49 protein-coding genes and 1 pseudogene (1 of these 50 running past the window's edge) are annotated in these 57671 nt (G+C 39.0%); 10 read left to right on the top strand and 40 right to left on the bottom strand.

What is annotated here, in order from left to right; genetic code table 11:
• The 4 genes in view from WBM60_RS12115 to WBM60_RS12100 are tightly spaced (at most 30 nt apart) and all read right to left on the bottom strand, a layout consistent with a single transcriptional unit that may run on beyond the window.
• On the bottom strand, window positions 1-2771 hold the 5' portion of the coding sequence (locus WBM60_RS12115; protein WP_424283129.1) for a VPS10 domain-containing protein. 376 nt of this gene lie to the left of the window's left edge; the window shows 2771 of its 3147 coding nt (coding positions 1-2771); it begins with the start codon at window positions 2769-2771; the stop codon falls past the left edge of the window.
• Between the two features lie 30 nt (window positions 2772-2801).
• Window positions 2802-3755, bottom strand: a complete 954-nt coding sequence (locus WBM60_RS12110; RefSeq protein ID WP_424260640.1) for a DUF6807 family protein — start codon at window positions 3753-3755, stop codon at window positions 2802-2804.
• Window positions 3748-5037, bottom strand: a complete 1290-nt coding sequence (locus tag WBM60_RS12105) for a serine hydrolase domain-containing protein (RefSeq protein WP_424260642.1) — start codon at window positions 5035-5037, stop codon at window positions 3748-3750. The genes WBM60_RS12110 and WBM60_RS12105 overlap by 8 nt, the downstream gene beginning before the upstream one ends.
• A gap of 3 nt (window positions 5038-5040) precedes the next feature.
• Window positions 5041-6600, bottom strand: a complete 1560-nt coding sequence (locus tag WBM60_RS12100; RefSeq protein WP_424260644.1) for a M20/M25/M40 family metallo-hydrolase — start codon at window positions 6598-6600, stop codon at window positions 5041-5043.
• Window positions 6601-6970: 370 nt separating this feature from the next.
• On the opposite strand from WBM60_RS12100, the gene WBM60_RS12095 reads away from it, so the two are divergent.
• Window positions 6971-7303 (top strand): single-stranded DNA-binding protein, encoded by a 333-nt coding sequence (locus tag WBM60_RS12095; RefSeq protein WP_299164590.1) that lies wholly within the window; start codon window positions 6971-6973, stop codon window positions 7301-7303.
• 69 nt (window positions 7304-7372) lie between these two features.
• Here WBM60_RS12095 and WBM60_RS12090 read toward each other — a convergent pair whose 3' ends face one another.
• The 9 genes from WBM60_RS12090 to WBM60_RS12050 form a co-directional block, all read right to left on the bottom strand.
• Entirely contained in the window at window positions 7373-7888 is a 516-nt protein-coding gene (locus tag WBM60_RS12090) for a ferritin (RefSeq protein ID WP_424260647.1), read from the bottom strand.
• A 96-nt stretch (window positions 7889-7984) separates the two neighbouring features.
• Window positions 7985-8980, bottom strand: coding sequence for a GRP family sugar transporter (locus tag WBM60_RS12085; protein ID WP_424260649.1), 996 nt, complete (start codon window positions 8978-8980; stop codon window positions 7985-7987).
• Between the two features lie 11 nt (window positions 8981-8991).
• On the bottom strand, window positions 8992-9891 hold the full coding sequence (gene rbsK / locus WBM60_RS12080; RefSeq protein ID WP_424260651.1) for a ribokinase: 900 nt from the start codon (window positions 9889-9891) through the stop codon (window positions 8992-8994).
• 11 nt (window positions 9892-9902) lie between these two features.
• Window positions 9903-10949 (bottom strand): nucleoside hydrolase, encoded by a 1047-nt coding sequence (locus WBM60_RS12075; RefSeq protein ID WP_424260653.1) that lies wholly within the window; start codon window positions 10947-10949, stop codon window positions 9903-9905.
• An 84-nt stretch (window positions 10950-11033) separates the two neighbouring features.
• On the bottom strand, window positions 11034-11936 hold the full coding sequence (locus WBM60_RS12070; protein WP_424260655.1) for a histone deacetylase family protein: 903 nt from the start codon (window positions 11934-11936) through the stop codon (window positions 11034-11036).
• Between the two features lie 256 nt (window positions 11937-12192).
• Window positions 12193-14316 carry a Tex family protein gene (locus WBM60_RS12065; RefSeq protein ID WP_424260657.1) on the bottom strand — a complete coding sequence of 708 codons (2124 nt, stop codon included), beginning with the start codon at window positions 14314-14316 and terminating at the stop codon, window positions 12193-12195.
• A 64-nt stretch (window positions 14317-14380) separates the two neighbouring features.
• Entirely contained in the window at window positions 14381-16480 is a 2100-nt protein-coding gene (metG, locus tag WBM60_RS12060; RefSeq protein WP_424260659.1) for a methionine--tRNA ligase, read from the bottom strand.
• A 141-nt stretch (window positions 16481-16621) separates the two neighbouring features.
• Window positions 16622-18316, bottom strand: a complete 1695-nt coding sequence (locus WBM60_RS12055) for a DUF1501 domain-containing protein (protein WP_424260661.1) — start codon at window positions 18314-18316, stop codon at window positions 16622-16624.
• 11 nt (window positions 18317-18327) lie between these two features.
• The gene (locus tag WBM60_RS12050) at window positions 18328-19836 is read right to left on the bottom strand and encodes a DUF1800 domain-containing protein (RefSeq protein WP_424260663.1); all 1509 of its coding nucleotides are present in this window, start codon (window positions 19834-19836) and stop codon (window positions 18328-18330) included.
• 189 nt (window positions 19837-20025) lie between these two features.
• Between WBM60_RS12050 and WBM60_RS12045 the strand changes: the two genes are divergently transcribed.
• Both WBM60_RS12045 and WBM60_RS12040 read left to right on the top strand, forming a co-directional pair.
• Window positions 20026-20385, top strand: a complete 360-nt coding sequence (locus WBM60_RS12045; RefSeq protein ID WP_424260665.1) for a YraN family protein — start codon at window positions 20026-20028, stop codon at window positions 20383-20385.
• 51 nt (window positions 20386-20436) lie between these two features.
• Complete coding sequence (locus WBM60_RS12040; protein ID WP_424260667.1) at window positions 20437-21096, top strand: aspartate kinase; 660 nt, start codon at window positions 20437-20439, stop codon at window positions 21094-21096.
• Window positions 21097-21112: 16 nt separating this feature from the next.
• Here WBM60_RS12040 and WBM60_RS12035 read toward each other — a convergent pair whose 3' ends face one another.
• From WBM60_RS12035 to WBM60_RS12025, 3 genes are all read right to left on the bottom strand, one after another.
• Window positions 21113-22399 (bottom strand): serine hydrolase domain-containing protein, encoded by a 1287-nt coding sequence (locus WBM60_RS12035; RefSeq protein WP_424283128.1) that lies wholly within the window; start codon window positions 22397-22399, stop codon window positions 21113-21115.
• Window positions 22400-22432: 33 nt separating this feature from the next.
• Window positions 22433-22867 (bottom strand): PH domain-containing protein, encoded by a 435-nt coding sequence (locus tag WBM60_RS12030; protein WP_424260672.1) that lies wholly within the window; start codon window positions 22865-22867, stop codon window positions 22433-22435.
• A 160-nt stretch (window positions 22868-23027) separates the two neighbouring features.
• Complete coding sequence (locus WBM60_RS12025; protein ID WP_424260674.1) at window positions 23028-23204, bottom strand: hypothetical protein; 177 nt, start codon at window positions 23202-23204, stop codon at window positions 23028-23030.
• A gap of 273 nt (window positions 23205-23477) precedes the next feature.
• Between WBM60_RS12025 and WBM60_RS12020 the strand changes: the two genes are divergently transcribed.
• Together WBM60_RS12020 and WBM60_RS12015 are read left to right on the top strand one after the other, a co-directional pair.
• Window positions 23478-24248 carry a hypothetical protein gene (locus tag WBM60_RS12020; RefSeq protein WP_424260676.1) on the top strand — a complete coding sequence of 257 codons (771 nt, stop codon included), beginning with the start codon at window positions 23478-23480 and terminating at the stop codon, window positions 24246-24248.
• Between the two features lie 12 nt (window positions 24249-24260).
• Window positions 24261-25337 (top strand): PCMD domain-containing protein, encoded by a 1077-nt coding sequence (locus tag WBM60_RS12015; RefSeq protein ID WP_424260678.1) that lies wholly within the window; start codon window positions 24261-24263, stop codon window positions 25335-25337.
• A gap of 68 nt (window positions 25338-25405) precedes the next feature.
• Here WBM60_RS12015 and WBM60_RS12010 read toward each other — a convergent pair whose 3' ends face one another.
• The 4 genes from WBM60_RS12010 to WBM60_RS11995 form a co-directional block, all read right to left on the bottom strand.
• A complete protein-coding gene (locus WBM60_RS12010; RefSeq protein WP_424276222.1) occupies window positions 25406-26869 on the bottom strand; it encodes a Gfo/Idh/MocA family protein in 1464 nt (487 codons plus the stop codon).
• A 269-nt stretch (window positions 26870-27138) separates the two neighbouring features.
• Window positions 27139-30498: a transcription-repair coupling factor gene (gene mfd, locus WBM60_RS12005; RefSeq protein WP_424283127.1), complete on the bottom strand. Its 3360-nt coding sequence runs from the start codon at window positions 30496-30498 to the stop codon at window positions 27139-27141.
• Between the two features lie 55 nt (window positions 30499-30553).
• Entirely contained in the window at window positions 30554-31186 is a 633-nt protein-coding gene (gene pdeM, locus WBM60_RS12000) for a ligase-associated DNA damage response endonuclease PdeM (RefSeq protein WP_424261099.1), read from the bottom strand.
• A gap of 73 nt (window positions 31187-31259) precedes the next feature.
• Window positions 31260-33728, bottom strand: a complete 2469-nt coding sequence (locus WBM60_RS11995; protein WP_424283126.1) for a ligase-associated DNA damage response DEXH box helicase — start codon at window positions 33726-33728, stop codon at window positions 31260-31262.
• 286 nt (window positions 33729-34014) lie between these two features.
• On the opposite strand from WBM60_RS11995, the gene WBM60_RS11990 reads away from it, so the two are divergent.
• On the top strand, window positions 34015-34437 hold the full coding sequence (locus WBM60_RS11990; protein ID WP_424261094.1) for a TerB family tellurite resistance protein: 423 nt from the start codon (window positions 34015-34017) through the stop codon (window positions 34435-34437).
• A 29-nt stretch (window positions 34438-34466) separates the two neighbouring features.
• Here WBM60_RS11990 and fbp read toward each other — a convergent pair whose 3' ends face one another.
• The gene (gene fbp / locus WBM60_RS11985; RefSeq protein WP_424261092.1) at window positions 34467-35489 is read right to left on the bottom strand and encodes a class 1 fructose-bisphosphatase; all 1023 of its coding nucleotides are present in this window, start codon (window positions 35487-35489) and stop codon (window positions 34467-34469) included.
• Between the two features lie 113 nt (window positions 35490-35602).
• Between fbp and WBM60_RS11980 the strand changes: the two genes are divergently transcribed.
• The 3 genes from WBM60_RS11980 (at window position 35603) to WBM60_RS11970 (ending at window position 39228) form a co-directional block, all read left to right on the top strand.
• Entirely contained in the window at window positions 35603-36082 is a 480-nt protein-coding gene (locus WBM60_RS11980) for an N-acetyltransferase family protein (protein WP_424261090.1), read from the top strand.
• Entirely contained in the window at window positions 36079-37332 is a 1254-nt protein-coding gene (locus WBM60_RS11975) for an aspartate kinase (protein ID WP_424261088.1), read from the top strand. Before WBM60_RS11980 ends, WBM60_RS11975 begins: the two co-directional genes overlap by 4 nt.
• An 84-nt stretch (window positions 37333-37416) precedes the next feature.
• Entirely contained in the window at window positions 37417-39228 is a 1812-nt protein-coding gene (locus WBM60_RS11970) for a GNAT family N-acyltransferase (RefSeq protein WP_424276225.1), read from the top strand.
• On the opposite strand, the gene WBM60_RS11965 is transcribed toward WBM60_RS11970, so the two are convergent.
• From WBM60_RS11965 to WBM60_RS11875, 19 genes and pseudogenes are all read right to left on the bottom strand, one after another.
• The gene (locus WBM60_RS11965) at window positions 39225-39644 is read right to left on the bottom strand and encodes an arsenate reductase ArsC (RefSeq protein ID WP_424261641.1); all 420 of its coding nucleotides are present in this window, start codon (window positions 39642-39644) and stop codon (window positions 39225-39227) included. The two genes, WBM60_RS11970 and WBM60_RS11965, sit on opposite strands and share 4 nt — an antisense overlap.
• A 35-nt stretch (window positions 39645-39679) precedes the next feature.
• Window positions 39680-40201 (bottom strand): N-acetyltransferase family protein, encoded by a 522-nt coding sequence (locus tag WBM60_RS11960; protein WP_424278304.1) that lies wholly within the window; start codon window positions 40199-40201, stop codon window positions 39680-39682.
• A gap of 21 nt (window positions 40202-40222) precedes the next feature.
• Entirely contained in the window at window positions 40223-40711 is a 489-nt protein-coding gene (locus WBM60_RS11955) for a DUF6428 family protein (RefSeq protein ID WP_424283125.1), read from the bottom strand.
• A 10-nt stretch (window positions 40712-40721) separates the two neighbouring features.
• Window positions 40722-41045 carry an ArsR/SmtB family transcription factor gene (locus WBM60_RS11950; RefSeq protein ID WP_424261647.1) on the bottom strand — a complete coding sequence of 108 codons (324 nt, stop codon included), beginning with the start codon at window positions 41043-41045 and terminating at the stop codon, window positions 40722-40724.
• 79 nt (window positions 41046-41124) lie between these two features.
• Window positions 41125-41682, bottom strand: coding sequence for an NINE protein (locus WBM60_RS11945; protein WP_424261649.1), 558 nt, complete (start codon window positions 41680-41682; stop codon window positions 41125-41127).
• Window positions 41683-41733: 51 nt separating this feature from the next.
• Window positions 41734-42120 (bottom strand): VOC family protein, encoded by a 387-nt coding sequence (locus tag WBM60_RS11940; protein WP_424261651.1) that lies wholly within the window; start codon window positions 42118-42120, stop codon window positions 41734-41736.
• A gap of 10 nt (window positions 42121-42130) precedes the next feature.
• On the bottom strand, window positions 42131-42586 hold the full coding sequence (locus WBM60_RS11935) for a DUF1801 domain-containing protein (protein ID WP_424261653.1): 456 nt from the start codon (window positions 42584-42586) through the stop codon (window positions 42131-42133).
• A 23-nt stretch (window positions 42587-42609) separates the two neighbouring features.
• Complete coding sequence (locus tag WBM60_RS11930) at window positions 42610-43548, bottom strand: 2-hydroxyacid dehydrogenase (RefSeq protein WP_424261655.1); 939 nt, start codon at window positions 43546-43548, stop codon at window positions 42610-42612.
• A 6-nt stretch (window positions 43549-43554) separates the two neighbouring features.
• On the bottom strand, window positions 43555-43920 hold the full coding sequence (locus WBM60_RS11925; RefSeq protein WP_424278305.1) for a cupin domain-containing protein: 366 nt from the start codon (window positions 43918-43920) through the stop codon (window positions 43555-43557).
• Window positions 43921-43925: 5 nt separating this feature from the next.
• Window positions 43926-44888 carry a TolB family protein gene (locus WBM60_RS11920; RefSeq protein ID WP_424276228.1) on the bottom strand — a complete coding sequence of 321 codons (963 nt, stop codon included), beginning with the start codon at window positions 44886-44888 and terminating at the stop codon, window positions 43926-43928.
• Window positions 44889-44898: 10 nt separating this feature from the next.
• Window positions 44899-45819, bottom strand: coding sequence for a carbon-nitrogen hydrolase family protein (locus WBM60_RS11915; RefSeq protein WP_424276229.1), 921 nt, complete (start codon window positions 45817-45819; stop codon window positions 44899-44901).
• 75 nt (window positions 45820-45894) lie between these two features.
• A complete protein-coding gene (gene mgtE, locus WBM60_RS11910; protein ID WP_424258930.1) occupies window positions 45895-47247 on the bottom strand; it encodes a magnesium transporter in 1353 nt (450 codons plus the stop codon).
• A complete protein-coding gene (gene rsmA, locus WBM60_RS11905; RefSeq protein WP_424258923.1) occupies window positions 47234-48094 on the bottom strand; it encodes a 16S rRNA (adenine(1518)-N(6)/adenine(1519)-N(6))-dimethyltransferase RsmA in 861 nt (286 codons plus the stop codon). The genes mgtE and rsmA overlap by 14 nt, the downstream gene beginning before the upstream one ends.
• Window positions 48095-48097: 3 nt before the next feature.
• Window positions 48098-48448: a gamma-glutamylcyclotransferase family protein gene (locus tag WBM60_RS11900; protein ID WP_424276233.1), complete on the bottom strand. Its 351-nt coding sequence runs from the start codon at window positions 48446-48448 to the stop codon at window positions 48098-48100.
• Window positions 48437-48745: pseudogene (locus tag WBM60_RS11895) on the bottom strand (DUF4286 family protein); the annotation flags it as partial. The pseudogene WBM60_RS11895 and the gene WBM60_RS11900, both read right to left, overlap by 12 nt.
• A gap of 32 nt (window positions 48746-48777) precedes the next feature.
• Window positions 48778-50562 (bottom strand): tetratricopeptide repeat protein, encoded by a 1785-nt coding sequence (locus tag WBM60_RS11890; protein WP_424259960.1) that lies wholly within the window; start codon window positions 50560-50562, stop codon window positions 48778-48780.
• A 154-nt stretch (window positions 50563-50716) separates the two neighbouring features.
• Window positions 50717-51988, bottom strand: a complete 1272-nt coding sequence (gene serS, locus WBM60_RS11885) for a serine--tRNA ligase (protein WP_424276230.1) — start codon at window positions 51986-51988, stop codon at window positions 50717-50719.
• A gap of 108 nt (window positions 51989-52096) precedes the next feature.
• Window positions 52097-53422 carry an HTTM domain-containing protein gene (locus WBM60_RS11880; protein WP_424283124.1) on the bottom strand — a complete coding sequence of 442 codons (1326 nt, stop codon included), beginning with the start codon at window positions 53420-53422 and terminating at the stop codon, window positions 52097-52099.
• Window positions 53423-54349: a bifunctional riboflavin kinase/FAD synthetase gene (locus tag WBM60_RS11875; protein WP_424259954.1), complete on the bottom strand. Its 927-nt coding sequence runs from the start codon at window positions 54347-54349 to the stop codon at window positions 53423-53425.
• 50 nt (window positions 54350-54399) lie between these two features.
• On the opposite strand from WBM60_RS11875, the gene WBM60_RS11870 reads away from it, so the two are divergent.
• On the top strand, window positions 54400-57671 hold a 3272-nt coding region (locus tag WBM60_RS11870; protein ID WP_424259952.1), incomplete at its 3' end, for a reprolysin-like metallopeptidase.

Here is a 57671-nt window from a genome sequence, read left to right as displayed (position 1 = left end):
GATCGTATTTGGGTCACAGATTCGTGAATATTCTTAATCGTATTTTCAATTTGATTCAATACGGATTGTTGTTCATCAAAATCAGTTTTGGAGGCCTTAATTTTTGGGTTAGGAAGAATGAGCACTTCCGTTTCGGCCACCTTGTCGTCCAAAGACAATCGCAAGATATAGCTGCCTGGAGCAACGCTGGAGCCTGAAAAATTTCCATAGACAAATACTTTATCTACGGCCGGGAGTGTTTCTTTTCTAAAATCCCAGGTAAATCGGTTGTACCCCATTTTTGAAGGCAAAACCGCTGGCTTGGAAGGTCCTCCCGGCCATGTTTTAAAATCTTTTTGATTTTTATTGGTAATGGTTCTAATCAGTTTTCCATTTTGAAGCACCTGTAATTCCAGATTCACACTGTCTGCATCCTCGTTCAGATAATAATCAAAAGTAACTCCTTGTTTGGGATTTTGTCCGAGGCCGGGAACTGGTTTTTCGGAACTACCCCCAAAGAGCAGATAGGTGTCTTTAGGTTTAAAGATGGCTAGAGCCGTATTATTTATTGAACTATTCTGAATGGCCCCAAGATCATCTAATATCCAGAACGACCTGCCGGCCGTAGCTGCCACTAAATCATTATCCTGAATAGTGAGGTCATTAATGGGGACTACTGGTAAATTTAGCTGAAAGGGTTGCCAGTTTAATCCGTCATTAAACGAAATATACAAACCGGTTTCTGTACCCGCATACAAAAGCCCTTTTCGTTTTGGGTCTTCCCGGACTACCCTTACAAATGTATGTTCGTCAGTAATTCCGGTTACTATTTTAGACCAGGTTTTACCATAGTCTGTTGTTTTAAATACGTATGGTTTTAAGTCCATAAATTTATAACGCATCACCGCCACATAAGCAGTGGCATCATCATGAGGAGATACTTCAATACTATTGATTATGCCTTCAGCTAAGCCCGGAGGCGTAACATTTTCCCAATTTTCGCCTCCATCTTTAGTTATATGAATAAGGCCATCATCACTACCGGCCCAAAGCACGCCCTTTTCATTTGGAGATTCCACGAGATACATCAGGGTGTTATAGTTCTCGCCTCCTGCGGCTTCATTGGTGTAAGGCCCACCTCCAGGGCCCTGCCTGTTTTTGTCATTTCGGGTCAGATCGGGACTTATAACAGACCAACTAATACCCCCGTCAGTGGTCTTGAAAACAACGTTCCCCGCATGGTAAATGGTATTGCGGTCATGGGGAGAACTTATAATCGGGGCGTTCCAATTATAGCGAAATTTGAAGCTTTCGGGGGCATTCCCCAGAGCCAATTCCGGGTATTCCTTAATTGGTTTGCCTTCCCTTGAGGCTCTGACCCATTTTTCAATAATCCCCTGATAACATCCACCGTATACAATTTCAGGATTATCGGGATCAAAAGCCAGATAGGCACTTTCACATCCGGCCACAGAATACCAGTCTTTCCAGTCGACCCCCTGATCATTGGTTCTGCTGGCTATTGCGATCGCAGAATTATCCTGCTGACCACCATAGACATTATAGGGAACCAGATTGTCTGTTATAACCCTGTAAAATTGCGATGTAGGCTGATTTTGTTGAGTACTCCAGCTTTTACCTCCATTATTAGAAACGTTGGCTCCACCGTCATTGGAATTGATCATTTTACGATTATCCAGAGGATTTATCCAAAGATGATGATTGTCTCCATGCGGGGTAGGTATCCGGCTAAATGTTTTACCGCCATCGATGGATTTTGTTACAGGGGCATTGCATATATATACCAGGTTTTCATCCTGAGGATCTGCAAATATTTCCATATAATACCAGGAGCGTGTAATATTTATCCGGTCTTTATTCACCTGTGTCCATTTTTTTCCGGCATCATCTGATCTGTAAACCCCACCTTTTTTTCCTTCAGCTTCCAATACCGCGAATACCCGCTCAGGATTAGCACGGGATACAGATATCCCCGCTTTTCCAAATTCTTCAGGAAGCCCTTCTTTTAACTTATTCCAGGTAGTCCCTCCATCTGTGGATTTATAAAGTCCTGAATTCTTACCTCCGGACTCCATGGTCCATGGATAGCGGCTGTGTTCCCAGAATGCAGCATAGAGAATTAATGGGTTTTTCATGTCCATAGACAGGGAAGAGGCCCAAGTTGTCTTGTTTACAAAAAGTACTTTTTCCCAGCTTGCACCCCCGTCTGTTGACCGGTAAATCCCCCTGTCTTCCGATGGGCCGTATTGAGCTCCCTGTGCTCCAATAAACATAATATCCGGATTTGCCGGATGAATCACCACATCTGAAATATGACGGGTTTTATTCAGTCCAATATGCTTCCATGTCTTACCGGCATCTGTAGATTTATAGACCCCATCTCCCATAGAAGTCATTACCCCTCTGGCGGCGTGTTCCCCCATACCTGCAACCACTATATTTGGATTGCTTTCTGAAACTGCAATTGCACCAACGGTTCCTGTTTTTAAAAATTCGTCCGAAATATTTTTCCAGCTGATTCCATCATCCGTTGTTTTCCATATCCCACCTCCGGTGGAGCCCATATAATAGGTCATAGGCTGACCAACAACTCCACTACTTGCTACACTCCGGCCGCCTCTAAAAGGACCAATATTACGCCACTTCAGGCCATGATAAAGGGAATCCTGAGCCGTATAGGGTGAGGTGTCGATTTTGGTTTTACGTTTTTGAGCCTGAATGTTTACAGGGATCAAGAGCAGGCCGAGAATAAAAAGTTGGATGGTTTTCATAATAAAAATAAGTGGTAAGATAATAAATGTTTATTTCAGTTCTTTATAAATTTTTTGGACCTCCTGTACTGTCATCGTTCCTTCATATACCAGGAGACTATACTTTAAAATGATTGGATCTTTTGTGGAAACAGGGACAACTGTTCTGCCAGGATAAACACAATTCTGCATGCTTTCTTTTTCTCTTAAGATCCAATCTGCTTTATCCTCCCGAGAATCCTGGTGGGAGAGTATCACGATTCCTGAATTGTTTTCCTTATTGGTTAATGACCCAAAAATATTCATCCATTTTCCGGCTTTAACGGCACTATTTTCGGGTACAACCTTACCTTTATTGGACATAAACTGAACATCTTCAGGAAGTTTCATTCGGACAGAAAACCCCCCGTAGCCTTTTTCATCATCTGAACCACCTATTTTCAGGTTCTCTTCAAGAGCTAAAAGTGATATTTCGAAACGTATAATACGATAGTTACTCTTTCCGGGATAAATGCTAATCGTGGTATTTTCTAATAGGAAGGGTTTTTGATTTCCCTCCCGGGTTAACCATAGGGGCGATTGCCAATACGCAGAGACCCTAAGCTTGAGAATGTCGTCTTCCTTCGAACTTTCAATATTACTGATATTCCAGATAAAATCGCTGCATTCCCAGGAATCCCCTAATTGCCTATTCCCAATATATACCTGATGCCATGCCCAAAAAACACCCCTGTGATGGGGATGGTCTTCGGGAAAATCTTCAGTGAGTACAGATCCATCAAGCCCATGGAGTGGATGGATATAATTGTTTCGCGAGAATTCACCGTTAATCGACTTAGGTTGTTTTTGATAAAAAAGAACACTTGTATCACCTTCTTTTATTTGAATTCCTTCCTCAGACTCCGTAAAAGTTAATTGGGCGATTCCTAATAAGGGCACTAGTAAAAACCCCAACAAACACTGGCAATTGGATTTTAATTTATAATAAAAAGTCAGTTTAGTCATCTACAGCGCTAAATACCATCTGCCGGAATTTCCAGGCTGTATTATCGTTTGATGTGCCTTGTGTTTGTTTCATCAGGATACCAATAACCTGCTCCTCAGGATCCGCAAAATATTGCGTATTAAAGTAGCCACCCCAGTCAAAAGTACCTTCACTGCCCAGCCCGCCAGAATCCTCACCTTTTTGATTTACTACCCCAAATGCCAATCCGTAATTCTTTGGGCCGTCTTTCCAAATGTCGCCAATTTGGTTTGCCATGATACTTCTTACGGTGGTTCTGCTCAGCAACCTGACTCCGTTTAACTCGCCTTTATTCAGGTACATTTGCAGGAAGGTTGCGTAATCTTTTGCGGTACTGGAAAGACCAGCCCCACCGGAAAAAAACCTTTTAGCACCTTTAACAGGATAATCTGTATCATAAAACGTAACCGGGTATTTTTCCCATTCCCCGTCTACTTTATGCTGAACATTTACCAGGCGGTCATGCTTCTCCTTAGGTAAATAAAACCAGGTATCGTTCATGCCTAAAGGATCAAAAATCCGGGTTCTCAGAAATTCATCAAAGGGCAAACCAGAGACTACTTCAATAAAGTAGCCAAGAACATCAAGACCTTCGCTATAGGTAAATTTCTCACCCGGGGTATGGTGCAATGGAAGGCCGGCGAGTTTCTTAACGCTCTCTTCTATAGCTATATCCTCAGTAGTAAAAAGATCTGTAATACCAGCTTTGTGATAGATTGCTTTGAATCTTGGATCTCCGTCAATTACTCCATAACCTATTCCGGAGGTATGTGTAATTAAATGTCTAATCGTAATTTCCTTTTCTGAAGGAACACTGGTGTATGTGGTATCTGTTTCATTATAAGTATCCAGGATTTTGGCATCTTTAAATTCGGGAATGTATTTGGAAACGGGATCATCTAATTTAAATTTTCCTTCTTCCCAGAGCATCATTACCGCGGTTGAAGTTATGGCCTTTGTCTGAGAGGCTATCCTGAAAATAGCATCATTATAAATTTTAGTACCAGCCGAATTATCAGCCAGACCATAGGCACTGTGGAATACTATTTTTCCATCTCTTGCAATTAAAGCCACAGCTCCCGGAATATCACCATCTTTTACAGCTTGTTTAAGCATGGCATCTATTCGCTTTAATCGTATATCAGACATTCCAACAGTTGCCGGGGAAGCTGCCGTAAGATCAGGGGAAATTTTAACTGACGGGGTTTGGGCAAATCCTATTGCAGCAATTGCCAAACAGAAAAAGAGGTTGATTTTTCTCATAATTTAATTTTTATCTTGTCCGCCAGCCCTATCCGGAGAACGGGGGATTGGCCATTCTTGTTTTATTCCTGTTTTTTGATTAGTTGGAAGTGTCGCTTTTTCCCTGGATGTTTTCTCTAGGTCTTCACAGGCCATGTACGTAAGGATTGCTGTAAGAATAGCATTGTTACGAACATCGTCAAAAACGATCTTGTCATAAGTATCTAAATTGGTATGCCAGGTATAATCACTATAACTCCAGCTTAGGGAACTAAGTGAAAATGCCGGAACTCCCATGGCAACAAAAGAAGCATAATCAGAGCCTCCCCGGCCTGGAGATCCAGGGTATGTAGTTTCAATATGGCCGCGTATGTCTTCCGGAACGGCCTGGAGCCAGCGTCCCAGATAATCGTAGGCATGAAGGAATCCCTGTCCGGAGATTTGAACAACACGTCCGGTTCCATTATCCTGATTAAATAAGGCCTGTAGCCCTTTTACGACTTCTGGCCTGTCCTCTACAAAAGCCCGGGAGCCATTGAGTCCTTGTTCCTCACTACCCCAAAGTCCAATAATAATGGTGCGTTTAGGGTTCGGATATATTTTTTTAAGAATACGTGCGGTTTCCATCATAGTAATTGTACCTGTGCCGTTATCGGTTGCGCCGGTGCCACCATCCCAGGAATCAAAATGAGCAGAAAGAACAACATATTCATCAGGAAATTTTGTACCTGGAATGGTGGCTATGGTATTAAATGTGGGGACCCTTCCTAATTCTTGTGATTTGGAAACCACTTTTAATACAGGTTTGTCGTCGTTCTCAGCCAATCTATATATCATTCCGTAATCTTCCAGGGAAAGGTCTATGACTGGAATTGTTTTGGTATTGGCACTAAAAATTTTGTTGGCTCCAAAACCTTCCGACCACCTGGATTGTATAATAGCTGCTGCACCTGCTTCTTCCAGTACTCTATTTAGAGTTCTGCTGTTATATCCTGTATTTCGGATTTGCTGATACCAGGCCCTGGTTTGAGCTTCCCTATTGGCTTTCATTTTTTCAAAGGATTCCCTGGTGGCAAATTCTTCCCAATTATAATCCGGGCGACCTGTTGACTGGTTCATGGAGACGGTTACAAATTTGCCTTTGACATTAGGGAGCCAATTGGCAAATTCCAGTGAATCTTCCACTACGGGTAAGTTTATGACCTCTGCAGTAATTCCTGAATCTGAAGTACTCGGGCTCCATGCCAATTGTGTTCCTCGAAGTGATACCACTCTGGGGGAAACCATATCTATGTGGGTAATACCGCGTTCCCAACCTCTCCATGTACCCCATTCCTCGTTTCGGGCTTTTATTCCCCATTTTTTAAAGGTAGCTACAGCCCAGTCATTGGCTTTAGTCATTTGAGGGGTACCTACCAAACGGGGTCCGATAACATCCATTAATTCATGAGCGAGTTGTTCTAACTGAGAATTTTCTGTTGCTTCTTTTTTTAATTGATCCACTACTTCTTCTGTGGACTGGCCAATTAAAAAGGTAACATTAAAAAGGAAAAAAATAAAAAGCAGGGGAAGTCGTCTAATCATACTTTTATAGTTTTTAAGCACAGTAGAACAATATAGGAATAAAAGTTTTTAATTAGAACAGAATACTGTTCCAATGTCTTAATTAAATTGATTAGAAAAAGATCTCAAAACTTTCTGGTTATTCCCAATTTCTGATGGTAATTTACCTATAAAGTTTGGTTAGGATAAAATATTTCTTGATTAAATATAATTTTATATACATATAAATAATTGATAATCACTATTAAAAACAATTACAAACGACTACAAAAGATTACAAACGAAAATAAGCACTTCCTAACCGAGTAACCCTAAACTACTGTTCTATGTTTGCAGTGTCGGAGTATAAGACCCGATAGTATTAACTGTTTAATCCTTAAAATTAGTAATTATGAACGCACTTAGAAACAAAGTACAGTTGATTGGAAACCTGGGGCAAGACCCGGAAATTGTTAACCTTGATAATGGTGGTAAATTGGCCAAATTTTCCGTAGCTACCAATGAGATTTACAAAAACAACAAGGGAGAAAAGGTAACGGACACCCAATGGCATAATGTGGTAGCCTGGGGCAAAACCGCAGAGATTGTTGAAAATTACCTGGCCAAGGGTAATGAAGTAGCAGTAGAAGGTAAGCTCATTCATCGCTCCTATGAAAACAAAGAAGGTGAAAAAAGATATATTACCGAGATTAAATGCAATGAATTGGTAATGTTGGGTAAATAATGAGTGGTACTTATTAGTGCAACTAACATTTCACTAAGTGAAAAGAGGATCATTCATGATCCTCTTTTTTTATGGTTGGGTGTCTGCAGCACTTTCTACTGTGATCTGCTGTACATCGCGATCAAATAGGTAGAGCCCACTTTTGTCATTCCCAATTAGATTAATCTTATCTAAAATGGTTCGCGCAAGTGCTTCTTCTTCCATCTGTTCGGCAACATACCACTGAAGAAAATTATGTGTAGCGTAATCCTTTTCCTGTAGGGCTACATGTACCAATTCATTGATGCTTTTGGAAACAAAAATCTCGTGATCATATAAATCTTCAAACATCTTTTGAAACGAATCGTAAACAGCTTTGGGTTCAGTTAATGCGGATATAGCCGCTTGTCCTCCCCGTTCATTTACATATTTAACTAGCTTCAGCATATGCATTCTTTCCTCTTCGGACTGTTTGTACATAAAAAGAGAAATTCCTTCAAGTCCTTTTACTTCTGCCCATGAAGCCATAGACAAGTAAATCTGTGAAGATTCTGCTTCGATCCTGATTTGGTCGTTCAGGGCTTTTTCCATATTTTTTGAAAGCATAATAAATGTTTTTATCAAAGTTACAAAATCTAGCTACTAAGGACTTCGTAAAACCACAAGATTTTAGCCCTGTTCGTCATTTTTTTAAGCCACTAATTATCTCGCCATAACAATCAAAGCCAGGCCGATTATATAAACCAATAGCATAATATTAAGAAGTCTGGGAACTCCTTTTGGGGCACCTTTAAATTCTTTCCAGACAAAAATACCCCACAATGCAGCCACTACAGTAGCTCCCTGGCCTAAGCCATATGAGATTGCAGGACCTGCTTTATCTGAGGCCAGAATGCTAAAAGACATTCCTATACACCAAATAGCCCCACCCAGGATGCCCATGAGATGGTTTTTGCTTCCACCAACAAAATAGTCCTTAAGACTGACGGCTTTTCCTTCGAATGGTTTTTTCATTAGCAGCGTATTGAAAATGAAATTGCTAGCCAGAATTCCTATAGCAAAAACAAACACTGCAGTATACGGACTTAGTTTTCCAGAAATGGGATTGGTAAATTCTGGAAACATCGAATTAGCCACATATTTATAGAAGAAACCCATTAAGAAACCTGCAATAATTGCCAAAACCAGGCCTTTTGTTGGGACTTTGTCCTGACTTACCGAAAGTTTTTTATAAGCATTTGCATTGATTAGCATGGCAATAACTATAAGTGCTACTCCACCAAAAAGCATGCCTGCATTCCCAACTGGAATATCCAGATAATTTACAACTACGCCTATAACTAATGCAAGGCCTATTCCAACCGGAAAGGCTACAGACATGCCGGCAATTGTAATGGCGGCTACCAGAAGTATATTAGCTGCATTAAACAAAATCCCTCCCAAAAAAGCAGAACCTAAATTTTCAGAACTCGCCTGCACTAAGTCCTGTAAAAAAGGACGACCTGCATCTCCACTGCTACCTGCAGTCAATGCCAGAAGCAACGAAAAAACGACGATTCCAAAAACATAGTCCCAGTAAAACAGTTCAAAACGCCAGTCTGGAGAAGCCAGTTTCTGTGTATTTGCCCATGAGCCCCAGGCAAACATGGTAATTATACAAAATAAAACAGCTATTGGGTACGATTCTATGATAAACATAATATAAAAGATTAGTTGATTTCATTGAGATACGGAGCAGAGGTCTGTGCACCCATTTTGGTGACAGACAGCGCTGCCGCTTTATTGGCAAATTCAATACTTTCGTTCCAGGTCATGTTTTGAGCCAGACAGACTGCCAGTGCTCCATTAAAAACATCGCCGGCTGCAGTAGTATCTATTGCATCCACTTTTTGAACTTTGGCAGTAAAATGCACCTCACTATTCATAAAAAATGCACCCCTGCTGCCCATGGTAATTAGAACATTTTTAACGCCTTTCAGAAAAAGAGCTTCACATGCCCTGCTTGCCGATGATTCATCAATGACTTCAATCCCAGTCAGAATTCTGGTTTCTGTTTCATTTGGGGTTATAAGGAATAGTTCTTTAAGAATGTGATCTGATAATTCCTGAGCAGGTGCTGGATTAATAATGAGCTTTTGACTATTTTCCCTGCAGTAGTCTGCTAAATATCCTATAACCGGTATAGGTGTTTCCAATTGAGTTAAAATGATGTCAGCCTTTTGAAGCAGCTGAGAAGAACCTTCTAAATGCTTTTTAGATAAAAGATTATTTGCCCCAGAAGCAACAACAATTTCATTTTCTCCTTCCGCATTTACGGTAATTAATGCAACCCCAGATGGCTCACCATTTACAATTAATGCGCCATCCATGTTAATTCCTTCTTTTTTATAACCCTCGATCGCATTTTGACCAAAAATATCATCTCCTATGCAACAAATAAAACTAAGTTTACCACCTAAACGTGCGGCAGCCACTGCCTGATTGGCACCTTTCCCGCCAGGGAACATAAAAAAATCACCACCTAGTATGGTTTCTCCTGGTTCCGGGAATCTTGGCGTTTTTACCACCATATCGGTATTAGAACTCCCTACGACAACAATTCCTGGCATTTCTGTTTTTTTTATTTAGTAACTGGAACGGGATTCTTAAGGCTGCTATAGAAATCTTCCAGGATTTCTTCCTTTTTAAAGTTTTCCCAAACCGCAATTTTGCGCTTATTATCTGGTCGCTCAATCCATTCATTATTAATAAGTACAGGGGCTGGAATCCTTTTGCGCTCCCCCCAGCTTTCATTTTTTAAAATAGCTACAGCAACCATATCAAAGAGTGGTCTGGAAGGAGGGTCACCATGATAGTCAATATATTCAAAAAGACTTACTGAGTAGTCCCCAAAAGTTTTAAATTCACCTCCATGCCTGCCTGTTACCGGTTCTATTGAAGTAGGTCCAAGACCGGGCATTTTCCTGTTTATTTCTTCCTTAGTTACTTTAACAGCATCGGTACCTGAAGGTTTGCCATAACGAACGGTAACCATTTCAAAGGGGATGTTGCTATTTAATACATAATTCATGGCTATGGTGTCATTGTCCTGGTTGTATTCCCCCGGCTCCGGATAGTTAGACCCCAGCCATACTATTTTGGTTCGTTCCGCAAAAGCAGGATCCTTTTTTAAAGCCAATGCTATGTTTGTTAACTTACCTACTGCGATTATAACCAGGGTATCTTTTTTAGTTGCCTCCAGGATGCGATCAACACCTTCTTGTCCGTCATAATTCTCCGGATTCCACGCATTACTAATGTCTATAAAATTGGCATTCGCTCCTTTTAATAAAGGAATCTTATCGTTAAGATTGCACAATTTTATCACCCGTAAGGCTTCGTCATAATGACCTTGTATGTCACCCCCGTTATAGGTGGCATTAACCGTCACTGCATCTACTTCAAAAGTATCCCCATTAAAAAGCAAATAAGCAAGAGCGTGCTGGTCGTCCAACTCGTTATTGGCATCTGAATCAAAAATGACCTTAAGTTTGGAAGAAGTTTTGAGCGGTTTGGCAATAATTTTTTTCTCTTCTTTTTTATCCGCACAGCCGCAAATAGTAAGGGCCAGGATGCCAAAAATAAAAATCGAAAAAATGGGCGAAAATTGCCTTTGTCCTATATTCATGGATGGGTTATTTATATTCAGAGGTGTAAAATACAAAATAAGTTGAAAGGCGAATGATAGGATAATATCATCCATTTCCAATATTCAGAAATATATATGCTGGGCTAATCGAAATGTATTGGAATGAGCTTCCACAATTTTTTTAATATCAGGAGAGTACCCCCCGCCCATGCTGCACTGAACGGGTATTTGAAATTTATGACAGCTTTCCAGCACTAATTCATCACGTTTTCTACAGCCCTCCAACGATAGAGACAAGGTCCCTAATTTGTCTGTTTCCAGAATATCCACTCCGCAAAGGTAGAAGATGAAATCGGGCTTTAATTCGGCAAGAAGCCGGGCAAGAGTATCTTTTAAAGCAGCAAGGTATTCCCGGTCCGTTGTTCCTTTTTTTAAAGCGATGTCCAGGTCTGAGGTCTCTTTTTTAAACGGATAATTATTGGCGCCGTGCATTGAAAAAGTGAAGACCGAGGGGTCATCTTTGAAAATCTCGGCGGTACCATTCCCCTGATGTACATCAAGATCAATAATAAGAATCTGACTGGCAAGATTTTTAGATTGCAGGTAACGGGCCCCGATAGCCTGATCGTTCAACATACAAAAGGCTTCGCCCCTGTTGGAAAAGGCATGATGTGTGCCACCGGCAATATTCATAGCGATACCTTGTTCTATGGCATATTCACAGGCCTTCATTGTACCGTCTGCTATGATGCGTTCTCGCTCCACCAATTGTTCGTTAAGCGGGAAACCAATTTTCCGGGCTTCTTTATATGGAATTTTGAGATTAAGCAGATCGTAATAATACTCTGGGTCATGTACGGCTACCAGGTATTTATCATTTGGAATAGAAGGCTCAAAAAAATTTTTCGGAGTACAGGTTCCTTCATGTATGAGCTGCTGAGGGAGAAGCTCATATTTGATCATTGGAAAGCGGTGACCTTCCGCTAAAGGGTGATTGTAAATAGGGTGATAGGCTATCTTCAGCACTATCTTAATTTATATATTTAGCTATCATTTGCAAAAACTCTTCTCTTTACTACCTGCTTCAATCTAACTTAATCTATTAACTTTTGATTGATGAACACCTTTATTCTTAAGTTATATAAGGTACAAAAAAAAGGGAGGATAAATAATAGCTACCCTTTTAAGAAAAGGATTAATTTTTTAACAGTAAATGTGGGGAAAATGAAATGAGCTAACGAGCAATTTAATTGACCTAATACTTTCATCACTGGAAAATATCCTACTTATATAATGCAAGCTGGATGCGTTTTCGATCAATATCCACCTCCAAGACCTTTACTATAACTTGTTGGTGAAGAGTTACATGTTCGTTTACATCTTTAACGAAAGTATCGGAAAGCTGTGAAATATGGATTAGGCCACTTTCTTTAATCCCAAGATCCACAAAACAGCCAAAATTGGTAATATTGTTCACTATGCCTGGCAATAATTGTCCTTCTCTTATATCCGTGATGCTCCTGATATTTTCATTAAAGGTAAAGACTTTTGCTTTTTCCCTAAGGTCCAGGCCAGGTTTTTCGAGCTCCCCGATGATATCCTTCAAGGTGGGCAGGCCCACATTATCGTTGCAATAGGCCTTAAGATCTATTTTTTGAAGAACTTCTTTGTTGCCAATGAGCTCTGTTATTGGCATTTGATTGTCCTTGGCCATTTTTTGAACAATACTATAGCTTTCCGGGTGTACAGCAGAATCGTCCAGAGGATTATTACCCCCTTTTATACGTAAGAAAGCAGCTGCTTGTTCAAATGCTTTACTACCTAATCTTGGTACTTTTTGTATTTCCTCCCTATTGGAAAAGGCCCCATTTTGGTTTCTGTAATTCACAATGTTTTCGGCTAATTTTGGGCCCAAACCTGAAACATGGGACAATAAGGGAACACTGGCAGTATTGATATTTACACCAACAAAATTCACGCAGCTTTCCACTACGGCATCCAATGATCTTTTTAAGCTTTCTTGATCCACATCGTGCTGATATTGTCCAACTCCTATCGATTTTGGGTCAAGTTTGACCAATTCTGCAAGGGGATCTGCCAATCGCCTACCGATGGAAACCGCACCACGAACGGTTACATCATAATTGGGAAATTCGTCACGCGCTATTTTGGAAGCCGAATAGATTGATGCCCCGGCTTCACTTACTACATAAACTTCTATAGGATTTCTAAACTGAATGTGTTTAATAAGTTGTTCGGTCTCTCGCGAAGCAGTTCCGTTGCCAATAGCAATGGCTTCTATTTTATAAGCATCTGCCAGGGAACTGATTTTTTTCATAGCCCCTTTACGGTCGTTTTGTGGAGCATTAGGATAAATAGTCTCATTGTGTTCTAGGTCGCCTCGTTCATTTAAACAAACAAGCTTACAACCTGTTCTAAACCCGGGATCAATTGCCATTATTCGTTTTTCTCCCAGGGGCGCTCCAAGCAATAGTTGTTTCAGGTTTTTAGAAAATACCGCTATGGCGGCTTCATCAGCTTTTTCCTTAGCATTCTTAAATGTCTCATTGGAAAGGGATGGAAATAACAAACGTTTATAGGCATCCTGGATGGCTATTTTGATTTGCGAAGAACAGGCATTGTTACGCAAAACAAGCTTTTCTTCAATTTGGTAAAACACCTTATCCTGATCTATTTCTAGTTTTGTCCTAATAAAACCCTCATTTTCTGCCCGCAGGATTGCCAATAAACGGTGGGAAGGACATTTGGAAAGAGGTTCGCTCCAATCGAAATAGTCCCTGTATTTCTGGGCTTTTTCTTCATTTTTTTTAGAACTTACCAGCTTGGTAGAGAGAAGGGCATACCTATTCAGTTGGAAACGTATTAGGCTCCTGATATCACTGCGCTCATTGATCCATTCAGCGATTATATGTCTTGCACCCTCGAAAGCCTGGGTCGAATTCAGCACTGCTTTATTGAAGAATTTTGGGGCAATCGCATCAAGGTTTTCGGTATTTTGTGCCATGATTATTTTGGCCAAGCCTTCCAAACCATTATTTTTAGCTACTTCAGCCTTGGTTTTACGTTTCTTTCTGAAAGGGAGGTATAAATCCTCCAAAAGGCTCAATGTTGTCGCCTGGCTAATTTTGGTTTGCAGGTCCCTGGTCAGCACATTATATTCTTCAAGAGATTTTAGGATTGTACCTCTGCGTTTCTCCAATGTTTCATATTGTAGTTTATGTGTTACAATATGGCCAATCTGAACCTCATCCAGATTACCGGTTCGTTCTTTTCTATACCTGGAGATAAAGGGAACCGTACAATCTTCATTAAGTAAGACAATAGTATTTTGTATGCTCTTTACTGGCAGTTTGGTATACCGGGCAATAAATGGGACGAGTTCCATGAAATATATATTATGTATTGAAGTAACAAGGGGTTTCGCCCAACCGGACAATCATTGAATCGTCCTAATTTATGGGCTCCCCATTGGCAACCCCTTCCTCGCTCGGGTTAAGGAATATAAGTTTCCCTTCTTTATTTTCAGTCATTAAAATCATCCCTTCACTTTCTACTCCACGGAGTGCCCTGGGCTCAAGATTTACCAAAACGGTTACTTGTCTTCCTATGATTTCCTCAGGACTAAAACTTTCGGCAATGCCGGAAACGATTGTCCGGGTATCTATTCCTGTATCTACCTTAAGTACCATAAGCTTTTTTGTTTTAGGCATTTTTTCGGCTTCTAAAATAGTTCCCACACGTAAGTCCATTTTGCTAAAATCTTCAAAATTTATAGTCTCTTTTTGCGGCATAACAGTTTTATTTTCAGATTCGTTGACTTTTTTTGTGGCTTCCAGTTTGCTTAGTTGTGCTTGTATTTCATCGTCTTCTACTTTTCGGAATAGTAATTCAGGTTCACCTATTTGGAGGCCTTTCGGCAGGAGGACTTCTTTTTTTGAAACATCAGGCCAGGAGAGCTCAACAAGATCAGAATTCCCAACAGAGGTGTTTTCCACGATGGATAAAATTCTTTTCAATTTTGTGGAGGTAAATGGCAAGAACGGTTCCCCCAGAACGGCAAGGGCAGCTGCTATTTGAAGGGCTACAAACATAATGGTCTGCACTCTTTCTTTATCCTCCTTTATGACTTTCCATGGCTCTTCATCCGCCAGATATTTATTGCCAAGACGTGCGAGATTCATTAATTCCTGACTTGCCTCACGAAAGCGATAGCGTTCAATGGAGTCTGAAATGATTCCGGGATATGATTTTAGAGTCTCTAAAGTATTTTTATCAACTTGTGTAAATTGATTTGGTCCGGGGACAACTCCATCAAAGTATTTGTTGGTAAGTACTACAACCCTGTTTATGAAATTACCAAAAATGGCAACCAATTCATTGTTGTTTCGTGCCTGAAAATCTTTCCATGTAAAATCATTATCCTTCGTTTCCGGGGCATTTGCAGTAAGCGTATAGCGCAAAACATCCTGCATATCAGGGAATTCTGCCAAATACTCGTGAAGCCAAACCGCCCAGTTCTTAGAAGTAGATAATTTGTTTCCCTCCAGGTTCAAAAATTCATTGGCCGGAACATTTTCAGGTAAAATATAGTCTTTATGCGCCTTAAGCATGCAGGGAAAAATAATACAGTGAAAAACGATATTGTCTTTTCCGATAAAATGGACCAGTTTGGTGTCTTTTGACTTCCAGTATAATTCCCAGTCTTTTCCTGTTCTGGCAGCCCATTCTTTGGTAGATGAAATATACCCTATAGGAGCATCAAACCAAACATATAATACTTTCCCTTCGCCACCTTTAACAGGAACAGGAATTCCCCAGTCCAGGTCGCGCGTTACGGCTCTTGGCTTTAACCCATCATCTATCCATGATTTACATTGCCCGTAAACGTTAGGTTTCCAATCGTTTTTATGACCAATTATGATCCATTCTTTTAAAAAATCTTCATACTGGTCTAAGGGCAGGAACCAATGTTTGGTCTCTTTAAGTGTTGGTACGGCACCGGAAATTGTTGATTTCGGATTTATAAGGTCTGTCGCATTAAGAGAAGAACCGCAGTTTTCACACTGATCGCCATAAGCCTCTTCGTAACCGCATTTAGGGCAGGTTCCAATGACAAATCGGTCTGCAAGAAATTGCTGGGCTTCCTCATCGTAAAGTTGAGCTGTTACCTCCTCCAGGAAATCACCTTGTTCGTATAAAGTTTTAAAAAAATCGCTGGCCGTTTCATGATGAATTTGGGCGGAGGTACGTGAATAGTTGTCAAATGATATTCCAAAATCTGCAAATGATTTTTTTATAATGCCATGGTATTTGTCAATAATCTCTTGGGGTGTAACTCCTTCTTTTTTAGCCTTCATGGGTATGGCCACGCCATGTTCATCACTTCCGCAAACAAAGGCCACATCATTACCATTTAACCTGAGGTATCTTGCATAGATATCTGCAGGGACGTAGACTCCGGCCAAGTGCCCAATATGAATAGGGCCGTTTGTATAAGGCAAAGCTGCTGTGATTGTATATCTGGCAGGTTTAGGCAGGTGTTCCGACATCAAAAATGGATTAAGGCACAAAAATAACTATTATTTCAGACCAAACACCAAGTCGCCAGGAAAAAGAAAACCCCCGGAACACCAGACCCTTTTATAAGGGATTTCCGGTGTCCGGGGGCAATTATGCAAAGTAGGGGTAACCTAAGCTACCATTATCGATTTAGACATTTTTTTGTCCGAAACTTGTATCCTATATATGTATTTGCCTGTAGACAAATGTGAAGGTAAATTTTCCCTTATGTTGATTTCGGTAGAACCTTCCGACATAATCTGATTATAAACAGTTCCAACATTTTGTCCCAGGATATTATATAATTGAATATCAACATGAGCAGTAAAAGGCATTTCTAAATAGATATGCGGTGTGCTTTTTGTGGGATAAAATGGCTTGTGAACAATGGCTTCCAATAATTCAGGAGTCGGATCTTCTGCAACCGGATCTTCGGGCATTGGAGGTGTTGGTGGTTCATCACTATAAACAATAGGGGGGAATTCCACGCCACTACAATTAAAGCCAAGATCAACCGGCGCATATGGGTGATTTAGTAAGTGCTGCTCTACCAAAGGTATAGGGACACACAGCCATTCTGCAAGGACTGTGGCATACAGATCTCTAAAGTCCATAGTGTATTCAAGATTTCCTCGCCCATTTGGACTTTCCAAAGAAGGGTGTTCCCCTACAAAGGCACTTCCATTAAGCCCGGAACCGAAAAATAAAGTTGGGGCAGCCTTACCGTGGTCTGTTCCGTTTGATCCGTTTTCAAATATTCGTCTTCCGAATTCGGAAAATGTCATACTCAATACTTTTTCATCTTGTTGAGTGAATGCAATATCTTCATAAAAGTTATTGATAGCGATAGACAAATTAGACATCAATCGCTCATGAGCAAGTGGCTGATTTCCGTGGGTATCAAAACCTCCCATTGAGATCATGTATACTTTTGTACCCAAATTACCCTTAATAAGTCTTGCCAAAAGAGCTAATTGTCTTGCAAAACCATTGTCCTGATATTGAACCTGATTTTGTCCTCTTTCATAAGCTTCATGGATTAGTCCGGAGTATTCATATGTGGTATTAGCTACTCCTCTTAAGAACTTAAGCTGATCTCCATACATACAGTTGTTGAACAAACTGTCATCCAGGCTGTACTGAACTCCGGATTCTGCAATTTCTTCCAACTGGTCGATATTTGAAGTAACAAAGGCATAGTTCGTTTCTTCACCCTGGAATACGAGACTACCAAAATTTCCAATTTGAATGGCTGCAGGTGCTGCAGGGGGGTTTACCAGGTAATCCGGGTAAATATTTTCGAAATAACGACCCATCCAACCTGTATTCAGTCCATCGAAACCGGTAGTTGTCAAATCGGTATTCGCATAAATATCAGATCCGGTAAAGTGAGATAAACTTTGATTTTCGTAGCCCACACCATGAACCGCTTTCACTTGCCCGGCACCCCACATGGGTTCCAGGGAATTCATATACGTAGGTATTCCAAACTCATCTGTAAGTTTAAGGATCTTACTTTCCGGAATATAGATATTAGGTCTTGCATTGGCGTATGTATCGTATTGCTCAATAGGGATCACCGTGCTCAATCCGTCATTACCACCTGAAAGGCGTATTAGAATTAGTATACTGTCTGTATCGGCATTGGCAATAGCCGCGGTCAGTGGGGACGGTGCAGATGCCGTCAGCATATTACTGCCAAGCATCATAGAACCAGACCCGGCAATGCCCAATGCCTGTAAAAAGGATCGACGGCTCCAATACTTATGTTCCTCGTCGTGTCCGTTGTTGTTTTTTATATTTATAGGTAAATGATTATTACACATAGTCGTAGGTTTTATTTTAGTTGAAACTCAGGTTGTCTGGATAAATGCATAAGCAATAGGAATACTTGCGAAGGTACTTCCGGGCTAACGGAAAGCATCCATAACCCAAGACCGCCAGGAATATAATCCGAACCATAATAGTTTTCCGGTACATCTTCTATTTTGAAAACAGACATTGCATTTTCAAAATCCTGGGGTGTAAGCAATCCTTTTGGTGTAATTTTATCAACTATGGCGCTCACCACAGTTTCGGGATTACTTGTATTGCTATCAGCAGCACCAACGGCATCCATTGCAAGAGTACGGAACTGCTGTGGGTTATTCTGGTAAAACATTTCCAGATAAACTTCAGCAGAGAGCCATCGCCCTATCATAAAGTTGGTGTTAATCCATGTCCTGTCTCTTTGCCATCCGGCAACGTCAAAAGGATCAAAAAGTTCCTGTCCTAAAAGTCGGCTTGTATCAACCACATTAAGTAAAGTTCCATTGTCATAGGCAAAATTGGTTTCATTGATGAGATTTAGATAAATATCAAACGGACTCTTTATAATGACTCCTATAGCTTCATCATCAAAAAAGTGCTGACTAGAGAATAATTGTGTTAATACCGGCGCTATTTCAAAGTTATTGGCAACAAAAGTGCTGGCCATACCTGAAATAATGGTTTGTGCATTACCGGCATCATCACTGGAATCCGGATGAACAAAAAATTCGTATAATTTTCCACAAATAAAAGCAGCTATTTCGTTGGGTCTCTGCTGGAAAAGAATATTAATGACATCATCATAGCCCCAATTGCCTGTCTGACCTAAAATAGTTTTAGGACCGGCATCAAATCGGGTAGGATCAAATAGAACCTGTTCACAACCTATTTCTCCCCTCTCAACATAACCAGTAAGAGCCTTAGCTGTTTCAATGATATCCTCTTCGGTGTATCCGTTTCCTTCACCCAATGTAAAAAGCTCATACAATTCCCTTGCATAATTTTCATTTGGGTTGTTACCATTATTATAAACGCCATCCAAATAATAAAGCATGGCACTGGTAAGACCCATCTCACTAATAAAGGTTCTGAAATTACCAATGGCGTTTCGTTGAAGACAATTCACATAATAGTAAAGGAATGAATTACAATCATAAACGTCTAATTCTGTAACCAAATGGTTGCTCCAGAAAAAGCTTAGCCGCTCCCTGAGATTGTTATTCAACAAGCCATTGGTATAGCTAATCCTCCATTCCTCTCTTTGGGCACGTCTAACTTGTCCTGCCAGATCATCGTCTGCCGGATAGTTGCTGTTGTTCCAATCTGCCCATGCAGGTGCAGGAGTGGGGGCCATATTGACCGCTTCATTGATTAAGCTATTTACCAAGGTGCCGGCTGTTTGGCCAACCGCCTGGTTGATAGTCTGTACTGAGGCACTAAAACCCAGTCTTCTGTACAAATGCGCCGCCCTATATTTATCCAAGGGTGTTGTGTACGGCGCTAATGTAGAGGTATTACAATTAACGAAGTATTCCATAGTTTTTTAGGCTTTAAGAACGTTCATGTGTTTAGGGGCAAATTCTTAACGCTTAAACTTAATGGATAGTATTACGATCCAAGTATTTTCGTTATTCTGCATGGAAATTACAATCTTCTTGTTGAAATTGGGGTCGAATTGCCAATGTTTTCGACCAACGGCTACTTTTTTTAAGAAATTGAAGAAATTATGGGTGTACATAATGAATTTGGGAAGGAAGGTGAAGAATTAGCTGCAGCTTATTTAGTAAGCCATGGATACCTTATTATTTGTCGTAATTATCGCTATTTAAAGGCTGAAATTGATATTATTGCGCAAAAGGGTAATACCATTGCCATAATTGAAGTGAAGTCGAGAAGCTCTGCATTTTTTGAAAATATTGCGGAAACGGTAAGTAAAAAGAAAATAGGCTTACTGGTAACTGCGGCCGATTATTATATAAACACCAATAAATTTGATAGGGAGGTAAGGTTTGATATCATTACTATCCTAAAAAAAAATGACAGATATATCATAGAACATCTGGAAGACGCTTTCTATCATTTTTAAAAATTTGTTTTATTTATAACAGTATGTTATTTTTGACTCAATACTTTAACTATGAAAACAATCTCGTCTGTTGTAGAACATTATATTAAAAAGAAACCATTTTTACAAAGTGCTCTTGCCCAGGGAATTATTAATCTTACTTCTCTATCGCGACTTATCAAACCAGAAATTCAGGAAGAATTGGGAAAAGATATCCGCAATGGCGCTATAGTTATGGCGCTTAAGCGTTTGTCTGATGATCTTGAATTCAGAGCGACTCACAAAATAATAAAAGTTCTTAAAAATATTGGGGAAATCACAGTGCGCTCATCACTAACAGATTTTACTTTTCTGGTATCCGATACCATTTTAGAAAAACAAACTGCACTCCTGGAGGAGGTGAATAAAAACAAAGATGTCTTTTATACCTCGTCAAGAGGGGTTAATGAGCTTAATATAGTAGTAAGCAATAGTTTGGATAGTATAATAGAAGAGTTTTTCAAGGAAGAAAAGTGTACACAGAAAGCGGAAAACCTGGCTTCCATTACTGTAAAACTCCCCGCAGAGAATGTTTCAGTTCCGGGGATTTACTATTTCATTTTTCAGCGATTGGCGTGGGAGGGGATTGTCCTTTACGAAGTTATTTCTACAACTAATGAATTCACTATCATTGTAAATGATGACCAGGTAGATATTGCATTCAGCACAATAAAGGATTTAAAATCTTTGTAAAAAGCAATAGCCCTAATTAAAGCTGAACTTCCTTGATGGGACCATATACAGCATCACGGAAACTTTTATGCAGGCCTATTTGGTCATAAGGAAATAGTTGAACAAATAGGACAGCCGTAATTTTATTTACGGGGTCCACCCAGAACAATGTGCTGGCAGCACCATCCCAAAAAAATTCGCCCACTACTCCGTTGTTTTCTTCCGTGGATACAGGAGGACGCAATCGTACTGCAAAATCAATACCAAAACCTACCTGACCTTTGCTTGGCAGAAAGGACCGCTTTTCAATACTTTCATCCAAATGATTGGCAGACATTAGTTTTACTGTTTCAGGCGTTAAAATGGTTACAGAATCTAATGTTCCTTCATTAACCATCATTAGCGCAAAACGCATATAATTGTCCAGAGTTGAAGTTAGGCCAGACCCTCCTCTGGTTAGTGGCCAGTGATTAAAATAATCAGATTTCGCCTCCTCATCGGGCAGTTGGTTGAGTTCTCCCTGGTCATTTCGGAAATACATGGCGGAAAAGCGATCACGATCTTCTTCAGGGACATAATAGCGCGTCTCTTCCATGCCAAGCGGATCTAGTACATTTTCCCTGACGTATTCACCATATGGCTGCCCGGAAATCCGTTCTACCATAAAGGCCTGGACATCTACACAGGGCCCGTATTCCCATTGTTCTCCAGGATGAAAATACAGTGGTGTTTCGCCCATTTTTTCAGCCATTTGTACCAGGGTATTATTCCTGTTTAAAGCATCAGCTTCTTTTATCATTTTACCGAGGCCCGGAATATCTGCATTCCTTCCAAATCCGGCAGTATGTCGCGTAAGATCCCGGATGGTCATGGGGCGTTTGGGATCTGCAAGAATAGGATTCCCCGAGGTATCTTCTCCTTCATAAACCTTCATATCGGCAAACTCCGGCGCATATTTGGAAACCGGGTCATCCAGTTCAAAAGCCTTATCTTCAAAAAGGGTCATCAGAGCTGTACCCGTAATGGGTTTAGTCATAGAATAGATCTGTACAATAGTATTTCGGTCCATTGGTTTCTTTGCCTCGCGATCGGCGTAGCCGAAGGCATTGTAATACACTTCCTTGTCTTTTTCATAGATGAGCGCGGAAACCCCGGCGATATTACCGGAATCAACAAAACTTTTTAGGGTAGAGTCTATTCTTTGAACCGCTATATTATCAATTACAACAGGAGCATTTTTAGATACGTCAGGTGATTTATCAGATTCTTTACATGCAATACCTATTAGCAGGAAACCTGCAATAAAAAGCTTTAACTTATTCATTATTGATTCGTTTTAGTTAAAAAAAGTTTTATATCATCGATTAATTCCAGCATCTTTTTTTGATTTATAGAGAATTTCTATTTGGGGGTTAATGCGTTTAATATGTTCAATAAATTCAGTTTTATCCCTGGGTGAAATCAGTATGCTATTGTGCTGGTTGTAAATAATTTCCAGCCGGTCAAAGGATGCAGCCGGAGCACTTATGATGCTATTGGTTTCTGATACTATAGTAATTGTATCTATATCAATTTTTTTGTTGACCACAAAGCCTGATTTGACGACTAAAAAATTTCCGGAGATTGCATAATAGGTGTTCAACAGCAGATAGGAAATAAAGACCAGGACCATAAGGTTAATTAGCAGGGCTGGCCATTTTGGCGGTGAAACCATAGAAATAGTACTTCCAATAATTATGGCCAGAATTATGAGTACAAGACCGTAGCTGATTTTTGATGGATATTTCTTCATTTTAGTTATAATCGCCTTGGTATAGGCAGTGGTTGAGCTAATAAACCCAATAGTTCATACAGATAGATAGCAGCTATGCTTTTTACTTGCTGATATTTGAAAACAAATCTGCAACTATATTATACCAACTTATTTTTCTGCATCTTCGAAGTATAGCAAATCAGGATTTACCATCATCAGCCTTTTTATTCTTTTGTGTGAGTGCAGTCCCAATTGCAGCACCTATCGCTATTCCTAAACTCAACCACAACCCCAAATTATCCGTAGCAACTCCTATTGCAGTTCCAATGGCTACTCCAAATGCTATTCCTAAAGCTAAGCTATTTTCTTTTTTCATTTGCTATTTAATTTGTAAAACAGCTAATATAAGGCTTTATACGTTTCACAATATTACAATTTCGAAGGAAGCAAAAGTCTTTAAATATGCTGGTTTCATACCAGCTTTACAAATACATTTCGGAATGCCAGCGCTTTAATAGATAATGTTTACCAATGACTATGTTTTTTTCAATCCAAAAGCAACAACTAGTTTTTACTTATTTGTATATTTAGTTGGGAACTGAGAGTCAAATTTTTATCTTTAAGCGTCAAAGATTATCCACTGAAATTTATGCTTCATCTTAAAGTCATTTTTATAATTCTTTTTTTGATTCCCTTGTGTTTGGCTTCTCAAAAGCAAGAAACTCCTGCAGATAAAAGCACCCCCTATGAGCTCATGTCTAGTTATTATGCCAACGATTTCAGACCGTTTAAAAAACATAGTTTTTATACCGGACTGGCATTGTCTCTGAGCGACAGAAGTCTAAATAATGTAGATCAACTTGTTCAAAATGTTATTGACGGGAATGATTTAAGTTACCAAATAATTTTTAAAGGTGGGTTTTATACCGGAGACTACGCAATGGTAGGACTTGATTTTGAATATAAAGAAGAAAAGTTTGAAGGAACTGTTTTTAGACAACCAGATACCCTACTGTCTAATTCTATTTCAAGATTGTATAGCATAACTCCAAATGTTCGATCAACCGTTCCTCTCACGGCAAATGAACGACTTAGTTTTTTTACCATTTTGGGCGTTTCAGTTGGCCTGGGAAATAGTTTGACCAGAAATACCAAAAATCTGGATGAAATAGAAAAGGTATATACGGATGATTTTAAACTGCGTGTGGGAATTAGTCCGGGGGTAACTTTCTTTGCAATAGAAAATTTTGCCCTGGAAGTTCAATTAGATGTACTGGGTTATGAATTAGAAGTAAGAAAAAGTGAAATAAATGGGGTGGAGCAATCCAAGGATGTGAGAAATAATGTGGATTTTAATATAGATATTTTATCCCTAAAGCTTGGATTGGCCTATTATTTTAAGCCCATTAAAAAAAAGTAAGAAGACTAAAAGATGAGAAAGTATAAGTGGATAGTTGCAGGAAGTCTATTGCTGGCGTTTTCTTGTGTTAGTGAAGACTATTTTGGCTTGTCCAGCATCGGGAATATAAAGAATATAGAAGTAAGTAACCAGGCACAAAATGCTGTGATTAATAACGACAGTCTTACTGTAAAAGTTGAAATACCCTCTGGCGTTGATCTTTCGAACATCGCCATAGAAGTACTGGAAATTTCCTCTTTTGCTACCTCAGATAAAGGAGTTGGTGACTTTCTCGATTTAAACAATCCTCAAACTATTGAATTAGTTGCAGAAGATGGTAGTAAATACGTTTGGAAAATAGAAGCCTTTATAGCCTCAGAAAACCCGCAACTAGACAATTATGAGCTTAATTTATGGTATCAGACCAGCACAAATTATTTTGAGCCCGGAGCGGATGCATCTTCCACCATATGGGGAACGGGAAATCCAGGAACTCAAATACTAAATAAACTGGCAACTACCCCTATCGATTTGGGTGATGATAATCTGGCAGCCAAAATGGAAACCTTAGATAACGGTCCTATTGCAGGGGTATTTGGTGCCCCAATATCTTCAGGGTCTATTTTTACCGGTGTTTTTAATTCAGATAAAATTGATCCCTCTAATCCAGAGGCTGCAATAGAATTCGGCACCCCCTTTGCAGGCCGCCCACAGGTATTAAAAGTTAAATATTCTTACACACCAGGAACAGAAAACAAAGATAAGGATGGAAATATCCTTGAATTCCCTGATGCTTGCGACATATATGCCTTATTGGAAATAAGAAGTGGAGGCACCGTTGAAAGGCTTGCCACGGCATGGTTTAGAAGCAGTACAGCTCAAAACGAGCTTTCCACCCTTGAAATACCTTTTACTTATGGCCCACTGGACGCCAGTTTTCCGGATTACACCTTCCCAACAGATCATGGTTTTGTGAGCAGAGATTCCGCAAACTTTGTTTTACCTACGCATATTACCTTTGTGGGAGCCTCAAGCTTTGGTGGTGCTAATTTTGCGGGAGCTATTGGGAGTGTTTTAGTTGTTGATGATGTGGAAATGGTATATGAATAAATACTGTTAATATTCCCAAAATCGAATAAGTCGATCCTGTAGTTGGAATTTTGCCTTTTAAGATTATCTTACATTTCCCAACCTGGTCTATAGGTCCTTCCCACAAATTGGTTTGCCTCTTCAAGGTTAGTAATTTTCATATTTTCTCCATCCCATAATAGCTTCTTACGCGCAAAAAATTCCATTTTTCCTTCACTATTCTCTTTTCTCAACATATAGCTGCGAATAGCTAGATTACCCATTAAGACAGTCTCGGTCATCGGGCCTGCATAATCAAAGGACGAGGTTAAGGCCAAATGCTCAGGACTATTAAAACCTGCTTTACAAGCATCTGTCCATTTGCGCTGATGGCCGTATTCCGGTTCCTCACTCTCTTCTGTTTCTGGACCAAAGTCTGTGGTTCCATCATTTAGATACAGTTTAGGAGTTAATGGAGAACTATCATTTATATTAGTCGAGATTATCCCGTTTTCTCCTATTATAAGTACACCATTATAACTTCCCGGCCCTCCAATATCACTATCTGCAGGAATTATTTCCGGATGAGATGGTCTTATCCCGCCATCGCTCCAGGTCATTTCAATTGCCGATTTACTTTTTTCTGTCGCATCAAAGTGCAGGGTAATGAATGAGGATGGAGGACAACCTTCCGGGTGATAATCAGCGTTCCACATTTGAGTATAAACAGTTCCGGCACTACATTCTGCATCGGTAGGATATTTAAGTCCGAGGGTCCTGAAAGGGATGTCTATTAGATGGCAACCCACATCACCTAGCGCTCCGGTCCCATAGTCCCACCAACCCCTCCAATTAAAGGGATGCAAATTCGGAGTGTAGGGTCTGTATTCAGCTGGTCCCAGCCAAAGGTCCCAATTTAAATCTTTGGGCTTTAAATTTTCATCTGGTTCCGGCATAGCATATCCTTGTGGCCAGACGGGACGATTTGTCCAAACCTGCACCTTAGATATTTGCCCCAGCACCCCCGAATCTACCCATTTTTGAACCATTCCTAACAGCGGGTTGGATCCTCCCTGGTTGCCCATTTGACTTACAATTTTATTTTTTCTTGCCATTTCGGTGAGCATTCGTGCTTCACGGATATTATGGGTCAATGGTTTCTGGACATACACATGTTTGCCCCTTTCCATGGCAAATGCGGCGGCTGGGCCATGAAGATGATCTGGTGTGGAGATGGTTACAGCATCAATATCTTTTTCCTTATCCAGCATCACCCTGAAATCCTCATATAATTTTGCTTTTGAAAATTTTTCAACAGAAGCTGAAGCAGATCCTGAGAAATCTACATCGCAAAGTGCAACCACTCTTTCCCGACCATTAACAGATGCGTTCAGAATATCACTTGTGCCCTTTCCACCAGCGCCGATTGCGGCCAGATTTAACTGATCACTAGGCGCGGTATATCCAATACCACCGAGTACATGTCGGGGTACAATAAAAATTGAGGAAGCTATGGCTCCTTTTTTTATAAATGATCTTCTGGATGTTGAATAAGCTTTTTTTGGTTTACTCATGATGCTTCATTAAAAGTTATACGGTCAAAATTTTATTATAACAAAGTTTTTTTCCTTACGCTTAGAGTTTGATTATTTGAACCGTCCTGATAAGCATAAATAGATTGATATTTACTTACTTAGTAGATGATTCAGATAAAGATAATGAATACCGCCGATCTAACGTAAGTTGTTTAATATATTCAAAAAAATAAAAAGGGGTAAGCCATTTTAGGGAAGCATCTCCGGGGGATTTACCCTAAAGTTACGTGCCGAATAATAGAATTACATTAAATAGCTATCTTCTGTTTTTTTGACAATGGTTGAAGTACTTCCAACGCTTTATTCACAGATTTAATATGATCAAATATTAATAATAGCCTAAGCCCGTTCCGGGTTTGTTTTTCTTTAAGCTTGCAGGTTTCATTATGCTGTTGTGCATAGGAAAGGACATTTGAAAATTCCGGACTTTGGAAAAAGGCAGACTGCTGATCTGAAATAAAGTAGCCCAATAGTTTCCCTTTTTTCATAACTACTTTTTCTAATCCAATACCCGTGGCAATCCACTTGATTCGTACCGAGTTTAGCAAATCCTCTACCTGTGTTGGATACGCACCAAATCTGTCAATAAGTTGAGACTCGAATTTTTGAAGTTCTTCTTCCGATTTCAGGGTGTTTAATTCGGTATAAAGGTTTAATCTTTCTGTGGTGTTGTTAATATAATCATCAGGGAACAGCAATTCAAAATCTGAATCTAACTGTGTATCCTTGACAAATACTTTTTCCTTTCCTTCAGTTTCCTCATAAAGATCCTTGAATTCGTTCTCTTTTAATTCCTCAATAGCTTCGGACAATATTTTTTGATAGGTTTCAAAGCCAATTTCGTTTATAAATCCGCTTTGTTCACCTCCCAACAGGTCGCCTGCACCTCGAATTTCAAGGTCTTTCATTGCAATGTTAAAACCACTTCCCAATGCTGTATACTCTTCCAATGCCTGAATTCGTTTTCTGGCATCGGGAGTCATTACCTCATATGGGGGTGTAATGAAATAACAAAAAGCTTTCTTATTACTTCGGCCAACACGTCCCCTCATCTGATGCAGATCACTTAATCCAAAGTTATTTGCATTATTTATAAAGATGGTATTTGCGTTTGTAACATCCAAACCACTTTCCACGATGGTAGTAGAGACCAATACATCGAATTCGCCATTCATAAAAGCCAGCATCAAGGTTTCCAATTTCCTGCCTTCCATTTGCCCGTGGCCTATACCTACTTTTGCATCAGGAACCAACCGCTGTATCATTCCGGCAACTTCTTTTATATTTTCTATCCTGTTATGAATAAAAAATATTTGCCCACCTCTTTGAATTTCATAGGATATAGCATCGCGTATTATTTCTTCGTTAAATTGTGTCACATGACTTTCAATGGGATACCTGTTTGGTGGAGGTGTGTTTATCACAGATAAATCCCTGGCCGCCATTAAACTAAATTGCAGCGTTCTTGGAATAGGCGTAGCAGTTAATGTAAGAACATCTACATTTTCTTTTATTGATTTTAATTTATCTTTTACAGCAACACCGAATTTTTGTTCTTCATCAACAATAAGTAATCCCAGGTCTTTAAACTGAACATTTTTGCTAGCCAATAGATGTGTACCAATAATGATATCTATTTTCCCTGATTTTAATTCATCAAGAATAATGCGCTTCTCTTTTGCCGTTCTAAAACGGTTAAGATAATCTACTTTAACCGGCATTTCTTTCAATCGTTTGGAGAAAGTTCTGTGGTGTTGAAAGGCAAGGATAGTGGTTGGCACCAGCACCGCCACTTGTTTTCCATTTTCTGCCGCCTTGAATGCCGCCCTTATTGCGACTTCGGTTTTTCCAAATCCAACATCACCACAAACCAGCCTATCCATAGGCCTTTCACTTTCCATGTCTTTTTTGATATCTTCTGTAGCAGTTCCTTGATCGGGAGTGTCCTCATAAATAAATGAGGCTTCCAGTTCTAGCTGCAAATAGCTGTCCGGGGCGTATTGAAAACCTTTGTCCAGCCTTCTTTTCGCATAGACTTTTATAAGATCGAAGGCTATTTTTTTTACCCTGGACTTCGTCTTTTGTTTAAGTTTTTTCCAGGCTGCAGATCCCAATTTGTAAATTTTAGGGACAGCTCCATCCTTTCCATTGTATTTGGAGATCTTGTGTAAGGAATGTATACTTACATAAAGTATGTCGCGCTCGCCGTACATTAATTTAATGGCCTCCTGTTTTTTGCCTTCCACATCAATTTTTTGAAGCCCTCCAAATTTGCCTATCCCATGGTCTATATGGGTAACATAGTCCCCAATTTCCAATTTGTTGAGGTCTTTTAAAGTAATGGCCTGTTTTTTGGCATAGCCATTTCGCAAATGAAATTTGTGGTAGCGTTCAAAGATCTGATGGTCTGTGTAACAAGCAACCTTAAGATCATGGTCTATAAAGCCTTGATATAATGGAAAGACTTTAGTTTTATAATGCACATTTTCATCTACTTCATCAAAGATGTCATGGAACCTTTTGGTTTGTACTTCCGAGGAACAGAAAATATAATTTTCATAACCCTTGCGGTTATTCTCATTAAGATTGGTGATAAGTAAATCAAATTTCTTGTTGAAAGCAGGCTGAGGTGTCGTATTAAAATCTATACTCTCAGAATTTGGCATATTGTCAAAACCACCTAAAGTAGCGAAGGCAAAACCTGCTAATTGCTTTTTAAGCAAGGCAGAATTGGTAAATAATTCTTCAGGTTTCGATTGTTTTAGCTCAGAATTAAGTTCTGCAAATGCCTTTTGTGCTTTTTCAAAAAATAAATCAACCCTGTTATAAATTAATTCCGGGTTTTTTAGGAATATGACGGTATCAGCACCAATGTATTTCAAGAAACTTTCACGGCTTTCATTGAGGTGTTTATGTTCTACGTTGGGAATTATTCTAATCCTGTTAACCTTGCTGATAGATAATTGGGTTTCTACGTCAAAAGTCCGGATACTCTCTACTTCATCTCCAAAAAATTCTATTCTGTAAGGTTCATCATGTGCGAATGAAAAGACATCCAGGATACCACCGCGTACGGAGAATTCACCCGGCTCAGTCACAAAATCGACCCGTTTGAAATGATACTCAAAAAGCACTTCATTTAGAAAGTCCAATGAAAGCTCATCAGACTTATTTATTTTCAGGGTGTTTTTGCTCAGTTCTTTTCTGGTAACTACTTTTTCAAAAAGGGCGTCAGGGTAGGTAATGATAACCGCAGGTTTTTTTCGGGAATTTATGCGGTTCAAAACTTCTGCCCTAAGTAATACATTAGCATTATCGGTTTCTTCTATTTGGTATGGTCTCCTGTAACTTCCCGGATAGAACAGCACGTCACTTTCACCTATGAGCTGCTCCAGATCGTTAAGTACATATGCGGCTTCTTCTTTATCATTTAAAACAAGGAGAAAAGGCCGATCTATTTTATTGAAGATTGCAGAGATTACAAAAGAAAAAGAGGATCCGCTAAGGCCATTTAAGGTAATATTGGATTGGTTTTGGACGATAACATCCTGCAGTTTCCTGAGTTGAGGAGACTGTGCATACAGTTGCTGCAATGAAGATTTGGTCAACCGTTTAATTTTGTGCAAATATAATTGCTGAATGTATGGCAGACCAAGGTTTGACTCAAATTTTTATAATAATGTCATCCGCAATGGCAAAAACCTCATCTTTCTTCGCTTTCTTCATGGTGTAAGTTCCTGTAAATTTGCCAAACGCAGGAAGTATTAATTGATCTTGTGTCTTGAAAAAACAAGGAAGACGAAGTGATTGTTTTCCTCTTCCTCTAAGCTTAATAGCCGGATGAATATGACCTGAAAAATTAAAATACCCTTGTCGCTCCTCCGGATGATGAGTGAGCAGAAATTTTTCTGAGATTAACTCTGATACTACCTGAATTCCAATTCGCTCATATCTCAGAGGTGAAATTATATCGTGATTTCCCCTGACCAAAATAAATTTTAAGTCAGAATGTTTAACCCATTTTTCAAAGAGTACCCATTCCCGATTTAATGAAGAATGGAACAAATCGCCTAAAAAGCAAACCACTTTGGGATCAAAAAAAGCGATGGTTGAATCCAACAAATCAAAATTTTTATAAATGGCCCTCTGAGGTACTGCTGCGCCAAATTTTCTAAAATGGGAGATTTTACCCAAATGCACATCGCTGATCAGAAGGGTGGCCTGCTCCTGCCAAAAAAGAGTCCCGCTGGGATGCAGGATGAAATTCTGATCTTGAATTTGAATGGTTTGGGTCATTTTTTCAAAGATAGATAATGTAATGTTTATGCAATAAATGAAATCTTATTCGAATTGCCATCTCATTGATTTTTCATTTGCTTTTAGTTAAAATGGCGGTCATCCTTTTAATACGGTCTGCCAGCTTTTCGCTGGATAGTTTTTCCCTTAATCTGTCTGTGATTAATGGGAAAGAGAAGGGTGTAGGGCTTGTACAAGGTCTCCATACGATCTCCTGCCCGGCTATACGTTCCAAAGCAATTCGCAAACGGCCTTCTTCCAACTGATGTTCAAAAGTCTCTCTGAACGCCTGCTGAAACAATAGGTTATCCGATTCATAATCCCTGAAAACATCAAATAATAGTTGTGAATTACTCTGTAAATGCTTCATTTTGATACCTTTTTCGGGGTATCCTGTAAAAACCATTCCGCTAATCACAGCAATATCGCGGAACTTACGCCGCGCCATCTCGGTTGAATTCAAGCTTTTTTGAAGATCATCAATCAAGTATGAGGTCGTAAATAGATCGTTATCAAGAACCTGTTGCATATCCAGTTCTTTATCCGACAAGAGTTCAAAACCATAGTCATTAAAGGCAAGGGAAAAAGTAATTGGAGATAGCAGGCTAATTCTGTAACTCAGTAAACTGCCCATCGCCTCATGAACAAATCTACCTTCAAAAGGATAAAAAATATGATGGTAACCTTCCTGAGTTTGAAAGGTTTCTATTAAAAATTCATCGGGTTTAGGTACTATACTTTCCATCTGTTGTCTGGAAAATATTGTTTTAAGCGCCCTAATTTCAGGAGACTGTTCTTTTTCATTCAATTGTACTGAGTAAAGCTCTTCTCTGAGTAATTTTGACATCTGTGCAGATAGTGTTAATCTGCCGCCCATCCATGCTGGTACCTTTGAGGATTTTTTGGATGAATTTCGTACGTGAGCCTGCATTTCTTTTATGCGGATAAATTCCAGATTTCTCCCCGCAAAGGTAAATACATCACCCTGCTTTAATTTTGAAATGAAATATTCTTCAATGGTTCCTATATAGCCTCCTTTTTGATAACGAACAGTAATATTTGCGTCGCCAACAATAGTGCCTATCTGAAACCGATGCCTCATGGCAACACCGCGATTGGTAACTTTGAATTTTCCATTTTCATCTACCTCTACCTTTTTGTATTCATCATAGGATTGTAAACTCTGACTTCCCAAAACAATGAAGTTTAACAGCCAGTGCCATTCATCGACAGTAATACTTTGATAGCAAAAGGTTTGCTTAATTTCCGGAAAGATCTTGTCCGGGATAAATCCATTTGATACAGCAAGAGTGATTAAGTACTGTATTAAAACATCAAAGCTATTGAGGTAGGGTATCCTATCTTCAACTGCTTTTTTTTCTACAGCCTGCTTCAGGGCAGAGGCCTCTACGAGTTCGATGGCATGGGTTGGAAGGAAATAAATAACACTTTCTTCGCCGGGTCTATGACCGCTTCGCCCCGCTCTTTGTAAAAACCGGGCAACACCTTTTGGTCCGCCAATTTGCACTACTGTTTCCACCGGTGCGAAATCTACACCGAGATCCAGGCTGGATGTACAAACCACAGCTTTGAGGCTTTCATTTCTTATGGCTTGTTCTACCCATTGCCTGGTTTCCTTATTTATACTTCCGTGATGCATGGCAATTTCACCGGCTAATTCCGGATGTTTTTCCAGGATTTTTTGAAACCAGATTTCACATTGACTTCTGGTATTTGTAAATAGCAGTGTAGTTCTGCTTTTATTTATTATAGGAATAACTTCATCAAGCAAGCGCAGACCCAAATGGCCCCGCCAGGGAAAAGTTTCCATCTCTTTGGGAATAATACTCTTTACGGTGATCTTTTTTTTGAGATTGGCCCTAATCAGTACAGAATTTTGATGAGCAGAAGATTCCGGACCCAACAATACTTCTCGGGCCTGCTCAAGATTACCGATCGTGGCAGAAATACCCCAAATACGTATATCTTTTGCAACTCCCTTAAGCCGTGATAGGCCAAGTTCTGTTTGTACCCCTCGTTTGGTGCCCAGTAATTCGTGCCATTCATCTACCACTATAGCAGAACAGTTCTTAAAAATTACATCATATCCTTTTGTGGCTAAAAGCAATTGCAGACTTTCGGGAGTAGTAATAAGAAGGTCGGGCATCACTCTTCGTTGCCTGGCCCTTTCAGAAGTTGAGGTATCCCCGGAGCGTATACCTACGGTAAGTTGAGTATCTAAATCTCGGATCACTCTTTCTGCGGATTGCTTTATTTCCTGTGACAAAGCCCTTAAGGGAGTAATCCAAATGGCCTTAAGTCCTTTTTTATGTTTTGTCTTATAATCAGGGTTTTTTTTGATATAGTTTAAGATGATAGGAAACCACAATGCATAGGTCTTTCCACTCCCTGTAGGGGCATTTAGCAGACCGTGTTTTCCATTTAAAAAGGCCGACCAGGTTTTTAATTGAAATGGGTGAGGTTTCCAATCTTGTTGTCTAAACCAATCTTCTGCCAGATTATAAAGTTGTTGTTTTGTCATTCTTTCTCTACTGGCTTTTGGTTCTTTTGGGCAATTGTTAAAAAATATTAAACACTTGTCTTTTCGATGTCCTGAAATTTAAAGGGGGTTATTCCTTTCGCGGTTGAGATTTGGCTCTCGACACAAAATGAGACCATGGAGAGCTCTGTGAAATTACAAATTTATCTTTGAAACCAATCAGGAATATAGAATCCCAATTTGAAAGAATTTGTTAAATATTTTGAAGTTTTATTAAAAGTATGATCTTTAAAAAAAGTATCTTTACGGCTTAAATTAGTACTGTTTTATGCCTATAGTAGATTTATACTTTCATAGTGAACACCGGCGAAATTTAGCTCATTTCGCTTCATTAGCATCTCTTGCAGTCGTTGATGGTGAGGTTAATCACAAAGAGAAAGGTTTATTAGACCGATTTGCCCGAAAACTTGATATTACCAATGAGGAATACAAGGAGGTAATGAAAAAATCCAACAAATATCCCATAACTCCTTCGAATAGTTTAGAAGAACGCCTTGAGCGATTATACGATCTATTTAAATTAATATATGTAGATCATCATGTAGACGATGAGGAGATGGTATTACTGAAGAAATACGCCATTGGATTGGGTTTTCCAATAAAAAAAGCGAACCACATTATAGAAAAGACTGTGGCCATATTTAGTGGAAGATTTAATTTTGAAGATTATCTGTATATCCTAAAGCATTAGCAGGGGGAACTAAAAATAAAACTTCCGAATTATTCGTTTTCTCGAATTTTTTGTCTGGCCATAAATTCCTCCGCTTTTTCCACCATTTTAGGGCTTCCGCAGAAGAAAGGAACGCGTTCGTGTAATTCCGTCGGTTGTATTTCCATTATTCTTCTAAAACCATCACTGGCTTTTCCATTTGCCTGTTCAGCTATATAAGCCATGGGATTGCATTCGTATAACAAGCGTAATTTACCGTTTGAAGCAACACTGCTTTTGGGATATAAGTAAATGCCGCCTTTTATCATATTTCTGTGAAAATCTGAAACCAGAGAACCAATATATCTTGAGGTGTAAGGCCTGTCTTCTTCTTCTAATTGGCAGTACTTGATATAATCCTTTACTCCCTGAGGAAAATGAATATAGTTACCTTCATTCACTGAATATATCTTACCTGTTTCCGGATATTTCATATCCGGATGGGACAGATAGAATGTTCCTATTGCCGGATTTAGTGTAAATCCATTAACTCCGTATCCTGTAGTGTACACAAGCATAGTTGAGGTCCCATAGATTATATAACCGGCAGCTACCTGGTTAATGCCTGGCTGAAGAAAATCTTCAAGGGTAACCGGGGTACCAACAGGGGTAATTCTTCTATAAATGGAAAAAATGGTTCCGACAGATACATTTACGTCAATATTAGATGAACCATCCAAAGGATCAATAAGGACCACATACTTGTTCTGATGCAGTTCGTCATTACTATTAACGCTGATAAAATCATCCTCTTCCTCTGATGCTATTCCGCAAACTATTTCCCTGTTCTTTAAGGTCTGAATAAATTTTTCATTGGCAAGAACATCTAGTTTTTGTTGATCTTCACCCTGGATATTTGTATCTCCTGCCGCTCCAAGGATATCTATAAGTCCGGCCTTATTAACCTCGTGATTTACTACCTTACAGGCAAGTCTTATAGCGTTTATTAATTTAGATAATTCCCCTGAAGAATATTGGAAAGAGGCCTGATTTTCGATAATAAATTCCCCAAGAGTTTTATTTTTTTTATCCATTAAGGAAGGTTGTTTTATTTGAATACAAATATCGGTTATTTTGTTAAACTATAAGGTTTTCGGGGCCTGTATGTTTTTTATATTTATAACTTTGTGTTTTATTTGTAACAATTATGGAATATCAAATCAGGGAAGCCGTGGCAGAAGATATGCCCGCGGTTTTAGAACTAATAAAGGAATTAGCTAGATTCGAGAAAGAAGAGAATGCCGTTGAGATGACCACAGAGGCTCTGGTAAATGACGGATTTGGCAATGAGAAATTATTTCATTGTTTCGTAGGGGTTATGAACAACAGCGTTAAAGGGATGGCATTGATATATCCCAGGTATTCAACCTGGAAAGGGGCTGTAGTACATTTGGAAGATTTAATTGTTTCGGAAGCCTTCCGGGGTAGTGGCCTGGGTACGGCCCTACTTAATGAGGTTGTAAAATTTGGAGCGAAATTAGGCGTTAAACGTATATCATGGGATGTGCTCGACTGGAATGAGCCGGCCATTGATTTTTATGAAAAGAAAGGTGCCAAAGTATTGCGCGATTGGGATGTGGTGCATTTAGATGAAAGAGGTATTCAAGAATATTTAAGAAAGTTATGAGAGTATTTAAGTTTGGAGGAGCATCGGTTAAAGATGCGAATGGAATCAGAAATTTAGTAAAAGTCCTTGAGGAGACCGGACATCAAAACACATTTTTAGTGGTTTCGGCAATGGGAAAAATGACCAACGCAATGGAGGCTGTTGTTAATGCATATTTTGATAAGCATGTGGGGTTAAAAAAGGCTTTTGAAGAAGTGGTTTTGTATCACCAAACTATTCTGGAGGCCTTATTTGAAGACAAAAAACACCCTGTTTATTCAAAAGTTAACCTTCTTTTTGAGGAAGTTCAAGGCTTTTTGGCATGGAACAAATCACCAAATTACAGTTTTGTTTATGATCAGGTAGTAGGATATGGAGAATTACTTTCAACTACCATTGTGAGTATGTATCTAAATGAAGTAGGGATTAAAAATTACTGGATTGACATTCGAGATTTTATAAAGACAGATGATAACTATAGAGATGGCAAGGTAAATTGGGAAAAAACACAACAGCACATTTCGGAGGGTGTAGAAGCAAATAAATTATATATTACCCAGGGGTTTTTAGCAAGTGACGATAATAATTTTACCACAACACTTGGCAGAGAAGGTTCAGATTATACTGCAGCTATTCTGGCCTATTGTCTCAATGCCAATTCGGTTACCATATGGAAAGATGTTCCGGGAGTACTAAATGCAGATCCAAGGTATTTTGAGGAGACAAGTCTTTTAAACAAAATATCCTATCGCGAGGCTATAGAACTGGCTTTTTACGGAGCGTCTGTAATTCACCCCAAGACTTTACAGCCCTTGCAGAGAAAGGAAATACCTCTTCATGTTAAATCATTTATTAATCCGAAGGATGCGGGCACTACGGTAGGTAAAGGTATTGGGATTGAACCGGAGATACCTTGTTTTATTGTTAAGAAGAACCAGGTGTTGATGAAACTCTCCTCCCTGGATTTTTCATTTATTGTTGAAGACAGTATAGGTGACCTCTTTAAATTGTTGCACGATTATAAAATGAAGGTGGACCTGATACAAAATTCCGCAATTAGTTTTTCCGTTTGTGTAGATAACAAGTTTAACCGACTTAGTGATTTATTGGATCAGCTGTCTGGTAAGTTTAAGGTAGTCTGTCATGAGGATGTTTCTTTGTATACTATCCGACACTTTAATACAGATGCCATAAAGTCTTTACAGAATGGGAGAGATGTTCTTTTAGAACAGCGCGGAAAGGAAACCTTACAATTAGTGGTAAAGCAATAAATTAAAAGCAGTAGTTTACTATGTTAAAATAAGGGGCTCTCCTCTTGATTTCCCTATATTTACTTATATATAGTTATATAGTCTATGGGTTTAGTCACCGTTAAAGAAGTAGCCAAGGCAATAAATCTCGAACGATATGGTTTTGTCGGAACATTTATAGGATGGATCCTGGTAAGGTTAACCAAATTGTCTGACATCAATAAATTTTATGACCAGCATAAGGAATTGGAAGGCCCTGAATTCCTCGACGCCATCCTGGAACATTATGAAATAGACTTTGAAATTCCGGAAGGTGATTTTAAGAGACTTCCTAAGGATGGAGCCTACATTACTATAAGCAATCATCCGCTGGGTGGTATTGATGGGGTTTTACTTCTAAAGTTGATGTTGCAACACAGACCGGATTTCAAGATTATTGCTAATTTTCTACTTCACCGGATCGAACCAATGGCGCCCTATATCATGCCTGTGAATCCTTTTGAAAACCACAAAGATGCCAAAAGTAGTATTGCAGGTTTTAAAAACGCTTTAAGCCATTTAAGGGATGGACATCCCCTGGGTATTTTCCCGGCAGGAGAAGTATCTACCTATAAAGATGGAAAACTAATAGTTGACAAACCATGGGAAGAATCAGCTTTAAAACTGATTCGAAAGGCCGAGGTGCCGATAGTACCCATTTATTTTCATGCAAAGAATAGTAAATTATTCTATCATTTATCAAAGTTCAACGATATCTTCAGGACGGCTAAATTGCCTTCAGAAGTTACCACACAAAGGAACAGGGCTATCAAAGTAAGAATAGGCCAACCTATTACGGTCCAAACCCAAAAGGAACATGAAAGCTTAGAGGAGTTTTCAGAACTGTTGCGTAAAAAAACATATATGCTTGCAAATGCATATGAAAAAGAACGCTTAATAGACCAGATACCCACCACTTTAAAAATACCAAAACCTCCAAGAAAGATAGCCGGCGAAATGAGGACGGAGGTAATACAAGGCGAATTAGAAAAATTAAGAGAGAAGGATTGTCGCTTGTTGCAAAGTAAGAATTATGAGGTGTTTTTAGCTCAGGAAAAGGATATGCCTTTTATTTTAAAAGAAATTGGAAGACAAAGAGAACTTACATTCAGGGCAATAGGCGAGGGGACAAACAATGCTATTGATCTGGATAAATTTGATTCGTATTACCACCATTTGTTTCTGTGGGATAATGCCGAAAAGAAAATAGTTGGTGCCTATAGGATGGGGATGGGTTCCGAAATTTTTCAGAACTATGGGATTGATGGTTTCTATTTGCAGGACCTGTTTGGATTTGAACCTGAATTATACGGAATGATGCGACAGTCCATTGAAATGGGCCGTGCCTATATTGTTAAGGAATATCAGCAAAAACCAATGCCTTTGTTTCTGCTTTGGAAGGGCATAGTTCATACTACATTAAGGCATCCGGAACATAAATATTTAATTGGTGGAGTTAGCATAAGCAACCAATTTTCAAATTTTTCCAAGTCCCTGATGATAGAATTTATGAAATCAAATTATTGGGATCCATATGTAGCACAATATATCAGGCCGAAGAAGGAGTTTAAAGTGAAATTAAATGATGCGGATAAGGATTTTATATTTGATGAAACGGAGGCAGATCTTAATAAATTTGACAGGTTAATTGACGAAGTAGAACCTGGAAGCCTTAGATTACCCGTGTTAATAAAAAAGTACATTAAACAGAATGCCAGAGTGGTTGCATTTAATGTTGATCCGTTATTTAATAATTCAGTGGACGGCCTTATGTATATAAAAATTGCAGACTTGCCTGAGAGTACGGTAAGGCCTGTGATGGAAGAGTTCCAGGCAGAGTTGGAAAGAAAACTTACCGAAAATAGCGGGACTGCCTAGTTCAATTCCTTTTCTGCAAATTTTTTACAAAAATCTCTTATCTCATTGCGTGCTTTTATAAATGCAGCGTGTTTCTCCTCTTTTGTGCCAATTACTTTAGAAGGGTCAAAAAAGTTATGGTGGATCCTTTTTGCATCCTTTGAGGGAATATAGGGGCAGTTTTCCCTGGCATGGTCACAGACAGTAATTATAAAATCCCAGGGGATTCCATCGTATTCATCTACATTATTTGAGGTATGCGTTGAAATGTCTATTCCATCCTCTTTCATTATTGCTACTGCGCCGGGATTTAGTCCATGCGTTTCAATTCCCGCACTGTATATTTTGGCCTTTCCATTTAGCAGCGCATTGAGATAGCCATGTGCCATTTGACTTCGGCAGGAGTTGCCTGTGCACAGTACCAAGATGTTCTTCATGCTAATTACTTTTTAAGTTTTCAATTTAAAATCTATTAATTTATCCCAACAATTTTACTTCGTCTTTCAAATAGTAAATTGTCTTTCCAATTCCCGTCCAACTGGCCTATCCTTTCGCGTTTTCCCAAAAAGCGGAAACCAACTTTCTCATGAAGTTTTATACTACCTGTATTTTCAGGAAAAATACCCGATTGTAAAGTCCAGATACCTGCAATTTCACTAGATATGATAAGTTCTTCCATAAGGAGTATGCCCACACCTTTTCCCCTGGCTTTTTCTGCTACATAAACACTTACTTCAGCAACTCCTCCGTAAACACACCTTCCGGAGACGGGAGATAGTGCCGCCCAGCCTGCGACCTTATCATCTATTAAAGCTATCAATCTGCAACTTGAACTATGATTTCTATTCCATTGCTCATAGGAGGGGATCTCCTTTTCAAATGTTGCAAAGCCCGTATTAATACCTTGCTTATATATTTGAGCAACTGCAGGCCAATGCGCCTTAGACATTTCTAAAATTAAAAGGCCGGGCTTGTTTAAATGGTTTATGGACATCTTGGTGATATTACCAATTTACTAGCAGCAAGCTCCTCCGGGAGAACAACTGGCTTCTTTTTCTGCATTAACTTCAATGGGAACCCCGCATTCCTCTTTAGCCTTACAGTCCGTTTTTTCCACGGCCAGTTTAATAAGTAAACGGTCTTCATAAATATCGTACCCATCGATAAATAACTGAGCGGTATGGAAGTTAGCGTTGCTATATTCAATCTTAAGCTCGGCTTCTAATTCCATAGGTTTAATTCCGTTTACCCTGTTAAGAATTTGAAGCGCTTTAGAAACAGACATAAACCTTGTTTTGTCTAATTCGTCCGGACTTTCCCAGAGTTGCACTATGGTTTCTTTCCAAAAATCAATTCCTGCACCACAATCCACAGAATCTACAGTAATATTTTTCACCTCAGTAAGGTGATAATTGGCACCTACTAATGCTCCTTTGTTGTAGTCAAACACTAATTCTTTATTTCCGTTATCGCTTAAGAGCGATAAAAATTCTTTTGTTTTCATTAATTTGTTTTTAGCAACAGTTTAAATTTGTTTTATAGAAGAAATCATTTATTAACGCGAGTATTTCCTGCCATTTCTTCTGGTTAATACAGTAACAGACCCTTTTGCCGCTTATTTCACCCTCAATTAAATCAATGCTTTTGAGCTCCTTTAAATGCTGGGAAATGGTTGGTTGTGCGAGCCCTATTTCTTCAACTATATCATTACAAATACAGGCTTTCTGATTACTAATATATTGTAAGATGGCAATCCGTGCGGGGTTGGCCAATACCTTTAAGATAATCGCCAGTTCATTTTGTTCGGCAGTAAATATTTGCGTTTTGGTTGTTCCCATTACATATTTATATATTGCAATATTACGATAATAGATTTAATAAAAAAAGTCAGATCGTAAAAACCCGACTTTTTTTATTTTAGAACCAGGGTTTTTTGCCTACCTGATAGGTGTTATAAAAATCCTCATCAGACTTGGTAAGGTAAATAATACCTTCAATAAACCCAATCATACCTGTTATCCAAACCATAAAAACCCCTACGCCAACGCAGCTAAGAACAAAGCCAATAATAGTTACCCCTAACAGGATAAAACCTTCTTTCTGGTAACCCAAAATAAATTTATGAATTCCTAAGGAGCCTAATATTATAGCTAATATCCCGGCCAATATTTTTTTATTGTCACTTTCAGTGACTCCTTTCATGCCTTCAGAAAATTCATTTGCTGTTTTCTTAGCGCCCTCAGCAAAATCACCGGCAGCTTCTTTAGTCTCTTCAGCGAATTCTTTGGCAGAATCTTTGGCATCTTCAGCAAATTCCTTAGCTTTATCTTTAGCTTTTTTAGCAGATTCTTTGACTTTTTCTTTGGCTTCCTTTGCCGATTCTTTGGCTTCTTCAGTAAATTCTTTGGCTTTCCCTTTCGCCTTATCAAATTTCCCTTCTGCTTTGTCTTCGGGATCCTTATTTTCTTCAGACATGATTATTTTGTGTTGGTTAATACTCTCTTAAATGTAATAATTATTTTCCAATCAAAGAAATGCTTTATCCACTGGTTCCCAAAGCTCTAACTTATTACCTTCCGGATCCATAATCCATCCAAATTTGCCATAATCGTATTCCTCCATTTCCCCCACAACGGTAACACCTTCCTCTCTTAATACGGCCAATAATTCTACTAAATTTTCAACCCGAAAATTCATCATAAATTCCTTTTTACTGGGTTTGAAATAGGTGGTAGCTTCCTTGAAGGGGCTCCATTGCGTAGAACAATCATTACCCTCTTTATCTTTCCACCAGAAGGTGAAGCCATATTGGTCTGTATTCAACCCCAGATGATTTTTATACCAGTCTTTTATCTTATCCGGATCTTTTGTTTTAAAAAAAACTCCTCCTAATCCTGTAACTCTCTTTTTCATAATATAACGCTTATTTTTTCCAGGCCTTTTCGTATATACTTATCCACTGTTCAGTTGTCATTTTTGCTACTAATTCGCCTATTAACGAATAGGGAATATGCGCTATGTTTTTAAAACGGATACAACTTTTACCCATATCTAATTTGGTTTTTACATATTTAGGATATTCAGAAACAAACCAGTTAAATAAACCTTTATCACTATAAATTCCCATATGATAAAGGGCTATAAAATTTTTTTGTGAAGCAATATTTATAAATGGCAAGGGGAGTACGGGATTACAGTGGTATCCTGCCGGATATATAGAATGGGGCACTACGTAGCCTATCATACCATAGCTCATTACTTCCTCAAAACCCCCGGGAAGGTTTTTTAAGATAGAATCCCGTAACTTCATTATGGCTTGTTTTCTGTCTTCGGGTAGTTCGGCAATATATTCTTTTGGTGTCTTGGCTTTTGATTGCATAGTTGTTTTATTTATATCCTAATTTAGCAAAATCTGGACTTGATTTTGTCTACAATAGTCTGTGCTAATTTCTCCTTGCTTTCAACGGTCCATCCGGCAACATGTGGAGAGAGAATAACGTTTTCAGCATCAATCAGATATTGAAAGGCCTCCGGGAGTTCATGCTGGGTAAACATGTCTTCAAAAGAAGTTTTTTCATATTCCAGAACGTCTAATCCCGCGCCTAAAATTTTTCCGGATTTTAATGCGGTAACCAGGTCTTCGGTCACTACGCATTTTCCTCTTGCCGTATTTAACAACCAAAATGGTTTTTGAAACGCATTTATAAACTCAGTATTAATCATTCCCAGGGTTTGTTCGGTTTGAGGTACGTGAAGGCTTATTACGTCTGATCTTTGCTCCAATTCCATGATCCCGACCTGCCTGGCATTTTCATCAGAGACGCCGCCTATTATATCATAGCAAATGACTTCCACATCAAATCCGCTTAGTTTTTTAGCAAAGGCTTTCCCTGTATTGCCATAACCAATTATACCTACTGTTTTGCCATCCAATTCAAATCCTCTATTCCCTTCTCTGTCCCAAATTCCCGATTTTACTTCACGGTTAGCTTTGGTGAGCTTATTAAAAAGCGACAGTAATAACCCCAGGGCATGTTCCCCAACAGCATTGCGGTTTCCTTCGGGCGCGGCCGCCAGAAAAATTTCTTTATACCTGGCATAATCCACGTCAATGTTTTCCAAACCAGCCCCAAGTCTGCCTATAAATTTGAGGTTTTGTGCTTTCTCCAAAAAGGATTGGTCTATGGTAAATCTACTTCTGATAATAAGCCCGTCATACAGGTGAATATTTTTTTCTACCTCAGATTTTGGCGCAGTATATTCTTCAACATTCTCAAAACCGAGGGCGTTGAATTCCTCTATGAGCAAAGGATGGTTGGTGTCTAGGTGGAGGATTTTCATTCTTGTTTAAATTATTGGATATTCGGTTTGTGTCATTGCGTGCTGCACGTTGCCTGTGTGGGCCGTTGTCAACTTTTCAAAGAGCAATAAATGCACTTCTTCATTATCTTTTGTAGACGGATTGTGTTCTACTCCTCTTGGAACAACTATGATTTCACCTTCTTTCACAATCTCTGTCCGGTCTCTGAATTGCAAATATAAAGTACCTTTTAAAACCTGAAATAGTTCATCCTCATTTTCGTGGGAATGCCAAACAAACTCTCCCTGAATTTTTGCGAGGATTACCTGCATATCATCAACCTGGGCTATTTGATGCGGGTGCCATAATTTACTAAATGCGGCATGTTTTTGTTTTAAATTTATAGCTTTCATTTCTTTTATTTCAGATTTAATTTATCCATTCGAATTCTGTAAATGTTTCCCATGCCATTCAAAACCTTGTTGGCTTCAATGGTTAGTTCCGGGACTGTGTTTATCCGTTCCTTTGCGGGCTTAGCTCTGTCACTGGTAAAGTAAAAATTATTTCTCGGAATATCTATAAATGGGCAGTAATCTAGCTTGTCTGAGTTAATGACGACACCTAAATTCTTAGCTTCTCTCCAATTGCCGGTTTTATCTTTTTTACTGTAATACAGGTCGCCCCCTCCTAGGCCATCAGGTCTTCCATAAGAACTGAAAATTAATAAATCTTCCTCCGGATTAATATATGCATTAAACTCGAAGACTTTGGTGTTAATTGTTGAATCTAATACGATCGGGGCCTGGTATTTCCCTTCCGAAAATGTACTTAAAAATATATCTTCCCTACCTATACCTTCAGTTCTTGTTGCAGTAAAATATAAATTGCCATTAGCACTTACAGACGGGTAAAATTCATCCTGTTGACTGTTCACAAGGGTGTCAAGGGCAAGGGGCTTATTCCAATGGCCATCGACCAGCTCTGAGTACCATATATTGTAGTCTGTTCTTGTACTGTCTCTTCCAATAGGTCTGTTTGAAGCAAAGAACAATTTTCTGCCATCAGCAGCAAAAAATGGTTCAATATCATTGTAATTCCCTGAAAAGGGGAGTATCACTTTCTGACCCCATTTATCATCTTCTTTTTTTATGTTTACCAATGTTCTTATGGTCTGATTATAATTTCCAAGGGTATAGACTATTTGGTTTCCGTCTGGCGAAATGGCAATATCTCTTTCGAATAAAGGAGTAGATATAAGATCTTTGCCAAAGACTTCGAGTTGTTCAGGGCTAATCTCAAGATCTATTGCTAGAGTTTTTTCTTTTTTACAGCTGGCAATTAATAAGATTATAATGAAAAAATAGGGTAAAGGGTATTTCATTATATAAATTTTATTCCTTTTTTGTTTCAGGCTGGTCTTTGACGTCAAAATCAAAAATATCATTTCTGGCGTAATGTCCTATTACGTCAAAATCGAGTTTGTTTAACCTAATTTCTTCAAGATCTATTTCAGCCATAAGTACTCCGGCTTTATCATATAACGGACCGGCAAGAATTTTTCCGTCAGGAGCCACTATAATACTGCCTCCTCGACACATGGTTTCGGGTTCATCAGAAACAAGAGTACGATACTTTTCCGGATACATAGATTTTGTAAAATACTGGTTACAACCAAGTACGTAACATCTGCCTTCCAATGCGATATGTTGCATAGTGGAGGTCCATTCTTCACGGGCATCTGCCGTAGGAGCAATATAAATTTCAACACCTTTCCTGTACATCGACATTCTGGCAAGAGGCATATAATTTTCCCAGCAGATCAAGCCTCCCAACTTGCCTATTTTAGTTTGATAGGTAGTTAATGATTCACCGGAAGCCTCTGCCCAGACAATTCTTTCGGTTCCGGTAGGTTTAATTTTTCGATGCGTACCAAGCAATCCGGAAGTAGGGGATATATAGAGCATTGAACAGTATAGACTACCACTTATATCGTCTTTTTCAGTCACTCCTATTACAAGGTAGATCTTATTTTTTTTTGAAATGTCTTCGAGTCTTTTAAGGTCTTCACTCTGCACATTGAGGCTGTTTTCATAGTATTCAGCATAAAGCTTGCGTCCCTTTTCAGATCTGCTGCCTATAGTGGCTCCGAAAGTAAAGCCTCTTGGATAACCCGGTATAAAAGATTCCGGAAAAACCAATAAATTACATCCCTTTGCTGCATATGTTTTGGTGATCTTCTCAATTTTAGAAATTGTTTCCACCTTATTAAAAAAAACAGGGCTTTCCTGGACTAATCCTACTTTTATTAGCATAGACTGAAATTCTTAAATAGAATTTATTTTAGATTTCGGGGACTCTAAGGTATCCAATTTTAATAAAAGTGAAGTCTAAATTCCCAAAATAACTTGCGCTATCCAGAAATAAATGAGGATTCCGAAAATATCATTACTCGTTGTAATAAAAGGTCCGGTAGCAATAGCCGGATCTATACCCCTTTTATTCAGAAACAAAGGAATAAAGGTTCCTATTATTCCGGCAGCTATGATTACTACAACCAGGGAAATTGAAATAGCAAGTGCCGCAGGAAAATTGCCTTGCCAGAACCAGGTAAAAACTAAAAGTACCAGTCCCAGGATCAGGCCATTTAGTGCGGCCAGAAGCATTTCCTTAATCAGGCGATTACCAATACTACCCTTAAGGTCATCATTAGCGAGACCCTGCACTATGATTGCACTGGATTGCACACCAACATTACCCGCCATCGCAGCAATTAAAGGTGTGAAAAAGAAAAGGATTGCATGCTTGCTTATCATTTCTTCAAAACCTCCCATGATGGCAGCCGCGCCAATACCGCCTAAAAGGCCCAAAAACAGCCAGGGTAAACGCGCTCTTGTCAACTCCCAAATACTATCATCGGCCTCCACATCCTGTGAGATACCTGCCGCCATCTGGTAATCTTTCTCAGCTTCTTCTTTTATAACATCTACGATATCATCAATAGTAATTCTGCCAACCAACCTGCCAATCTCATCAACTACCGGAATGGCTTCAAGGTCGTATTTAGACATAATTTTTGCTACTTCCTCGGGTTTTTCATTTACGTTAACCCGATCAACTTTTGGAATATAAACATCTTTAATCGGAGATTTAGTGGAGGTCGTTAAAAGATCCTTAAGTGAGAGTCTGCCAATGAGTTTGTCATCATCGTCTACCACATAAATAGAGTGTACCCTCGTAACGTTTTCAGCCTGGGCCCTCATTTCTTTAACACAGGTAAGTACATTCCAATTTTCATTTACTTTCACCAACTCCTTGGCCATAAGTCCACCCGCAGAATCTTCATGGTATCGTAAAAGATCTACAATATCCTTTGCATGTTCCCGGTCTTCTATTTCCGAAATTACTTCTTCAACTATTTCCTGTGGCAGTTCTCCAACAATATCCGCTGCATCATCGGTATCCAGTTCTTCTAGTTCTTCTGCTATTTCCTTGGAAGACAAATTATTAAGAACAGCCTCGCGCATATCATCATCCAATTCAATGAGTATGTCGGAAGTTTTATCACTATCCAGAAGTTTAATAAGATAGGTTGCTGATTCTTCACTAAGATCATTGGCTATTTCTGCAATATCGGCATAGTGGATCTCTTCCATGAAAGACTTTAAATCTGTGTCTTTCCTGGATTCTATAAGCAGCTCAATTTCTGCCAATAGCTCATCTGTGAGTTTAAATGGAGTCATCATCTATCTTCTTGGTCAGCGCGATAAATTGGGCAACTGCCAATTCTTCGGGACGCCGGTCAAAGATAGCATCTTCTTTTAGATTATCAGAAAGGTTAAATATTTTTAAGCTGTTTCTTAATGTCTTTCTTCGCTGGTTAAAACCTGTTTTTACCACTTTGAAAAGTAATTTTTCGTCACATTCCAGTGTAAAATCTTCTTTCCTGATTAGTCTTAGAACTCCAGATTCTACTTTTGGTGGGGGATCAAAAACTTCTGGCTTTACAGTGAAAAGATATTCAGCATGATAAAAAGCCTGAACCAAAACAGAAAGAATACCATAGGTTTTATTTCCTTCTTTAGCACAAATGCGCTGAGCCACTTCTTTTTGGAACATTCCTGAAAATTCAGGAACCCTGTTTCGAATCTCCAATAACCGGAATACAATCTGCGTGGAAATGTTATAAGGGAAATTGCCGGTTATGGCAAAAGGCTCCAAATTAAATAAAGTTGAAAGATCGTATTTTAGGAAGTCGGCCTGTATTATTTCAAGTGAATTGTTTTGTTGCAGAATTTCATTGTGTTCCAACCGAAAGCTATGGTTAAGGTAAATGATAGATTCCTCATCTAATTCCATAGCCACTAGATTCATAGAGCGCTGCAATAAGTATTTTGTGAGAACTCCTGTGCCGGGACCAATTTCAAGTACATTGGTATAACCGTTCATTGAAAGTGTATTCGCTATTTGTCTGGCTATTTCTTCATCTTTAAGAAAGTGCTGTCCCAGATATTTTTTAGCTTTGACCGGACTTTCTTCCTGTCTGGTACTCTTCTTAAACGAACTGTGTTTTTTGCGTTTTTTGGCCATAGTCTAGTTCGGTTGCGGGGTTGTGCTTATATAAGCCCAGGCACTTTTACCAGAGCTCAATACCACCTTAATTCTCTTATAGGCCGGGCCTTCATATTTATCGGCTTCTAAAATTTCTTTATTGCTGCACATATAAACTCTGCCATTCACAAAATCCGTAGGCTCGTCTGAACTTTGCATTACAGGATAAACACCAACTACTTTCTCATCTGATAGTTTATAACCTAAAAGGGTATCATTAAAACCGGAAAGTGTTCTTGAAAAAACAGTCAGCTGAATATTTTCCTGCTGTAGGGTACCGTAAGTAAAAAGGTATTCAGTAGCATTTAAGCTATGTTCAGTATACTCTCCTATAACAGCTAGTTCTGTTCTGAAGGCGACAAATTTATTTCCGAAGTGCTTTGACACTTCCTCGCGCATTCTTTCGGCATCCTCTGCGTAATATTTATCTAAAATTTCCTTGTTTTCAGCGGTGTATTGTATGGAATAAGTAATACCTCCCATTTCTTCTTCTACAAGTACTTTTGCCATCTTAGCCTTTATGAATTTACCCGTCTCCAGGACCTCTGGAATATGCGTTTCACGCATCCATTTCAACCATTTATCGTGAACAGATTCATCTATATTAATGGTTACATTGTAGATAATCATACTTCAAATATTATAAGTCAGTAAATGAAAATTTAGTTAATACTATCGCCACGTAATATTCGGAAATTTTTGCGTGCCTGAGGAAAGTAATAGCTGTCCTGATAGTTGTAAATTATTTTCTCGTAATGTTCTTTTGCTTTCTCGGGTTCATTTAAGATATTCCTATAGAGCTCTGCAAGTGCAAAATGAGCGTCATCGGCCAAAATATCATTTCCATAGAACTCAACAATTTTGAGATAGTTAAATTCTGCCCCCTCATAATCCTTTATAAGTTCCAAAAGCTCACCTTGTTTTAAAAGAGCCTCATCTTCTATTTTTTCTCCCTTGTGATTTGTGAGAATATCATCGAAGACTTTAATTGCTTCAACTGTATTCTGCTGATAAGACAGGAGGTCTGCTCTGGCATACTTTTTTAAAGCAGTCTGAGTTGAATCTTCCAAAGAGTTATCTGAAATTAAAAGGCTTAACTGCATGGCATCATTTGCAATAAGTTGTGAAGTTGACCCTCTTAAGACCTTTAATTGAGTAAATGCCCAATCAAAATCACCCTTATAGAAACTGGTTTGAGCTACTTTAAATCGCGCATCCTGACCTAAAACATCATTTTTTAAACTTTTTTGGACCTGGGAAAAATTAATTAGTGCTTCGTTGAACTTCTGATCAAAAACAAGGATGTCTCCAAGGGCAAGTTTTACATAAGCTTTGCTGAAGCGTTCCAAAGGGAGTTCTAAACATTTCTTGAGAATTGTAACAGCCTCCCGGGGTTTTCCTTTTTTAAAAGTTAGGAAATTGGAGTAGGCTATTTGCAATTGCAAGGTGTGATTTTCATATCCATATTCTTCCATCAAAGATTCGAACTGCCCTTCTACTTCATCAAGCTGCTTTGCACTTGCATCTAAAAGTTCAATATCAATAAGGCTGAGTCGTGCATTAAGTTTGATTACCGGATCATTAGAATTTTTATCGATATAAGTAAAAATTGCTTTTGCCTCTTCAACCGCATTGTCCTCCAAAGCAATATCGCCCAGACCAATTAAACGTTGAAGCGTAATAGCCCCGGATCTTTTATAGATGGCTTTTTCCTGATTGAAGGCACTGCTGTATTGCCTTTGTTGCACAAACAACCAACTCAGAATTTCATTCCATAGGATATCGGGATCTTTTTGAGCTTTTTGCAGCAGTATTTTCTTTAGCTTGAGGTTATTAGGATTCTCAGGGTCTGAGGTTATAAAACTATCAAGATTTCGAAGTACATTAGTTTGAGTAGCCTTGCCTGCAGAGATCAATTCCAAATAGGAGTTGTACATCCTTTCTATATCTCCTTGTTCTCCATAAATTTTAGCCATTTGAAAATTATAGTCTAATTGCGGATTAAGTTCCATGGCTTTGGAGTAGGCCCTAAGCGCATAGTCTAAAAGGGTATAGCGCTGAAATCTGAATCCTATTCCATAACCATAATTTGGATTTATCTCAATTATTGAAAGAGCAATTTCATAATTCTCTTTGGCCATTTCCGTCTGGCCCTGCAGCAGGTAATTATACCCCAATTCAATATAAATAGTTGGGTAAGGGTTACCTGATTCTATTTTCTTTAAAAGAAAGGTCTGCGCTTCTTCATACTTTTCCAACTGCTGGTAGCAGGCAATCAGACCTTCGGCATAATCTGTGCGCCTGGGGTTTTTTTCTGTCAGATTTTCATAAAAGACCGCCGCTTTCTCAAATTCACCATCATTGAAATACTGCTTCGCCAGAAAATCTTCTTGTGCCCAGCATTGAAAGGTAGAAATAAGACTAATAAATATAACGGCAAATCTCATATTGGAAATTTATCAAATTTAACCAAGCTCTATAAAAAACACTGTCAAAGAAAACATAATATCGCCGAACTGAACTTTTTACCGAATAGATTCAACACCAATACAAGGTGCAAATCATTGATATTCCCGCAATTGGTCCATTAAGTAAAATAATTTAATCTATTCTGCTAAAACCTGTATAGGGTACCAGGATATCCGGAATGTTTATCCCATCTGCGGTCTGGTAATTTTCCAGGATCCCAGCTAAAACCCTTGGTAAAGCCAGTGAACTACCATTTAACGTATGAGCAAATTGTGTTTTGTTGTTTTCATCTCTGTAACGGAGCTTTAATCTGTTCGCCTGAAAAGTTTCGAAATTAGAGACAGAACTAATTTCCAACCAACGGTCCTGAGCGGTTGAAAACACCTCGAAATCATAGGTAAGAGCTGAGGTAAAGCCAAGGTCGCCTGCACAAAGGCGTAAGACCCTGAATGGCAACTTTAATTCCCTTAAAATATTTTTTATATGTTCTACCATAACATCCAATGCCCGGTAAGAATTATCAGGATGTTCTACACGCACTATTTCCACCTTGTCAAACTGGTGGAGGCGGTTCAGCCCCCTAACATGAGCCCCATAACTGCCTGCTTCCCTTCGGAAACACGGGGTATAGCTTGTATAGGAAATAGGGAGATCATTTTTATCGAGGATAGTATCTCTAAAAATATTGGTGACAGGTACTTCGGCGGTTGGTATCAGATAAAGATCATCTTCAGTAACATGATACATTTGACCTTCTTTGTCCGGAAGTTGCCCTGTGCCATAGCCCGATGCCTCATTAACTAAGAAGGGCACCTGCATTTCAGTATATCCGGCTTCGGTATTTTTATCTAAAAAATAGGCAATCAAGGCGCGTTGTAAACGGGCACCTTTACCCTTGTACACAGGAAACCCTGCCCCGGTTATTTTAACTCCCAGTTCAAAGTCTATAATGTCGTATTTTTTTGCCAGTTCCCAATGTGGCTTGGCATCGTTACTAAGTACAGGAATATCTCCTTCCCGAAAGACTTCTTCATTATCTTCTTCACTATTTCCGGATGGGACGGATTCATGAGGGACATTAGGAATTTGATACAATGCTTCCTCCAGCTCATCTGCAACAGCATTTAGTTCTTCGGTTAGCCTCTTAGAATCCTCTTTTAGCTGAGTCGATTTTTGTTTAATCTGGTTTGCTTCTTCTGCTTTTCCACTTTTAAAAAGCAAACCAATCTCTTTAGAAAGTTTATTGCCTTCTGCCAGTGTATTATCCAGATCTGTTTGCAGCGCCCGTCTTTTTTCATCGAGACTAAGTACCTTATCCAAATGAAGTTCTGCATCAAAATTTCGTTTTTTTAAAGCTTTCGCTATCTGATCTTTATTTGTTCGTAAGGCTTGTAACTGCAACATGTTAAGATGTTTTAAGGCGCAAATTTAGGGTTAAATGATTAATGTATCAATTTGATAGATTAAATAAATTGTTGCTTCTTCAAATTGATACATTAATCGAGAAGATTCTTATTTAGCTTTGGTTTCTTTGGAGGGTAGAATCCAGTTATGATGTTTAAAATGGTCCCAACGCTCTGCCCCCAGATCTACTTCCGGATCAATAAAGGGTTTTAGTTTACTGCCATTTACCCGGACTCTGGAATTTACATAAACGGAAATATCAGCACCATCTTCAGAATAAATTTCCTTAAGGTGTTGTGCAAACTGCCAAATAAAATCGGGATATGAAGCAATTCTCGTTTTTTGTTTCTTGGTAAGGTAGTCATTGAGATTTACATTAATGATATTACCGTTATCATTATTGACCACTTTAAAACTTATTATGCCAGACCTGCTTCTCAGCATCATACGCCAACTCAATCTATGTCCTTCCTCGGTCCATAGAACATCATCTTTTATAAAATGATGTCTTACAGGAAGAATAAGTTGTACTGTAAAGTAAATTCCAAATCCCAGCAAAAAGAGGTTTCTGTATTTAAGGATAATGAATTTAGAAGGTTCTGTTATGGGTTTATTTTTAAAGAAAATACGCCGAATTGTTTCGGGCTCAAAAAAGAAAACAGTAAAAGCCAGCGCAAGGTAGGGAAAGATCCCAATTTGAAATATAAACGAATTGAAGAGATGAAAGAATATCGCGAAGGCAAATGCAATTTTTCTGGAGGGCTTCCACAGCAAGGCAGGAACAATGAGTAAATCAAAGAAAATTCCCATGACTGAAATAAATGTATGAACCCAATATTCCTGCAACAAATCGCCTATGAGCCAATAATGAGCCTTGCTTTGCATCAGTATTCCAACAAAACTAAAATCAAGCCAATCCGCGTATAGTTTGGCAAGGGCGGCATAGGTATAAACAATAAAAAGTTGTAATACAATAATCCACTTTACATAGCTGTACATGCTTTCATTCCTGATCTGAGGCTTAGCCCGGGCGTCTAATGAATATGCCCGGTTTGCAGGAAAAAAGCACATGATCAGGGAGATTAATACCAACAAATAATAGTGATTGTTGTACGATGTTTTTTGCATCAAATAAACCGCCGTCCAGAGCAGCGTAAATGAAATAATACTGAGTCTGTACTTAAAACCTAGAGCAATGAAAATACCCAGGGTGCCCATTATAAAAAAGTAGATATACATCCCGGAACCGGGTAAAGGCTGTAACCATTCAAAACCAATAAAAGAAAAGGTAAATGCGGGTTCAATCATTGTTCTTCGCACCCATCCTGTCAGAATCGCTCCATAGCATTCAAGGCTAATGAGAATACCCAAAAATATGCGAAATATTACTAAAGGACTATTGTCTACTCTTTTGAATAAAAAGGTATTAAACATCTAACTTGAAATTATGGAAATAGACGTTTCTTTGTCCTTTAGTAATTGTGTTTTAAGCTCCTCAAGCGATTTAAACTTATGTTCATCCCGGATGCGCTCTATAATATCTACCTGGATATTTTGCCCATATAAATCCGAGTTAAAATCAAAAAAATGAATTTCAATACTCTTTGTGGAACCATCTACGGTAGGATTAAAACCTATGTTCATCATCCCGTAAAAAAGCTTGCCATTTAGGATGCTTTTTACAACATAAACCCCGTTTTTAGGGATGAGTTTGTATTTCTCTTTAATAAATAAATTAGCTGTGGGAAAGTTTAATTGTCGTCCCAGACCTTTACCTTTTTTAACATCGCCCGTTAGCATATAGTTATACCCCAGGTATTCATTGGCGGTCTTTATATCTCCATCAATAAGCGCATTTCTGATTTTTGTAGAACTTACAGAAACATCATCTATTTCCTGTGCCGCAATTTCTTCAACTTCAAAATTGAAAGTATTTCCAAAAGCGAAAAGATCCTGGATATTGGCATTTCTATTGCGTCCAAAGCGGTGGTCATAACCTATTATAATTTTTTTTGCTTTTAATTCATTCACCAGGATGTCCCTAACGAATTCTGTGGAAGAAATACGTGAGAATTCAAGAGTGAAGGGATGAATAATTAAGTAATCCAGGCCAATGTGCTCCAAAATTTTGATTTTTTCCTGGATGGTATTCAGAAGCCTTATTTCGGTATCTTTTTGTAAAACCATTCTGGGATGCGGGAAAAAAGTAAGTACCGTAGATCGCAGATTAGTTTTTTTGGCATCATTTATGAGGCGTTCAAGTATTTTTCTGTGACCTATGTGAACACCGTCAAAAGTACCAATGGTTATAGCAGTAGGGTGCTTTTTATCGTAATTGGAAATGCTTTGAACTGTGACCACACAAATAAAATAATAAAAAGGCTTACTTTTAAAAGTTTAAAAATCCCTTGATGTTAGCAAAACTACGTCTTGTTTTATCAATTTCCATAATATTTCTCTCCTTTTACGGATCTGCGCAATCCAAATATTGGGGTCAGGAGATTTCTCCCAGTAAGTTTTCTTCGCCTTCACTATCCAATCCGGACGTAACTAAGGTAAAGGTTTTTGATTTGGATCAGGCATCTTTATCCGAGGAACTTTTATCTATATCCACACTAAAGAAATCATCCGGGACAATTTATTTTCCAGATGCCAAAGGGAAACTAAGAGCATTCAATGTTTCAGAAAATTCGGTCTTGTCACCGGAATTGGCAAAAAAATATCCTGGTATAAAGTCCTATTCAGGGTATAGTTTGGATGGAAACAAAGATCGTATTCGTTTTAGCATATCTCACAAGGGAGTACAAAGCATGATCGTTCATGTAGGAACTGAAAAGACGACTTTCATGGAGAAAGTCTCAGATGGCGGCAGTACTTATGTAGTTTACGACAGAAGTATACATTCGAAGCTCGACAGCGACTTTATTTGTTTTACCCAATCAGTGATTGAAAAAAGCATCAACGGGCCTGTTTCAAAACTCGTGGATGATCAAATGCTAAGAAAATACAGAATAGCAATTTCTGCTACAGGAGAATATACCGAATTTCATGGAGGCACGGTGGCCGACGCCCTGGCTGCAATAAATGCAACACTTACGAGGGTAAATCAGGTTTTTGAAACCGATTTAGGCGTTACTTTAGAATTGATCGCCAATACAGATTTGGTAATATTTACAGACCCGGATACCGATCCCTATGGAGGAAATTTAAATTCAGAGGTTCAAAATACACTAACCACAACAATTGGCGAAGCAAATTATGATGTGGGTCATTTATTTCATGAGGATACCGATGGAGGGAATGCCGGCTTTATAGGGTCAGTTTGCCGGGATAACCAAAAAGGAAGTGGATACGCTGCAGCCTTAAATCCGCAGGGTGATATCTTTGATCTCGATTTTGTATCACATGAATTGGGGCATCAATTTGGCGCAAATCATACCTGGTCCTTTGAATCTGAAGGCACCTTGGTACAGGCAGAACCCGGGACCGGAACTACCATTATGGGATACGCGGGTATAATACCCGGACAAAACGTAGCCCCTAACGGTGATGACTATTTCCATTATTACAGCATATTTCAAATCATAGAATATCTTCAGACCACAAGCTGCGGAGAACTTACACCTTTAACAAACAACCCTCCTGTTATTAATCCAATAGCTGATTATATTATTCCCAAAGGAACGCCATTTGTATTAGCAGGAAATGCCATAGATCCGGATTCTACAGATATACTTACCTATGTATGGGAACAGATTGATGACGGTGTAGTCACTACAGAAAACTTCGGACCTGACAATCCAAGTGGTGCAAATTTCAGATCACTTAAGCCCACCACAAATCCCAACAGATATTTTCCAAAATTATCTGAGGTTATTCAGGGGAATCTTACTCAAACCAATCCACCGATAAATTCGGCCTGGGAAACGGTTTCCAATGTGGAACGCGAAATGAACTTCGCCTTAACCGTTAGAGATAACGCAGCAGGAGGCGGGCAGGTAGCTTCAGAACTGGTAAAGCTCAATGTTTTAAATAACGCGGGACCATTTGTTGTTAACTCTCAAGATACGGTGGAGACCTATACGGCCGGATCTGTGCAGACCATCACCTGGGATGTCGCCAACACGAACAAAACACCAATAAATACGCAAGAGGTAGATATATTTCTATCTACAGACGGAGGCCTGAGTTTTCCAATTCAACTGGCAACCGCAGTTCCAAACGATGGCAGCCATGAGGTTATTATTCCCGGCAATAGCACTACAACTGCCCGTATTATAGTTAAGGGAACAAACAATGTTTTTTTCAGTATGAACTCTTCTGATTTTGTAATTGAAGATTCTGAAGTTATCCTAAATTTTGCAGACCTCAATTATGAAGTTTGCGAACCTGATGACCTTGTGGTGCCGTTTATATATGAAACCTATTTAGGGTTCAATGAGGAGGTTACATTTAGTGTTCAGGGTATGCCTGCCGGTCTAACAGCGGTTTTTACACCGCTAACTGCAACAACAAATAATTCCCCGGTTTCTATTACTTTTTCAAATACAGATCTTGTTCTTCCCGGGAATTATCCTGTGACCGTCACAGCCACTTCTCTGAGCGTCACTAAAGAAGTAACACTGAATATTAATATTAACGATGCTAACTTCTCAGATGTGGTTTTACAGACTCCCATTGATACGGCAACTGGGGTAGGTCTGCAACAACTCCTTACTTGGGAGTTGAATACGCAGCACAGCTCTTATGATATAGAAATTGCCACAGATATATTGTTTACTACAATTATTGAATCTGCCAGCGATGTTATTTTTAACACCTATTTACCGGAAAACCTGCAGGAGGAAACTACTTATTACTGGAGAATAAAACCAAAAAATTCATGTGGGGAAGGAACTTTTGGCCCACCATTCAGCTTTACAACGATTACAATAAGTTGCGACCTTGAAACAGCTAAAGACATGCCCGTAGAAATAACTTCTATAGGCACACCAACGGTAATTTCTAAAATTACCTTCTTAAATGATTTACCTGTAACGGATGTAAATGTAGGTTTGGAATTGGAGCATAGCTTTCTGGCAGATTTGATAATTAGTATTACATCGCCCCAGGGTACGGAGGTTATTTTAACTTCCAACTCATGTGGGGAATTGGAAAATATTGATGCCGTTTTTGACGATGACGGAGATCCCTTTATCTGTGGTGGCGGAGCGGCCGCAATTAGTGGAACAGTAAGTCCCTTAGGTTCATTAGCCTCCTTTAATGGTGAATCTTCTTTTGGCGAATGGATACTAAAAGTTTCTGATACCGCCCCGGCCGATGGTGGTAGCATTAATAACTTTTTCCTGGAAATCTGTGGTGAAGGTGAATTGAGACCCGATGATGATAATGATGGTGTTTTTGACGATGGAGATGACCTTTGCCTGGGAACACCTCCGGGAACTGAGGTGAATACAGATGGCTGTCCTGTTTTTCGTTTTGCTACGGATAATTTCAACCTGGAAATAGAAAGTGAATCCTGCATTACCAGTGATAATGGATCATTTGAAATAACTGCAATGATGTCTATGGATTATACAGTTAATGTACTGGGCAACGGGTTGAATATTACTGAGGACTTTATCAAGGTTTATGATTTGGAAAATTTGGCTGCTGGCACTTACTCGGTCTGCATTAGTGGAAC

It is taken from the genome of Eudoraea sp. (genome assembly GCF_049669105.1).
Taxonomy (GTDB): Bacteria; Bacteroidota; Bacteroidia; order Flavobacteriales; family Flavobacteriaceae; genus Eudoraea.
Note: the sequence above shows the minus strand (reverse complement) of the source record. Positions and strands in the feature narration are given on the sequence as shown.

Excerpts from the sequence above, each read along its gene's own strand:
- WBM60_RS12040 (WP_424260667.1), top strand. The coding sequence starts at position 20,437 with ATGAAAACAATCTCGTCTGTTGTAGAACATTATATTAAAAAGAAACCA.
- rbsK (WP_424260651.1), bottom strand. The coding sequence starts at position 9,891 with ATGCCAGGAATTGTTGTCGTAGGGAGTTCTAATACCGATATGGTGGTA.
- WBM60_RS12030 (WP_424260672.1), bottom strand. The coding sequence starts at position 22,867 with ATGAAGAAATATCCATCAAAAATCAGCTACGGTCTTGTACTCATAATT.
- WBM60_RS12100 (WP_424260644.1), bottom strand. The coding sequence starts at position 6,600 with ATGATTAGACGACTTCCCCTGCTTTTTATTTTTTTCCTTTTTAATGTT.
- WBM60_RS12090 (WP_424260647.1), bottom strand. The coding sequence starts at position 7,888 with ATGCTTTCAAAAAATATGGAAAAAGCCCTGAACGACCAAATCAGGATC.
- WBM60_RS12045 (WP_424260665.1), top strand. The coding sequence starts at position 20,026 with ATGGGTGTACATAATGAATTTGGGAAGGAAGGTGAAGAATTAGCTGCA.
- WBM60_RS11920 (WP_424276228.1), bottom strand. The coding sequence starts at position 44,888 with ATGAAATACCCTTTACCCTATTTTTTCATTATAATCTTATTAATTGCC.
- WBM60_RS11935 (WP_424261653.1), bottom strand. The coding sequence starts at position 42,586 with ATGCAATCAAAAGCCAAGACACCAAAAGAATATATTGCCGAACTACCC.
- WBM60_RS12050 (WP_424260663.1), bottom strand. The coding sequence starts at position 19,836 with ATGGAATACTTCGTTAATTGTAATACCTCTACATTAGCGCCGTACACA.
- WBM60_RS11970 (WP_424276225.1), top strand. The coding sequence starts at position 37,417 with ATGGGTTTAGTCACCGTTAAAGAAGTAGCCAAGGCAATAAATCTCGAA.
- WBM60_RS11990 (WP_424261094.1), top strand. The coding sequence starts at position 34,015 with ATGCCTATAGTAGATTTATACTTTCATAGTGAACACCGGCGAAATTTA.
- WBM60_RS11980 (WP_424261090.1), top strand. The coding sequence starts at position 35,603 with ATGGAATATCAAATCAGGGAAGCCGTGGCAGAAGATATGCCCGCGGTT.
- WBM60_RS11975 (WP_424261088.1), top strand. The coding sequence starts at position 36,079 with ATGAGAGTATTTAAGTTTGGAGGAGCATCGGTTAAAGATGCGAATGGA.
- WBM60_RS12035 (WP_424283128.1), bottom strand. The coding sequence starts at position 22,399 with ATGAATAAGTTAAAGCTTTTTATTGCAGGTTTCCTGCTAATAGGTATT.
- pdeM (WP_424261099.1), bottom strand. The coding sequence starts at position 31,186 with ATGACCCAAACCATTCAAATTCAAGATCAGAATTTCATCCTGCATCCC.
- WBM60_RS11950 (WP_424261647.1), bottom strand. The coding sequence starts at position 41,045 with ATGGGAACAACCAAAACGCAAATATTTACTGCCGAACAAAATGAACTG.
- rsmA (WP_424258923.1), bottom strand. The coding sequence starts at position 48,094 with ATGGCCAAAAAACGCAAAAAACACAGTTCGTTTAAGAAGAGTACCAGA.
- WBM60_RS11925 (WP_424278305.1), bottom strand. The coding sequence starts at position 43,920 with ATGAAAGCTATAAATTTAAAACAAAAACATGCCGCATTTAGTAAATTA.
- WBM60_RS11940 (WP_424261651.1), bottom strand. The coding sequence starts at position 42,120 with ATGAAAAAGAGAGTTACAGGATTAGGAGGAGTTTTTTTTAAAACAAAA.
- WBM60_RS12020 (WP_424260676.1), top strand. The coding sequence starts at position 23,478 with ATGCTTCATCTTAAAGTCATTTTTATAATTCTTTTTTTGATTCCCTTG.
- metG (WP_424260659.1), bottom strand. The coding sequence starts at position 16,480 with ATGTCGGAACACCTGCCTAAACCTGCCAGATATACAATCACAGCAGCT.
- serS (WP_424276230.1), bottom strand. The coding sequence starts at position 51,988 with ATGTTGCAGTTACAAGCCTTACGAACAAATAAAGATCAGATAGCGAAA.
- WBM60_RS12105 (WP_424260642.1), bottom strand. The coding sequence starts at position 5,037 with ATGAGAAAAATCAACCTCTTTTTCTGTTTGGCAATTGCTGCAATAGGA.
- WBM60_RS11945 (WP_424261649.1), bottom strand. The coding sequence starts at position 41,682 with ATGTCTGAAGAAAATAAGGATCCCGAAGACAAAGCAGAAGGGAAATTT.
- WBM60_RS11955 (WP_424283125.1), bottom strand. The coding sequence starts at position 40,711 with ATGAAAACAAAAGAATTTTTATCGCTCTTAAGCGATAACGGAAATAAA.
- WBM60_RS11915 (WP_424276229.1), bottom strand. The coding sequence starts at position 45,819 with ATGCTAATAAAAGTAGGATTAGTCCAGGAAAGCCCTGTTTTTTTTAAT.
- WBM60_RS12075 (WP_424260653.1), bottom strand. The coding sequence starts at position 10,949 with ATGAATATAGGACAAAGGCAATTTTCGCCCATTTTTTCGATTTTTATT.
- WBM60_RS11880 (WP_424283124.1), bottom strand. The coding sequence starts at position 53,422 with ATGTTTAATACCTTTTTATTCAAAAGAGTAGACAATAGTCCTTTAGTA.
- WBM60_RS12095 (WP_299164590.1), top strand. The coding sequence starts at position 6,971 with ATGAACGCACTTAGAAACAAAGTACAGTTGATTGGAAACCTGGGGCAA.
- WBM60_RS11930 (WP_424261655.1), bottom strand. The coding sequence starts at position 43,548 with ATGAAAATCCTCCACCTAGACACCAACCATCCTTTGCTCATAGAGGAA.
- WBM60_RS11890 (WP_424259960.1), bottom strand. The coding sequence starts at position 50,562 with ATGAGATTTGCCGTTATATTTATTAGTCTTATTTCTACCTTTCAATGC.
- WBM60_RS12010 (WP_424276222.1), bottom strand. The coding sequence starts at position 26,869 with ATGAGTAAACCAAAAAAAGCTTATTCAACATCCAGAAGATCATTTATA.
- WBM60_RS12055 (WP_424260661.1), bottom strand. The coding sequence starts at position 18,316 with ATGTGTAATAATCATTTACCTATAAATATAAAAAACAACAACGGACAC.
- WBM60_RS11995 (WP_424283126.1), bottom strand. The coding sequence starts at position 33,728 with ATGACAAAACAACAACTTTATAATCTGGCAGAAGATTGGTTTAGACAA.
- mgtE (WP_424258930.1), bottom strand. The coding sequence starts at position 47,247 with ATGACTCCATTTAAACTCACAGATGAGCTATTGGCAGAAATTGAGCTG.
- WBM60_RS11960 (WP_424278304.1), bottom strand. The coding sequence starts at position 40,201 with ATGTCCATAAACCATTTAAACAAGCCCGGCCTTTTAATTTTAGAAATG.
- WBM60_RS12110 (WP_424260640.1), bottom strand. The coding sequence starts at position 3,755 with ATGACTAAACTGACTTTTTATTATAAATTAAAATCCAATTGCCAGTGT.
- WBM60_RS12065 (WP_424260657.1), bottom strand. The coding sequence starts at position 14,316 with ATGGAACTCGTCCCATTTATTGCCCGGTATACCAAACTGCCAGTAAAG.
- fbp (WP_424261092.1), bottom strand. The coding sequence starts at position 35,489 with ATGGATAAAAAAAATAAAACTCTTGGGGAATTTATTATCGAAAATCAG.
- WBM60_RS12025 (WP_424260674.1), bottom strand. The coding sequence starts at position 23,204 with ATGAAAAAAGAAAATAGCTTAGCTTTAGGAATAGCATTTGGAGTAGCC.
- WBM60_RS12015 (WP_424260678.1), top strand. The coding sequence starts at position 24,261 with ATGAGAAAGTATAAGTGGATAGTTGCAGGAAGTCTATTGCTGGCGTTT.
- WBM60_RS11965 (WP_424261641.1), bottom strand. The coding sequence starts at position 39,644 with ATGAAGAACATCTTGGTACTGTGCACAGGCAACTCCTGCCGAAGTCAA.
- WBM60_RS12085 (WP_424260649.1), bottom strand. The coding sequence starts at position 8,980 with ATGTTTATCATAGAATCGTACCCAATAGCTGTTTTATTTTGTATAATT.